48 protein-coding genes and 2 pseudogenes (1 of these 50 running past the window's edge) are annotated in these 57,671 nt (G+C 35.3%); 34 read left to right on the forward strand and 16 right to left on the reverse strand.

Translation table 11 applies throughout. The annotated features are described in order from the left end of the window. From AC4FQ5_RS17745 to AC4FQ5_RS17815, 15 genes and pseudogenes are all read left to right on the forward strand, one after another. Positions 1-867 (forward strand): RHS repeat-associated core domain-containing protein (locus tag AC4FQ5_RS17745; protein ID WP_491145484.1); only part of this gene is annotated, 867 nt, incomplete at its 5' end. A 2-nt stretch (positions 868-869) separates the two neighbouring features. Then, positions 870-1,235 (forward strand): hypothetical protein, encoded by a 366-nt coding sequence (locus AC4FQ5_RS17750; RefSeq protein ID WP_491145485.1) that lies wholly within the window; start codon positions 870-872, stop codon positions 1,233-1,235. A gap of 70 nt (positions 1,236-1,305) precedes the next feature. Then, positions 1,306-1,500 (forward strand): annotated as a pseudogene (locus tag AC4FQ5_RS17755) (RHS repeat-associated core domain-containing protein); the annotation flags it as partial. Positions 1,501-2,185: 685 nt separating this feature from the next. Then, a complete protein-coding gene (locus tag AC4FQ5_RS17760) occupies positions 2,186-2,713 on the forward strand; it encodes a hypothetical protein (RefSeq protein ID WP_491145487.1) in 528 nt (175 codons plus the stop codon). Between the two features lie 36 nt (positions 2,714-2,749). After that, entirely contained in the window at positions 2,750-3,973 is a 1,224-nt protein-coding gene (locus AC4FQ5_RS17765; RefSeq protein WP_491145488.1) for an RHS repeat domain-containing protein, read from the forward strand. 7 nt (positions 3,974-3,980) lie between these two features. Continuing rightward, positions 3,981-4,535 (forward strand): hypothetical protein, encoded by a 555-nt coding sequence (locus AC4FQ5_RS17770; protein ID WP_491145490.1) that lies wholly within the window; start codon positions 3,981-3,983, stop codon positions 4,533-4,535. 581 nt (positions 4,536-5,116) lie between these two features. Next, a complete protein-coding gene (locus AC4FQ5_RS17775; protein ID WP_491145492.1) occupies positions 5,117-5,572 on the forward strand; it encodes a hypothetical protein in 456 nt (151 codons plus the stop codon). Further along, entirely contained in the window at positions 5,559-6,632 is a 1,074-nt protein-coding gene (locus AC4FQ5_RS17780; protein ID WP_491145494.1) for an RHS repeat-associated core domain-containing protein, read from the forward strand. The genes AC4FQ5_RS17775 and AC4FQ5_RS17780 overlap by 14 nt, the downstream gene beginning before the upstream one ends. A 2-nt stretch (positions 6,633-6,634) precedes the next feature. After that, positions 6,635-7,066: a hypothetical protein gene (locus AC4FQ5_RS17785; RefSeq protein WP_491145495.1), complete on the forward strand. Its 432-nt coding sequence runs from the start codon at positions 6,635-6,637 to the stop codon at positions 7,064-7,066. Further along, positions 7,063-7,881, forward strand: coding sequence for an RHS repeat-associated core domain-containing protein (locus AC4FQ5_RS17790; RefSeq protein WP_491145634.1), 819 nt, complete (start codon positions 7,063-7,065; stop codon positions 7,879-7,881). The genes AC4FQ5_RS17785 and AC4FQ5_RS17790 overlap by 4 nt, the downstream gene beginning before the upstream one ends. Positions 7,882-7,890: 9 nt before the next feature. After that, entirely contained in the window at positions 7,891-8,316 is a 426-nt protein-coding gene (locus tag AC4FQ5_RS17795; RefSeq protein WP_491145497.1) for a hypothetical protein, read from the forward strand. Between the two features lie 102 nt (positions 8,317-8,418). Continuing rightward, positions 8,419-9,192: an RHS repeat-associated core domain-containing protein gene (locus AC4FQ5_RS17800; protein ID WP_491145499.1), complete on the forward strand. Its 774-nt coding sequence runs from the start codon at positions 8,419-8,421 to the stop codon at positions 9,190-9,192. Between the two features lie 3 nt (positions 9,193-9,195). After that, entirely contained in the window at positions 9,196-9,624 is a 429-nt protein-coding gene (locus AC4FQ5_RS17805) for a hypothetical protein (RefSeq protein ID WP_491145501.1), read from the forward strand. 11 nt (positions 9,625-9,635) lie between these two features. Next, positions 9,636-9,815: pseudogene (locus AC4FQ5_RS17810) on the forward strand (RHS repeat-associated core domain-containing protein); the annotation flags it as partial. Positions 9,816-10,824: 1,009 nt separating this feature from the next. Further along, a complete protein-coding gene (locus AC4FQ5_RS17815) occupies positions 10,825-11,019 on the forward strand; it encodes an RHS repeat-associated core domain-containing protein (RefSeq protein ID WP_491145636.1) in 195 nt (64 codons plus the stop codon). Between the two features lie 89 nt (positions 11,020-11,108). Here the strand turns inward: AC4FQ5_RS17815 and AC4FQ5_RS17820 are convergent, their stop codons facing one another. The 11 genes from AC4FQ5_RS17820 to AC4FQ5_RS17870 form a co-directional block, all read right to left on the reverse strand. Next, a complete protein-coding gene (locus tag AC4FQ5_RS17820) occupies positions 11,109-11,387 on the reverse strand; it encodes a helix-turn-helix domain-containing protein (RefSeq protein ID WP_491145502.1) in 279 nt (92 codons plus the stop codon). Positions 11,388-11,778: 391 nt separating this feature from the next. Next, a complete protein-coding gene (locus AC4FQ5_RS17825; RefSeq protein ID WP_491145504.1) occupies positions 11,779-14,376 on the reverse strand; it encodes a T9SS type A sorting domain-containing protein in 2,598 nt (865 codons plus the stop codon). A 41-nt stretch (positions 14,377-14,417) separates the two neighbouring features. Further along, positions 14,418-15,677, reverse strand: a complete 1,260-nt coding sequence (locus AC4FQ5_RS17830; RefSeq protein WP_491145506.1) for a hypothetical protein — start codon at positions 15,675-15,677, stop codon at positions 14,418-14,420. Positions 15,678-16,252: 575 nt separating this feature from the next. Beyond that, on the reverse strand, positions 16,253-18,460 hold the full coding sequence (locus AC4FQ5_RS17835) for an ATP-binding protein (RefSeq protein ID WP_491145507.1): 2,208 nt from the start codon (positions 18,458-18,460) through the stop codon (positions 16,253-16,255). 52 nt (positions 18,461-18,512) lie between these two features. After that, a complete protein-coding gene (locus AC4FQ5_RS17840; RefSeq protein WP_491145510.1) occupies positions 18,513-18,881 on the reverse strand; it encodes a phage tail-like protein in 369 nt (122 codons plus the stop codon). 173 nt (positions 18,882-19,054) lie between these two features. Then, positions 19,055-20,776: a phage tail-like protein gene (locus tag AC4FQ5_RS17845; RefSeq protein WP_491145511.1), complete on the reverse strand. Its 1,722-nt coding sequence runs from the start codon at positions 20,774-20,776 to the stop codon at positions 19,055-19,057. A 95-nt stretch (positions 20,777-20,871) separates the two neighbouring features. Then, complete coding sequence (locus tag AC4FQ5_RS17850; RefSeq protein ID WP_491145513.1) at positions 20,872-21,465, reverse strand: Crp/Fnr family transcriptional regulator; 594 nt, start codon at positions 21,463-21,465, stop codon at positions 20,872-20,874. 659 nt (positions 21,466-22,124) lie between these two features. Further along, entirely contained in the window at positions 22,125-24,215 is a 2,091-nt protein-coding gene (locus AC4FQ5_RS17855; protein WP_491145515.1) for a M4 family metallopeptidase, read from the reverse strand. 87 nt (positions 24,216-24,302) lie between these two features. Continuing rightward, positions 24,303-25,118: a hypothetical protein gene (locus AC4FQ5_RS17860; protein ID WP_491145517.1), complete on the reverse strand. Its 816-nt coding sequence runs from the start codon at positions 25,116-25,118 to the stop codon at positions 24,303-24,305. 20 nt (positions 25,119-25,138) lie between these two features. Continuing rightward, complete coding sequence (locus AC4FQ5_RS17865; RefSeq protein WP_491145519.1) at positions 25,139-25,639, reverse strand: RNA polymerase sigma factor; 501 nt, start codon at positions 25,637-25,639, stop codon at positions 25,139-25,141. A gap of 291 nt (positions 25,640-25,930) precedes the next feature. After that, the gene (locus tag AC4FQ5_RS17870) at positions 25,931-26,926 is read right to left on the reverse strand and encodes an SDR family oxidoreductase (RefSeq protein ID WP_491145521.1); all 996 of its coding nucleotides are present in this window, start codon (positions 26,924-26,926) and stop codon (positions 25,931-25,933) included. Positions 26,927-27,315: 389 nt separating this feature from the next. Between AC4FQ5_RS17870 and gnd the strand changes: the two genes are divergently transcribed. Genes gnd through pgl form a run of 3 tightly spaced genes read left to right on the forward strand, consistent with a single transcriptional unit; the run spans position 27,316 to position 30,953 of the window. Further along, positions 27,316-28,734, forward strand: coding sequence for an NADP-dependent phosphogluconate dehydrogenase (gnd, locus tag AC4FQ5_RS17875; protein ID WP_491145523.1), 1,419 nt, complete (start codon positions 27,316-27,318; stop codon positions 28,732-28,734). A 6-nt stretch (positions 28,735-28,740) separates the two neighbouring features. Continuing rightward, the gene (zwf, locus tag AC4FQ5_RS17880) at positions 28,741-30,225 is read left to right on the forward strand and encodes a glucose-6-phosphate dehydrogenase (protein WP_491145525.1); all 1,485 of its coding nucleotides are present in this window, start codon (positions 28,741-28,743) and stop codon (positions 30,223-30,225) included. 17 nt (positions 30,226-30,242) lie between these two features. Beyond that, on the forward strand, positions 30,243-30,953 hold the full coding sequence (gene pgl, locus AC4FQ5_RS17885; RefSeq protein ID WP_491145527.1) for a 6-phosphogluconolactonase: 711 nt from the start codon (positions 30,243-30,245) through the stop codon (positions 30,951-30,953). A gap of 254 nt (positions 30,954-31,207) precedes the next feature. Here pgl and AC4FQ5_RS17890 read toward each other — a convergent pair whose 3' ends face one another. From AC4FQ5_RS17890 to AC4FQ5_RS17910, 5 genes are all read right to left on the reverse strand, one after another. After that, positions 31,208-32,101, reverse strand: a complete 894-nt coding sequence (locus AC4FQ5_RS17890) for an NmrA family NAD(P)-binding protein (RefSeq protein WP_491145529.1) — start codon at positions 32,099-32,101, stop codon at positions 31,208-31,210. A gap of 9 nt (positions 32,102-32,110) precedes the next feature. Further along, positions 32,111-33,040 (reverse strand): alpha/beta fold hydrolase, encoded by a 930-nt coding sequence (locus tag AC4FQ5_RS17895; RefSeq protein WP_491145531.1) that lies wholly within the window; start codon positions 33,038-33,040, stop codon positions 32,111-32,113. A gap of 71 nt (positions 33,041-33,111) precedes the next feature. Then, positions 33,112-33,675 carry a Crp/Fnr family transcriptional regulator gene (locus tag AC4FQ5_RS17900; protein WP_491145533.1) on the reverse strand — a complete coding sequence of 188 codons (564 nt, stop codon included), beginning with the start codon at positions 33,673-33,675 and terminating at the stop codon, positions 33,112-33,114. Positions 33,676-33,861: 186 nt separating this feature from the next. After that, the gene (locus tag AC4FQ5_RS17905) at positions 33,862-35,328 is read right to left on the reverse strand and encodes a contractile injection system tape measure protein (protein WP_491145535.1); all 1,467 of its coding nucleotides are present in this window, start codon (positions 35,326-35,328) and stop codon (positions 33,862-33,864) included. Positions 35,329-35,364: 36 nt separating this feature from the next. Next, positions 35,365-35,679: a hypothetical protein gene (locus AC4FQ5_RS17910; RefSeq protein ID WP_491145537.1), complete on the reverse strand. Its 315-nt coding sequence runs from the start codon at positions 35,677-35,679 to the stop codon at positions 35,365-35,367. Between the two features lie 522 nt (positions 35,680-36,201). Here AC4FQ5_RS17910 and AC4FQ5_RS17915 point away from each other — a divergent pair. The 16 genes from AC4FQ5_RS17915 to AC4FQ5_RS17990 all read left to right on the forward strand — a co-directional run. After that, a complete protein-coding gene (locus AC4FQ5_RS17915) occupies positions 36,202-36,786 on the forward strand; it encodes a Pvc16 family protein (protein ID WP_491145540.1) in 585 nt (194 codons plus the stop codon). A 45-nt stretch (positions 36,787-36,831) separates the two neighbouring features. Further along, a complete protein-coding gene (locus AC4FQ5_RS17920; RefSeq protein ID WP_491145541.1) occupies positions 36,832-38,550 on the forward strand; it encodes a phage tail sheath family protein in 1,719 nt (572 codons plus the stop codon). A 75-nt stretch (positions 38,551-38,625) separates the two neighbouring features. Further along, complete coding sequence (locus AC4FQ5_RS17925) at positions 38,626-40,191, forward strand: phage tail sheath family protein (RefSeq protein ID WP_491145543.1); 1,566 nt, start codon at positions 38,626-38,628, stop codon at positions 40,189-40,191. Between the two features lie 33 nt (positions 40,192-40,224). Beyond that, positions 40,225-40,656 (forward strand): phage tail protein, encoded by a 432-nt coding sequence (locus AC4FQ5_RS17930; protein ID WP_491145545.1) that lies wholly within the window; start codon positions 40,225-40,227, stop codon positions 40,654-40,656. 23 nt (positions 40,657-40,679) lie between these two features. Next, the gene (locus tag AC4FQ5_RS17935) at positions 40,680-41,999 is read left to right on the forward strand and encodes a phage tail sheath family protein (protein ID WP_491145547.1); all 1,320 of its coding nucleotides are present in this window, start codon (positions 40,680-40,682) and stop codon (positions 41,997-41,999) included. A gap of 33 nt (positions 42,000-42,032) precedes the next feature. After that, positions 42,033-42,464: a phage tail protein gene (locus AC4FQ5_RS17940; RefSeq protein WP_491145549.1), complete on the forward strand. Its 432-nt coding sequence runs from the start codon at positions 42,033-42,035 to the stop codon at positions 42,462-42,464. 2 nt (positions 42,465-42,466) lie between these two features. Then, the gene (locus AC4FQ5_RS17945) at positions 42,467-42,934 is read left to right on the forward strand and encodes a phage tail protein (protein ID WP_491145551.1); all 468 of its coding nucleotides are present in this window, start codon (positions 42,467-42,469) and stop codon (positions 42,932-42,934) included. A 198-nt stretch (positions 42,935-43,132) separates the two neighbouring features. Further along, the gene (locus tag AC4FQ5_RS17950) at positions 43,133-43,294 is read left to right on the forward strand and encodes a DUF5908 family protein (RefSeq protein ID WP_491145553.1); all 162 of its coding nucleotides are present in this window, start codon (positions 43,133-43,135) and stop codon (positions 43,292-43,294) included. After that, on the forward strand, positions 43,294-44,031 hold the full coding sequence (locus AC4FQ5_RS17955; RefSeq protein ID WP_491145555.1) for a CIS tube protein: 738 nt from the start codon (positions 43,294-43,296) through the stop codon (positions 44,029-44,031). Before AC4FQ5_RS17950 ends, AC4FQ5_RS17955 begins: the two co-directional genes overlap by 1 nt. Position 44,032: 1 nt before the next feature. Continuing rightward, positions 44,033-45,778: a type VI secretion system tip protein VgrG gene (gene vgrG, locus AC4FQ5_RS17960; RefSeq protein ID WP_491145557.1), complete on the forward strand. Its 1,746-nt coding sequence runs from the start codon at positions 44,033-44,035 to the stop codon at positions 45,776-45,778. A gap of 5 nt (positions 45,779-45,783) precedes the next feature. Then, positions 45,784-46,074, forward strand: a complete 291-nt coding sequence (locus tag AC4FQ5_RS17965) for a PAAR domain-containing protein (protein WP_491145558.1) — start codon at positions 45,784-45,786, stop codon at positions 46,072-46,074. Positions 46,075-46,233: 159 nt separating this feature from the next. Continuing rightward, on the forward strand, positions 46,234-46,644 hold the full coding sequence (locus AC4FQ5_RS17970) for a GPW/gp25 family protein (RefSeq protein WP_491145560.1): 411 nt from the start codon (positions 46,234-46,236) through the stop codon (positions 46,642-46,644). Between the two features lie 88 nt (positions 46,645-46,732). Next, positions 46,733-49,786, forward strand: coding sequence for a baseplate J/gp47 family protein (locus AC4FQ5_RS17975; protein ID WP_491145562.1), 3,054 nt, complete (start codon positions 46,733-46,735; stop codon positions 49,784-49,786). 24 nt (positions 49,787-49,810) lie between these two features. Next, entirely contained in the window at positions 49,811-52,591 is a 2,781-nt protein-coding gene (locus AC4FQ5_RS17980) for a baseplate wedge protein (RefSeq protein ID WP_491145564.1), read from the forward strand. 12 nt (positions 52,592-52,603) lie between these two features. After that, positions 52,604-55,684 (forward strand): hypothetical protein, encoded by a 3,081-nt coding sequence (locus AC4FQ5_RS17985; RefSeq protein ID WP_491145565.1) that lies wholly within the window; start codon positions 52,604-52,606, stop codon positions 55,682-55,684. 82 nt (positions 55,685-55,766) lie between these two features. After that, positions 55,767-57,671 carry the 5' portion of a PKD domain-containing protein gene (locus tag AC4FQ5_RS17990; RefSeq protein WP_491145566.1) on the forward strand. It continues 687 nt past the right edge of the window, so only the first 1,905 of its 2,592 coding nucleotides appear in the window; its start codon is at positions 55,767-55,769; its stop codon lies off the right edge, out of view.

Here is a 57,671-nt window from a genome sequence, read left to right on the forward strand (position 1 = left end):
CTGTTTGATCATAATCTCCAGGCAAATAGTTCAAATGCTTATAAATATAAGTACAACGGAAAGGAGTTACAAGAGACGGGTATGTATGATTACGGTGCAAGATTTTATATGCCGGATATTGGGAGATGGGGAGTTGTAGATCCGCTTGCGGAGAAATATAGAAGACATTCTACGTATGCTTATGCTGTGAACAATCCGATTAGATTTATTGATCCTGATGGAATGCAGGTTATGGATCCAGGAGATAAGTTTAAAACATTAAGGGATGCAGCAAAAGATTTTGGAAAAGAATATAATGGTCTTTCAATTAATTACAATGTAGAACTTCGGACGATGTTTTATCAAGCGACAGATAAAAGCGGAGAAACTTATTATAGTTATTCTGTTCCTGCTGTTGGTTCTGAGGGTATGTCGGGAACTGTTTCTCCAGAGCAAGTAGCTGCAGTCTCAGAGTTAGGTGAAATCGTAGGTGATGGTCATACACATTCAGGAGATAGAGTAATATCAATGGATGGAAAAGAATACAGTGGTGCTAATAAATTTTCCGGTCAAGATGTTTCAGCATATAATAATACTTTAACAGATGGTGGTCAAAAAATAGATAATGGTTATGGAAAACCTGTTACAGGATATGTAGCTACACCAGATGGAGGATTAAGAGAATATACACCAGGTGTTAGTAACAATTCTGACTCTAATAAAAAAGCTAACGATGGGAGATTTATTAAAAATCATGACCTTCCCGTTGCTTCAGATCTACCTTCTGATCCTGCTTCTAGAAGCCTGAGACTAAATAAAATACCACCTACAACAATGCCTAATGTATTGCCTACGGGATTTGATCCTGAACAACCTAAAAGATATTAGTTATGATAAAGAAAGTTTTAGTAATGTTATGCTTTATACCTTTACTTGTTGTAGCGCAAGAGAATAAAAATAAAAAGTGTAAAGATAAAAATAGAGGAATAGATCAATTACCTTGTAAAATTACCTACCGTTATGGTACAGATGTAATCCCTGATGAAGATGCTGCAATCAAATACACAGATATTCTTATAAATAAGGGAGAATTATTAAATCCCGAGAAAGCAAAGCCTTATCAAATTAGCTTAATTGCAGATAATAAAGTTTGGCATATTGTCGTAAAAAGCTATAACTGCAGAGACTGTAAGATATACATCAATATTAATAAAAATACGGGAGAAGTATTGAATTTTTACAGATCAGAAGATTAAACCCTCCCTGCTCGCGCGCGATTGTATCGTGTGGCAGATAATAAAAAAACCTCGCAATTTGCGAGGTTACTATAACTATAAGTACAACGGAAAGGAGCTCCAAGAGACCGGAATGTATGATTATGGAGCGAGATTTTATATGCCGGATATTGGAAGATGGGGTGTTGTGGATCCGTTGGCTTTTCTCTATTTTAATAAATCTTCATATAGTTACTCCAATAATAATCCAGTAAATTTCATAGACCCAGATGGAAAGCAAATAATTGGAGCAACTAAAGATGATGCATTGCAAGTGCAAAATGATATCAATTCTATGTTTGCAGATAAAAGATTTGATAGTTTTAGATCTTTGATTAATATTAAAGGAAAAACATTTAATAAAATAGATGAAAAGCAATTAAAAAATGTTTTATCAAATACTGATTTATCTGAAGATGACAAAACTTTAGTGGAAATTGTTTCCAATACAATAAATTCTTCTGATGAACATGTTGTAGAATACGCAAGTATAACAGAAAATGTTTCTGAAAATGCTGTTTCTGAATTTGGACTTCCAGCGTTTATTGATAAAGAGCAGACTGTGAAGACATTAGGTGGTTTTCCAGCTAGTATTTTTTCATTAGGTGGTGGTAGAACTACTCAAACTAAAAAAGGTACTTTTTCTTTAATAGTAACTGGTGGTAAGCAACCTCAAGATTATGTAGATTCCAATGGAAATAGTATATCGAATCCAGCGGGAAGACCTGTAATTACAGGGCATGAAATTTTCGGGCACGGAAGATCTTTAGCGACTGGAAGGGGTGATTCTAATCAGCACCAAGATGCAATTAAACTAGAAAATCTTATATTAAGAGTTATGGGTCATAAAAATGTTCAAAGAAGTGGTTTAGATCATAAACCTTTTACTACAGTTCCAAATGGTAATCCTGAATTTAAGTAAAGTAATAAATATGTATAAAAAAATTTTAATGATTGTTTTTATATTTTTTATAAAAACAATTCAAGCACAACAACAACAACAACAACAACAACAACAACAACATATTCCAAATAAAATGAAGAGCGATATAGCTGATTTAATTGGAAATGTTAAATTAAAAAATAATCTTTCAGATTTTATAATTTATAATATTGGGAATAATTTTTTACTAATTAATAAAAATAAAGAAAAATATGATTATTGGTTATTCGAAAAATCATTTAATTATTCAACTCAGAAAAATATTTATCAGATTTTAAAAGAAAAGAAAGATTTTAAAGAAGATTTATTAGATAAACTCTTTTCAAACGAATATTGTAGAGAATATCCCTTTGATGATACAGGTCAAGAATACATATATTATGTAAAATTTTTAGAAAATCAAAAAAAGTGTGAATTTTTTATTCCATATTATGGTTATAGAAAAAATATTAAAATAAAGAAACCAATTAAAAAAAAGTATTTAATGTATCTTACAAAAGAGGTTATGAATTTGTAAAATATTGTATTTTAAATCAAATAAGCTATTTATGTTTTGGAAACCGATTATCTGGATGGTTTTCAGTATAAATTTACCAATGCCTGGGAAGATGAGACAATGACCATGATGAATGATGAGATGAAACTGAGAATCATTCCGACTTCTGAAGGTTATTATGATGCATTACTCAATTTGTATGTTTATAATTACACTGACCATTTAGGCAATGTAAGAATAAGCTATGGTGACGGCGACCATGACGGAATTATAAAAGGAAGGGATGAAAGAATCAGCCATTGCTCAGATGCCGGAAATGGGAATCAGTATTGCTATGACGAGTTTTTTCCAGGGGAAATTTTAGCTAATAACACTTATTATCCTTTCGGGATGTTGTTCGATCACAATAATCAGACAAATAGTTCTAATGCTTATAAATATAAGTACAACGAGAAAGAACTTCAGGAGACCGGAATGTATGATTACGGCGCAAGATTTTATATGCCGGATATTGGGAGATGGGGGGTGGTTGATCCTTTGGCGGAAAAGATGACTCGTCATAGTCCTTACAACTATGCGTTTAATAATCCTATCAGGTTTATTGATCCGGATGGAAGAAAACCAGATGATTTTATATTCAACGAAAAAGGTGATTATGTAGGATATAAAAAAACAAAAGTTGATCAAATTGTAATACAAGACTCAAAGACAAAAAAAGAGACTGGAAGATATAATATGAATGACCCTAAAGAAGATGCTAAAGCGATAAAAGCAGGATTAATAACAAAAGTCAAGTTTGTAAGCGAATCTCAAATTAAGGGAGAAATGGTTCGTAATGGAACAAAAACTACTACTGAAAATAAATGGAAATATATTGAGCGAGAAAGTAGACCAGCAGGAGATGAATCTGTTATGTCGGGAAAAAGTAGCGGAAAATTGGATGCCGTATCAACAAGTCCGCTTGTAGAATCAGGAACTTTACATTTAGTTCATGGAAATGGTGATTGGAAGTTAGGGACAGCATATAATAATTTTGATTTTGGAAATTTTTTATGGGGACAATCTGGAAAAACATTAGGGTTTGATTTAACAACATTAAAAGTAGCCGCTCATCTAAATAATGCTAAAAATGGACAAACTGACAATCCTGGATTAAATACTGGCTTTTTTGATTCGCCTGGTGACCAAGCTGCAATAGAAGCAGGTTTTTATTATCCTAGCGGTCCTCCAAAATTACAGGGTAACCCTGGTGCATTTGAGTCTATATCACCTAAATTTTAATATTCTTATGAAACTATATTTAATTGCTTCAGTGTTTTTATTTTTTTCTTGCACAAGTAGTAAAAATACATATCAAGAAAAAGTAGACTTGATTAAGAATGATCATTATGAAATATTTTTTGGAGTAAATATTGACTCCAGAATGATTGGAAACAATAAATATATCTATCCCGATTATTTAATTGAAAATAATAATAAAAATTTTTTGCTTCCAAATTTTCTCTACTTTAAATGCAGTGATGATTTATCTTGTATAGAAAAAAGTTCAGACAAGAAATATGATATTTATGAATATGCAAGATTGAATAATGTTGATGATAAGGATGCTGTAAAATTTATTTATCAACAATCTGTTGAACTAAATACAGTATTTAATCGCCTGAATATTAAGCGTGTTGTTAGTAAGAATATTACTATTGGAAAATGCATAATATTTTTCCCAAATGCGAAAGAATTTATTGCTTATGTTCCAAATTCTAAGGAGATTAAAAATAGTTTTTGGAAAGAGAGATTTACAAAGAAGAATCAAGTTTATGAAAATTGGTTTGCCGGAGCATATTAAGATCTCCCCGATGCTCGTGGTATTGCAAGTACCGGTGTAAGAGAAAATAAAGATGGCACCTATATTGTTGTAAGCGCAAAAGATGATGGAAATACTGGAATTTATCGGGCGGATTATGTGGAAAACAGAGAACGTAGAGCATCACTTATAGAAAATATTATCAGAGGAGAATTGATAAATAATGGAATTAAAAACATGAAGCTATCTAGTGAATATTCGGCACAAATGATGAGATATGATTCTAAATCCTTTTTAAAAATGCAATTACAGACTGTCCGGCTATGCAAGTGTAAAAGAAGGAGGGAAAGAGATGTTTGTGATGTCTACTGAGTTTAAAAAACCTCAAGAAGGTGTAGGAGGATATTTTGCATGGATGATGCTTAATGATAAGAATGTGAAAATGACAGAATTTACTCATTTGCATCCTGGTTGAACTATGGTTCCTTCGGGTTTTAATGGATATGGTTCTCCAACAGAAGGCGATAGAGGTAATAGAATTCATTATGAGAGTGAATTTTATAAAAACAGAATTCCTAATAAATTTAATATTGTCATTCCAAATTCTAATAAAACTATACGATATGATTCATATAATTTTGAAGTCAAATAAAATAAAAACTATTATTTTTTGCTTGTTTACTCTCCTTTCATGTGAAAATAAAAATGATATCAATCTAACAATTATAAAAGAAGCTAATGGAATGATTGCTAAAACGATTGATAGAAATAGTAAAAATGTAATTTATAGTTATAATGATATTAAAGGTAAGGATTCAATCATTGGCTTAGCATATGGTCTACCTATATATGAAAAAGATAAATATTTTTTACAAAAAATAGATAATGAAAAAGTTTTATTGATAGAAAAAAATATTTCAAAAAAATACTTTAAAACAGAGGTTTTGCAGGTGGCAAACGATTCCATTTATTTTAGGAGTAAAAATTATTTTCCTAATATTAGTGAGCCATACTTTATTAATATTTATATTGGAAATAATAAAGTGCTTAAAATCGATAGACAAAATGTCCCTGACTAGTCCCTCTGATGCAGATCAGGATGGAGTTGTTCAGCCGAGAGACATGAGTTATCAGGAATGCACCGACATGGGAGGTGGAAATGTAGCCTGTATTGATATTTGGAAACCCGGAGAAATTGTAGAAATAAATAATTATTACCCTTTTGTATTGATGCACAATTACACGTCTACAACAACGAACGCTTATCAGTACAAATACAACGGCAAGGAGCTTCAAGAAACTGGGATGTATGATTACGGTGCAAGATTCTATATGCCCGATATTGGAAGATGGGGGGTCGTAGATGCTTATGCTGAAAAGCATACTGATCTTAGTGGTTATAATTATGAAGTAAATAATCCTATTACGTTTATTGATCCCGATGGAAATAAAATTATTATATACAGTGGGGACGATAATAAAAATCAACAAGAATACACCTATCAAAAAGATAGAGATTATTCCAAAATAAAGGATAGTTTTTTAGCAGATACATATAAAGCACTTGATGCGTTATATGTCGCTTCAAATATTGAAATCGATGGAAGTCAAGTAAATGTTTTGGAAACATTAATCTCAGACAAACGTGAATTGTCCATAATTGAAGCTTGTGAAAGTTGTTCTACTTCTTTTTCTTATGGTAGAAACTTGCAAGATAAAAAATCTAATTCTAGTGATTTTAAGAATATTGGAACTTTAAAATTTTCAACTACTAAAGGTGCATTGTTTGATGATGTCAATGACTCATCATATAATGATTTAAAAAAACAGTTTGAAAGTGGAAAGTTTTCAAAAACTTCAAAAATTAATTCTCCAACATCGCTTCTAGGTCATGATTTGGTTCACGCATACAATTTTACGACTAGTACAAATGGATCAAAAACAACTAATGAATATCAAGCAAGAGTAAATGACATTTCAACTCGACAAGGATCTCCGTATTTTAAAAATGCAGAAGAAAAATACACAACAGGGGTTTCGACAAAAATAAATATGAATCTTAAAGAAAGCCCAAGAACTAATCATCAAGGTTATGATGTAACAACTTCGGGTGTCCTATCAAATCAAATAAAAAAATAGATATGAAGAAGTTAGTTTCATTAAGTTTATTATTTTTTATAATTTCTTGTATTAGACCAAATACCGATTCAAGTTTTTCAAAACCAATAAAAATAATAAAATTTATGGGGGTAGATAGTTATTCTAATAACATCAATCCTGAAATATTTTGGACACACACTGACGAGCATATGTTTTTGTTTATGGAAAGAGCGGCTTTTCTTTCCGATATAGAAACATACAAAGAAACATCTAACAGTTCTCTTCATGAGTATATTTATGCTTTTATAACTCCAAAAGATACCTTATATTCGGATTACACCCTCAAATCATGGATATTGATTAGGGGTAATAAAGAAAAGTATTATTATGATGAAAAAGGAAAAATATCTGAATTTTTGAAAACTACATATCCTTTTTTTAGAGATTGTTCATATTTACAAGACAGTAAATAACAAAAAACTTCCCAAGCTATCAATATAAGTACCAAGGACAAGAGTTGCAGGAGACTAGTTTTTACTCGTTTAAGTGGAGAAATTACATGCCTGATGTTGGCAGGTTCTTTAATATTGATCCGCTTGCCGAAAAATTTACCTATAATAGTCCTTATGCATTTGCTGAAAATAGGGTTATTGATGGCAGAGAATTAGAAGGATTAGAATGGGTCTCAAGCCGAAACTTAGAAAATAAAACCGTTAACTGGCATCTTACTTATAAAGCTGTTAATAATGCACCGGGAGTTCTTTCCAAACAGCAAATGTCTGCTTTGACAAGGGATCGTGAGGCTCAAATAGCTTCTTCCTACGGAGGAAAAGATTCTGCAGGAAATCAAGTAAGTGTTACTTTTAATCAAAGTGAAAAAGCTACAATTTCTTGGGAATATAATATGGGGTATGATTTAACTAAAGTTAAAGGTGCAGATACAACACCCAAAGCAGAACAGGACAGAGCTGCCGCAACCCTCGATGGAATAACTGACAAATTGGGAGATACGCAAAACAACAGAAGTCAAATTAATATTGGTTTGACAAATGGTATAGAATGGAATAATGAAATTGGACAAATTGATTGGGACAAATCTAATATGACTACTGTTGCAGTGACTGGTGCTCATGAGACAGGACATGAATTAGGACTTGATCATACAGATAAAGAGACGTTAAAAAATCCCAAAAGTTTATTGCGTGAATTTCCAAAAGGAACGCAAATTAGTCCAGCTCAAAGAACTCAAATAACAAATTTAATAGAACAACAACAAAAACAAGAATAAATGAGAATAATGAAATATTTACAGATTACCTTTTTAATTTTATTATTTTGCAGTTGTTCAAATGTAAAATCAATTTATGATAAAGAATTGACTGTTGATAAAAATCACAGAAGATCAAATTATATTATTGATAAATTTGAGATAAAATCAGATAATTCAATAATTTATTTTACCAATGGTTTTAAAGATGATAATCTTGAAGTGATAAATGGGAAAGATAAAATTTACAGTAGAAATTTAAAGACTATCGAGCAAATAAGCCAAGCTGGATCTTGTATTGTAAAAAATAATATTGAAATATCAATAATGGTCAATAACCAAAATAAGATTATATTAAACAATAAGAAATTAAAATTATATAAGTTTATTTATTTAGAAAAACAGGGTGAAAAATATATTGTAACTTATACTAATAAAGCTCGTTCTTTTATGTAATACCCTTGCTCTCCACGATTTTATATTGTAGCAGATAATAAGTAACCTCTTATTTAATAAGGTTACTTACCATTATAAGTACAACGGAAAGGAGTAACCGGAATGTATAATTACGGCGCAAGATTTTATATGCCGGATGTTGGTAGATGGGGTGTCGTAGATCCGCTAAGTGAAAAATATCGCAGACATTCACCTTACAACTATGCAGTAAATAATCCAATCAGGTATATTGACCCTGATGGCAGATTTATCATTGATCCAAATGCAACAAAAGAACAACGTGTTATAATTCAAAGAGCAATAAATATGGCTAAAATGCTACTTAAAGACGAAAAATTTCTTCAAGCTATGATGGCTAAAGGACATTTAAGCCGCTCGCAGATAATGAATGACTTTACTGATGGAAAAGGACCTAAATTAACTTTAAGTAAAGATTTATTTGGAAGAGCTTTCGGACAGTATACGCCAAATGGTAAGGGATCTGGAAAATTTGAAATAAATGCAGTAACCACTGATAATGCATCAGAATTCTCTGAAGATTCACAATTGAATGTAATTTTTCTACTTGTCTCTACAATAATGCATGAAGATGTACATAGAGGAAATGATGCTGCTGGAATCAATGAACATGAAGAAGGTGTAGAACAAGGCGAAGCTTTTGAAGAACAAGCTTTTGGAGAAAGTGTGCAATATTCCAATTCTGAGGAAATTAGAACCCACTTCAATAGTCATTTTAAAAAGGCTTTTAATTCAAAAATTTTTAAAGAAAATATTGAGGCAAAAAACGAATTAAAGAAGTATGAAGAAAAAAAAGTAAATGACAAGATAGATGTAAAAAAACGTATGGAAGAATATATATTAAAAAGCAAAAAATAACTTATGAAAACTATTTTTTTATTTCTATTACTAATTAGCTGCAATCCGGAAAAAAAAGAGATTGTTCAGGAGGATTATTCAAAATTACTTGAAATAGCATTGAATATTTGTCCAGCAGTTGAAAAGTATTATCACTTTGAGATTGAAGAGCGAAGAACAATAAATTTATTATCAGGGAAAAATACTCCTTTAACAGGAAATATAATGTGCTTTGGTTATAAAGTTAATTATGGAAAAAAATATCAAAACAATAAAAGTACTTGGATTGAAATTTGGAATTACAAAAAAATTAATCCAAATGAGTTTTACTTATTATACAAGATTGAAAATGAAGGAGTGTTCATAGAAACAACAATAAAAAAGTCAGATGGTAAATGGACTACAAATGATTGTAAAATAAGTGAAACAAAATCCAAAAAGAGGGATCTCTAAATTTATAAAATTATAAGCACAACGGAAAGGAGTTGCAGGAGACCGGAATGTATGATTATGGAGCCAGATTCTATATGCCGGATATTGGTAGATGGGGTGTTGTGGATCCGCTCGCGGAAACTTCGAGACGTTGGTCGGCTTATAGTTATGCTTACAACAACCCGATAAGATTTATAGACCCAGATGGAAGGCAGAATGAGGAAGCGAATAATAGTTGGTCTAAAGATAAAATGATAATGAATGAAGGTATTATACCGCCTGATTGGTATAAAGATAATGAGACAGGCAATATTGCATGGCATGATGGTAGTGCGGAAAGAGCTGGGCAAACAAATATTACAGAAAAAGCAAATGGAGGTCCTATTTCCATAAGCGGAGGGGGCAATAATAATATTTTGAATACTGATGGGAGTATTACTAGCAACGGAGAAACCATAACAAATGGGTATTCTACAACCACATCTCTTGGAAGAACAATAACTTCTCGAAACCCTTGGGAAGCAATCGTGAATGCGGATGGTGGAGAACCAGGTCAAGGAGGAAATCCAGGATTTAGATTGCCAGATTTTTATACACTAAATTTAAGTATAGGAGGTGCTGCTGGATGGAATGGTACTGTTACAGCAGATAGACACGGTCAAATATATATATCCCCTTTTGGAGGTAGTGTTGGTAAATCAGCAACATTGGTTTCTGGAAGTTTAACTACAAATTGGATGTTACAGGGAAGTACACCTACATCCTCTGAAACATATAATTTTCTTTCGGGTCATGGTATAAGTGCTGGGGCAGGATATATCGGAGGAATAAATTGGACGGTATCGCCTACAAATAACGGAACTAAAAATGCTATTGGCTTTGGAATTTATTCACCTCAAATTGGAGCGAGTTACAATTATACACCGGATACATTTTTGGGAGTTCCATTAATATTAAATAAAAAATAAATGGAAAAATTGATTGGAATATTTGTATTTTTAATTATTTCGTTGGTTCTTTTTGTAATAGGATATTCTTGTATTTTCAATACAAGAAATTTTGTAAATAAATTTGCTCTGCTAGTTTATAGAGAAAATTCAACATTATTTAAAATTGCTACAAGTGATACTAATATTAAATGGGTAAAGGTAAGTGGAATTGGGATTATATTTTTTTCTTTACTATTGTTTTCATTAGCTATCTATAGGATTTATCAGGTGTATTGGTAGTACCAATGATTATTATCCTTTCGGGATAAATATTCCGAGAGAAGGAAAAGCGATGGTTGGGGTAGCAAGTTTGTACAATTATAAGTACAATGGAAAGGAGTTGCAAAAGACCGGAATGTATGATTACGGCGCAAGATTTTATATGCCGGATATTGGAAGATGGGGTGTCATAGATAATAAAGCTTAAAAATACTCGCCGATGTCTCCCGCTGCGCAAAGTCTGTGACTTTGAGCGGAAAAATAAAGAAACCTCGCAAAATGCGAGGTTTCTTTATTTTATAGTGCAGTTACATTTTTATTAAAAAAGTCTTTAAATTTTTGTTTTGTGAGCATCGTTTCGAGCATAGCAACGATTACATTTTTATCTTTTTCTTCTAACCCGTTTATCAGTTTTACTTGCTCTATTAGGGTTTTATCTTCCACTACAATTTCTGTAGTAACTTTATTGTCCGGATGCACAATCTGGTCGATAGAAACGCCATAAAATTTAGCGAGTTTATCAAACATCTCAACAGAAGCTTCATGCTGTCCTTTTTCAATTTTGGAGTAAGTCAATTTACTACACCAATGTGTAAAGTGACTTAATTTTTCCAAAGCCCAAGCTTACACACTAAAATATGGATTAATTACTTCTACTAAAAAATTTTTTTTTCCTTTTTACTTTTTCGCGCTTTATCTTATTCCTTATAAGTGCAATACATATTATTAAGACACAAAATATGGCTATAATTATAGAAAATCTCTTAATGTTTGTATGAGAGGTTTTGAACAGTATTATATTTCTGATTTCACTGGGAAGAAGAATTAAAATGATGTCAACAATGAAAATTGAAATTACAATTTTATTTCCTGGTGTTCCCAATTGTGTAATGTTATTAATGAATTTATTCATGTCAAAGAATTTATAGCAAAATAAAAAACACAGAGAGAATGAAATAATCAAAGATTATTTCACAATCACCTGATACGATCTTACAGTAGATTTTGTCACTACTTTTATAATGTATAATCCTGTAGCTAATGATGAAGTTGGAACTTCTGTATTACCAGTAAATTTACCCGATTTCACCAATTGCCCTTGAGCAGAATAAATAGTATAAATACCTTCTTTTGCAGATTCGGCTGATTGTATGTGAAGATTTTCTCCTGCCTTTACGGGATTAGGATAAATTTGTGTATCAGTTTCCAGCAAAGGAGTATCAGAAATTTTCTGAACCAACTTACCTGCATTTTTTGCAAATACAGCATACGGTGACAGCGGAGAGTTTGGTGCGCCTCTGTTTGCTAAATCAGTATCAACAGTATTTTGGATTCCGTCACTGTCCAGATCTCTGGTTCTGGATAAAAAACCTCCTCCCAATACATCAAGATACGCCTTTCCTATAGCATAGAGATCGTATTCAGAATTATTTGATACTATATCTAAAAAATCAGGAATCTGATCTCCATCAGTATTTTTAATAGTATATTTTAGAGTACCAGAATCTGAAGCCGTTTCCAAAATATCAGCTATCCCATTCGTTCCTACCGATATTCCACTATCTATAATACCGTTGTGATCTGTATCTATCTGATCAATAACTGAAGTAGGAATGCCAGATTCATAGAGATCAAGAATTCCGTCATTATCAGAGTCAAGATCACGATAATTCGGAATCCCATCTCCTAAAACACTTACATATATTAAATCTCCTTCTGCATCATCATTTTGTAAGAGATCATCTTTATTTGTATCTTCGATTGAATCAGGAATACCGTCATTGTCTGAATCTAAGTCACAGGCGTCTTTAATGCCGTCACCATCTGTATCTACAGCATTAGACTTATCATTTACAGCATTGCATCCTTCCGCACAATCCGGAATACCGTTACCATTTGTATCAATTGCGTCATTACCGTCAGGACAAAGATCAAAACAGTTTGGAATACCGTCATTATCATCGTCTTTACCTGCAAATGCGTTGTAAATTTTATATTCCTGAGGAAACCGTATGCCCGTCCCGCTGTAAAAGGTAATTTTTATCCTGTTAAATGGCTTGGTCGACTTTCCGCCAACATAAAACTGATTGGAGTTTGTAGTAAAGAAATTTCCGCTGAAAAGACTTCCTGTACCTGTAAAAGTATCTGTTGCTGTATTGTTATTATACAGTGTTACCGTGATATTTTCAAGCACACTGACGCCTATAAGATTGGCAGCTTTCTCAAGCGTAAACCCTGCAAACGTGTTGGCAGGTAGAGTAGAATTACTCTTCACAGTAGCATATGCTGAAAATATACTTAAAAAAGATGTGGCAGGTATTGTTGCCGTAGCAAAATTAGTTTTATCTGTATCTGTAATTCTTTCAGGATTTATCATTTTAGATAAAACAAGACCGAATAATCCGAGTCCCGAAGTCCACGAAGATCCGGTGACCAAACTTCCTTCAATAGCAGAACCACTTACCTGTATTTTGTCATCACAATTACAGCTTACCGGTTCTTCAAATGCATAATACACTTTTAAAGACCCTAAATTGACCCCAACTGTCTGTGATACTTTCAGACGAATCTCGTTAAACGGTTTAGTTGTATTGAGAGATACTTTTTGCTTTCCGCTCCCAAATCCCAATACTTTGATATTGATAAGACCTCCACCATCAAACAGTGTTTTAGAATCCTGAAGCTGTCCGAACAGATAAGTTTCAATTGAAATGTTTTTCAAAAACTCAGCGCTCAGCAATTTACCTTCATCATCCGGAGAAATTACAAATCCGGCTCTGTTACCTGCAGGATATACCTGGTCCTTATCAAGTAATCCGACAGAATAAGATCCTAAAAATCCTGCCGGAAGAACAATCTTTCCAAAGCTGTTTTTGTCTCCGTCGCTTATTCTTTCCCTGTTTTGCACAAAAGATAAAGGTGCAATAAAGCTACTACTTCCTGAAACATTATCTCCAACGCTGGAACCTGCGATAATATCGTCGCATATTCCATTATTTTCATTAATCATGGCAGCAGGATCAAATGCAAAAGCATAATATACGTTCATCGCACTAAATAAAGATAATGCATTTGTCTGATACAGACGGATCTCATCAAATTCTTTTGTACTTTTGAAGTGTAAAAAAATTCTGTTTTTTGATCCCCCGAATGCCGGAACGGTAAGAAGTGTGCTGCTTGTTGAGATTTCTTGCTTTAAGCCTGCTTTATAAGTTTCAATTCTTAAAGAACTTAAAAGTTCTGCGGTGATATAACTGGTTCCTGTATCAACATTAAACCCCGCAATATAGCCCGCCGGATACGTTGTGAATGTGTTTTTTACCGAAATACCGCTACCGCTTACCAACGAGGCAAAATTACCCATGCTTACTTTATCATTAAGATCTGCATTCACAACAGGAGATAAATTTCCGTTATAGCATGCCAGACAAAACCCGGTATTGTTTACAGCCTTTACTTCTGCACCCATTCCCTGAATCGGAATATAGCCCTGAGCCAACAAACTATTTGATATCATCAGCATCAAGGCAAATATCCAATTACTACGAAATAATTTTTTTTTCATTTAATAATATTGCTTTAATTAGTTTCTTTTTTATAAATTTTTTAATTGTTTAGCTGAGTCCATAGGTAAGTACTTGCCCCGTTTTTCCTGCAGCCATAAAAATGTCCGACACCTCCTGTCGTTTCCCAGTAGATCATGTTTCCTACTGTATTTGAATTGCATGAGGATGATGCAGGTACTGTTGCCGTTGATGTTACTGTAGAAGATATTTTTAAGTTTACAGCATTTTGTAAATATAAATCTGCAGGATTATCAGTACGGCCTGGGATTGAAGCAGGAAGCGCATTAATGACTACTCTTGTATTATCCGAATTGTTTTGGCTGTAAAAATAATGATCGAGATTGGCATAAACTGACTGTCCCGGAATAGAGGCAGTTCCGGAGACCCCTACGACAACGGTATTGTTGTTTGTTGTGGTGTTTGAGCTGCCCAGTGCAAAACCATTGGTAGAAACTGTATTTCCAGATCCAAAAGCATATCCCGCAGAGTTGTTATTAAATCCAAAGGAATATGCAGTTCCTACATTATACCTTCCGACTGCGAATGCAGAAGAACCATTTAAAGTATTTTTTGTGTCATCAGCATTGTTATAACCGTTTCTGGTTCCGATAGCAGTTGCGCCGCCGACTACAGAATTTGTATTTCCTATTGCTATAGAATTAAAATTTGCACTGGCAGCTGTTGCATCATTATTTCTCCCCAAAACAATTGTGTTTGAAGCATTATTACTGGCAACAACATTTCCGCTTCCCCAGCTCAGAGCTGAATTTGCGCTGCCACCTCCCGAGAGACTTCCATTGGCATCAAAGACTGCTCTGGAGTTACCTCCTATTGCCAATACCAAATTGTCATTGGCACCTTTAGTACCTAAATAGTTTGCAGAAGAAACAGGGCTTCCTAAAGTTTCTGTTACAGTTGCTATTTCTGCGTCTGTGTTCCCTGTAGTATGCCAGTCATTTGTCTGGAGTTGCGTTCCTGTACTCATTTTAACCCACTTATTGGCAGGTGAGCTGTAGTAATAGTAGCCTTCACTTACTACATCAATGGTCTGACCGGCGGGTGAAGTGTCGCCAGAAGTAACATATACAATGCTTCCATTCTGATCGGTGCCATAGGTTTTTGCCCTTAATTGTATCCCTGTGAGTCTGGGAGCAATAATTCCATCTAATTTTGTGGTATTTGCAGGATCACCTACTACATCCAGAGTGCTTTTCGGGGCTTCGGTATTAATCCCAATCTGTCCACTAACGATGGATGTTGATAACCAAAAAATTGAAATAGATAAAATACTTTTTTTCATAATTTATTATTTGTTTGTCATTTATATCTTGTTGTATTTTTTAAAAATTAAAATGGCAGCATTTACTTTATAAAAGATATAGGAGTAATTGCTGAACATTTTAATATTAAATGAGAAAACTTAAATACATGGTACAAATAAACTGAAAAATATTACAGTGAAAATTATCAAAAGATAACTGGACTTTAAGAAAAAAGATGAAATAGAATCCGTCAATTTAAAAGTTAAGGGGTTCAAAAACTTATTCAGATGAATTCAAGATTGATTTTAAAATAGTTTAAAATCAGCGTTGGTACACAAATTTTAATGTTTGGAAACTTATATAATTAAAATATTTTAAAAGAAGATCCTTCTAAAATGAGCAGGTCATAAAAAGCTAAGGCTCGGATCAACCAAAATCCGAGCCTTTCTGCACTCAATATGCCTTTGAGAACAGATGAAAAAAGTGAGAAGTCCAAAGACTGAACCTAAAGATCATCCCCACATCAGAAATAATAACACAAAATATAATGAGCCCGCCAACGGAGATTTAAAAACATAAAATAATTTATCAGGTAAATGGTCTCTGATTGTTTTCAGTCAAATACATCTTTTTTGAATTGCAATCTGAAAGTTACTCCTTCAGCATCAGTATTGTTGTGAAAATCTATTGTTCCGCCTAAACGTTGCATAATTTTGTACACAATATTAAGCCCGATACCATTTCCATAAAATTTTTTTGCGTTCTCAAGGCGTTTGAAAATTTTGAACATCTGATTTTTCTCTGAATCTGGTATTCCTATACCATTATCTGAAATTGAGTAAATTATATATTCATTGCTTTCCTCCGAATTGATTTCTATCATAGGGAATTCTGCTGTAGAAGAATACTTTACTGCATTACTAATAATATTTAGAAAAACCTGATATATGAGCGTATGATCAGACAAAATATCCTTACAGTCACCGATTTTGATAAACGTATTAGGCGTTCCATACACAGATTGTGCTTCGTTTGCCACCCGTTCTATCAGTGCTCTCATTTGAATCTGATGAGATTCTAAATTTCCGGATTTTGCACGGCTTAGATTCAAAACATCGCGCATCAGTTTTTCCATATTTTGAATCTGTTCCAACGCTTTACTCAGTTTGTGTAAGTTACCTTCCGTGTGTCCTTCTAGAAGTTTTCGTTCAAGCATTTGCAAGTTGAGTTTCATTACAGTCAAAGGAGTTCCTAGATCGTGCGAAATAGTATAAGAAAAGCTTTCCAGCTCTTCATTCAACAAAATTAGATCTTCGCTGAGTTTTCTGATTTTTGAATAATGGTCATATGAAATTTCGAAAATCAGGGTTATTAATTTCTGAATGGCAAGTTTATCTGCCTCATTCCAGAATTTAGATTTTTTTCTGCTTTCTTCAATGAACGTTTTAAAAGATTTTCTAGGTGAAACTCCTATCTCGTCCATCCCATTGTGTTGGATAAACTCATAATGTTTCTCAGGATTTCCGGCCCATCGGATGGTTTTAATAAATTCTTCGCGGAACCAGATGAAATATTTTTCATCTTCATGATTGATCTTGGAAATTGCAATTCCTGCGAAAGAATTTTCATTACCTACGATTTCTGGATGCTCTTTGGCAAAACTTTGGTAAAAGAAAACTTTCTCTTTATCAAAGTTTTTTTTTTGAAAATACTTTATGATATTAGAAATTACCAATTCAGAAGGTACATTGCCATAGGAGTGAGATTCTTTAGCACTGACTAAAGCTACACCATCAGATTTTGCAATGGCACAAAAATCTGAAAAATTTTGTACAATACCTGTGGTGAGAACTAATGATTTTGATAATTTATTTTTTATAGCTGAAATTTGCTGATCAATTTCAATGCTGTACTGTACCAATTGTGCAGACTTGATATTGCTATAAGCTTTTGCTGCCCATAATGTATAAATTTCCGAACGTATTCTGTTGCGAAGGTCAATATGTTTAGGTAGAATATTTTGACATGCAACCAAGCCCCACAGAACACCATCTACAATGATAGAGGTTGAAAAACTGGAACACACTCCTAAGTTTCTTAAGTATTGCTCATGAATTGGAGACATGGCACGAAGTTCGGTGCAGCTCAGATCCACATCATTAGACCTGGAAATTATTGGTGATGTCAAACCATTTATATCACTGAAAATTCTTCTTTTTTTTGTTAAATATAATTCTCTTGCCTGTTTTGGAATATCACTTTCAGGATAATGCAGATGAAGGAAACTTTCAACCCCATTTTTTACCTGCTCTGCAACCACTTTTCCTGATCCGTCTTCAAAGAATTTATAGATCATTATGCGGTCATAATCTGTATTATGACTAATATCTTTTAACAGATTTTCCCAAATTCCGATCTCTGATGTTGCATCATTATAAGCATCAAAATTGATGTAATCAATTTCTTTTATATTGTCAGCCGTAATGCAGAATTCAAATTCCAGATAGTACAGATGGTCTTTTTTTCTTATCGTTAAATAATATTTTGTCCCGTGAATGCTGATGCAGCTAAGATGTGAGGCAAAACTGCTGTCTTTGGCGACAACCTTTTTATATACATCGGAATTTTTAATAATATTAAATAACTCATCATTATTTTCTAATTTTGAATGTAGCTTAATTTCAGAAATAAGAAAAAGATCAAGAATATTCTGACTGTAAAACTGGATATTAAAATTATCATCTAAACCTAGAAGATAACCAAAGCCCTGGATTTTTCCCGGGAATTCAATTTGTTCATCAGAACATTTGGTATAATTCATCTTATATAATATTGAGTGTATATCTTAAATGGAAGAAGTCATTTTAATAACTTTAAGGTGCCCAAAATGACCATTTGCTACCATTATAAAATGCTAACCGCTTAGCGCCAGTCTTATTGACATAAACTACCATGCCGGGCGAAGGGCTGTTTATATTATTCACATCATCTACAACAGGTAGCACCATCGCTTTGGTACTTGATTCTAATATTAAAATTCCGTCTGCTGCAGATGTATCAGATCCGATAATAGTTTTTGCACCTGCATCTTCGGCAGTTTGTGGCTGATTGATAAGCGAAGATGAGATGTTAGCGTCTTGTCCGCTCAGGTCTATCCAGTTTCCATTGTAATATTTTATTCTGGCTAGTGATGGCGTCGTTGCATCTAAAAGAAGGGTACCTTCAGACGGATTTAAGGGCATCGTTCTTACATAGGGCAAAATTATCCCTTTGTTATTAGTGTTTGCAAATTCGATTACTACAGATGTAGTATCACTTGCTGTACCAGTATCATTACCAATGACTACCTGCGAGGAAATGTTTATAAAAAATAAAGATAATCCTACTATTATTGTCTTTTTCATATTATTACTCATTATGGACATGATGGAGTAGAGAAGCATTTCCATGCTCCATCAGAATATATTTTGAGGCACTTTGCATTTGTATCATAAATCATCATTCCTTCCTGAGGATTGGTAATACCTCCAAGAGCGGCAGTAGCCATTCTGGTAATCACAAATCCTTTTGTGTTAGACTCCAGAACCAGATGCGCCGATTTTCTGACCATTGGCCAATTATCACTATCAGTCGCACCCGCTCTTTTTAATGAGGTAATACCAACTTTGCTGTCTGAACCGGCAGAAGTGAAATTTCCATTATTATAACACACACAATTAACGGATGGGGCTATGCTGAAGGAACTGCTGTCAGCAGAAGTACAGTTTCCGTTGTTTGCCGCTACTATATAATTTGTTCCGGGAGTCATGTTTGAAATGGCTCCTCCTGTACCTACAGTGGGACCGGCCGGAGTAAAGGCATAGGTATTGGATGCATTATAATTACTTATAGTTGCTGATCCCGGCGCAGAACATGTTGGCGGCGTAATGCTCACCGATGGTGGGGGAGGAATAGCATTTACAGCTACTGATGCAGTATTGGATGTTATTGTTCCGCAAGAGCCAGTAATGATAACATAATAATATATGTTTCCTAAAACCGTTGAAGGTGGTGTATAGGTATTTGATGCAGCACCAGAAATTAAACTGCCGCCAATATTACTGTTTGTGGTATTGCTATACCACTGATAAGTGAGGTTTGTACCATTTGCAGAAACAGAAATTGCTGTAGAAGCATTGTTCTGACAAACATTTTGATTAGCGGGTGACGGTTGGGATGTTACAGAAGTAGCTGTTCCTATTGTAACTGTAACAGCAGATCCCGCAGGATGATAGCAATTTCCTGTTGTATTAAAATAATAAGGAGTATATGTTCCCGCAGCTATCGTATTGGCACTTACGTTTGTACTGCCCTGAATCCATCTTAACTGCATATTATTTGGTGTTCCACTGGAAACAACCGGAGAAAGAACTGTACTTACTGTGCCTGAACTGCATGCAGTATAATTTGTCGTATTTATATTAGGAAGAGCGTAAGCATATAGAGTGGGGTTATCTATGTAAGTATTGGTTCTGCCGTTAGTGTTTCTCAGATATAGTTTGAAAACATACGACTTCCCTGGTAAAAGGGTAAAAGTAATATCTGTATTGTTTGATGTAGCATTTGTAGCATTATCAGCAATTACATTGGCTGTGCTGCCTGCTGACTCATCATATATATCAAGTTTATAGCTATATCCTAAATCACTGTCATAAGCATTTGTTCCAAAAGTACCAATTGTACCGATTCTGAACCTATTTAACCGGATTAGGGGACTATTTGAAGATGTTGTAACACGAAAACTGAAGTAACGCCCTGTTTGAAAAGTATTTGTAATACCGGTCATACCATAATATGTAATATTGGAAGCAGTAAAAGTCGTATTTAAAGTTGTACCTGCTGCGCCTGTGTTGCCATATCCCGACGATACTCCTTCTGCAATTTTTAAATCTTCTGCTGTGAAGAAAGATGCATAATTATTAGGTGCTTCTCCGCCGTTTGCATATCTGTTTGAGGGATTATCACCATTATAATCTATCATCCCTTGTCCATTGCCTGTACTTCCTTGGTTTATAGCACAGATCGTCTGTGCTTTAAATGCTATGGAAAATAACAGGGCAATAATTAAATACACTCTGAAATTATAAATTTTTATCATTTTCTACTGTTTTTATGATGCTTTAGTGAGAGGAATAATGAGGACAAGAGTAAACGCAGAATTTAACGGGATGAATTATAAGAACTTTTGCGATTTTAGCGTAGTCTAATTCTTTTTTTAATTCTGCTTAAAGAAACCGGAGTAATTCCCAATAAGGAAGAAATATATTTTGCAGATACTCTGTCAATAAGATCAGGATGTTGCTCCATATATTTAATGTACCTTTTTTCTGCACTCAAAAAAATAAAATCTTCACTTCGCGACAAATATTCTCCCATTAATCTCATGAGAAAAGAAAATCCAAATGCCAGTACCTGTGGATTTTCATTCATATACAATCGGATTTCGCTAAAATTAAACTTATAAAATATGGTATCTTCTAAACACTCATAATGTAATATTGTCGGCTTTTGAAGAATTATTGCATAATAATCTCCAAAATAATAGTTTTCATTCCTGATATATATAGTCTTATCCCTGTCTTTCTCATCATCAGTAATATAATAAGCTCTTACCAACCCCTGTTTTATAAAATATAAATGTTGATCAAAATCTCCGGGCTCTATAAATATAGAACCAGTATTAAACTCCAAAGTCTGTATACTTCCCGGATAATTATAAACATCTTCATAATTTATATCGCTAAAGACCTTTGATATCGTTGAGGCAATTTCTTCTCGAGTATTCATACTTTTTATACCAATATTTACAAACATAATCTAAAAAAACTGTCGATAAGATTACATAAATTCTATATATATTACAGAAATATTATTCTGTCTTCAATAAGTTGTCAGTTTATTGGTTATAAATTTTAAATTTGTTGCACCATCAAAAGTGTCTGTGACATCTTTTCTATTCTTCAGAATTATGTATTTGTTCTAATCTAATAAAGAATGGTGCAACAAAATGAAAAAAGTACTAATATGGAATTTTTTTTCTCATCATTCTGCTTTTATTAATATGTTACAAATAAATGAACAATTAAAAAAACGCAAATTATCTTTTGTTAATTGATGTTATTTTTTTATGTAATCTGTATTAAATATGTCTGACCAACTATAGGAATTTTTTAACCTCAACTGTCATCATTAGCAAAAGAGAGATTATCAGTTGGCCAGGTTATTTGGCTTATATTCATATTGTTATGTAGTCAAATGATTATTGTACCAGTTCCAGCTAATTTTTTTATACGTTGTCATTTTAAATTTATACCTTAAGAAAAAACATCTCAGATTTTTGTTCACTTTTCTTTAATATGTGATATTTGTTTCGATTATTGACTAGGCAAAAAAACTCCCGATTGATTTTTCCGGGAGTTGATTTTTGTGTTATTATTAAATGAATATTAACTGATAATGATCTTCTTTGAAATAGTTTTACCGTCTATTTTTATCTTTAAAATATATACACCTTTCTGTAATTCACCTACGCTAACCTTAGCACTTCCTTTTTCGAAATTTTTTGAAGGTATTACAAGCTTTCCGGATACATCATAAATTTCATAGGTACCATTTTCTTTCAGACCAGATTCAAATGTTAAGTGTCCGTTGGTAACAGGATTTGGATAAATTTTTATAAGATCTGAATCTGATTTTATGATGTCAGTTACAGAGAGTAAACTGGCACAGTTCCCCAATCCTACTGCACACCAGGCATTCTCAACCTGCTGTAATGCGTTTGATCCCGCTCCGTACAAGTCAGTTGCTGCCTGTTTAGATGCAGTATAGGCATTGGTGTACTGACTATTGGCTGTAAGATAAGTTGCTAAAGTTCGGTAAGCAATCTTTTCAGCTTTCTGAATGGTGATTCCTGTAACATTATAGCTCGTTCCTGAATCATTAGTACCGGTTCCTCCTACAGACAGTAAATAAAACCAAAAATTTCCAACCCCGCTGTTGGTGTGTACCCCGCCATTATCGGTAGAGCCGACCGCTGTATTTGCCCAATAGGTTCCAAGATAGGTATCCGGTTGTTGTGATGCCAGTGCAGCAGGTCCTGAGTTGGGATTCGACATACTTCTTAAAAATGTAAAACCAAGCGCAGGATTGGGAATTCCTTCACCTATATTCCAGTTGGGGGTAATTCCCGAATAAAATTCAATGGCGGCACCAAACATATCGGCAAAAGCTTCATTTAAGGCTCCGGATTCTCCCTGATAAGTGAGATTTGCGGTTCGGCTAACCATGAGGTGAGAATATTCGTGACCTGCGACATCTATTCCTACGAAAGGACCAAAATATCCTGCCTGTCCCTGATACATCCCGTTTCCATAGATCATTCCTACTACATTGAAGCCTTGTTGGGTAATATCAAATGCAGCGGCATTAACACCGCTTACTGGCTGCATTGGAGTTCCCGTATTGGGATCTACGTTGAAATTTATATCATAATAATTTTTAATGATGGATCCGTTGCCATCGTAGCTGTTTCTGTTGTGTCTTGCGATGTAGTAATCTTTAGATTTTTCCATAGCCCAATGTGCTTCTACCGGGGCTTTGGTCGTATTGGCAGTAAAGTTTGCAGTGGTGCTCGTTATTTCTGTGATTGTGCCTGTTAGCTCATTGGCTGTAAGATTTGCGCTGCCGTCCCATCCTGCACCATTTCTGGTGTAAATATTTTTAGCATTGTCTTTCAATCTGAATGTACCGTTATCAGAGTCGACGGTGATGGTCTGATTTCCTTTATAATATGTTGCGCTCGTAGAAGGAGTATCAACAAATAACGGGCTGTAGTCAAAGCTGTTTACAGAATTTTTAGCGGGTAAATGAAGCCTGATCTGGAATTCAGGATTGTAATCATAAATTTTTGAAATCTTATTAACGATTTTTCCGGTAGCATGATCGATGTAGTAGTCAAAAGCCTTTAATGATCCCAAAGCTGCGGCCTGCACTTTGGTGGCTGAATAAAGTTTAATTCCGCCTGTTGTGTTTACTTTGGCGATCACATTTTCAAAGTCTCCGAATGTGGTTTTATTGTTTCTTATATCGGCTAATATGATTTTTTTTGTGTCAGCCTCTGATAATGGCTGAGAGATAGCAATTTTTATATCATTGATGAGTTCTCCGTTTACGTATGTTACTTTGCCATCCTTTTCATGAATATAGAATAAATCATCATTTACTTTTATACCTTTATATAAATGCTGATAGGTACTTCTTCTGAAACCGAGCTCATCAACAGAACTTTTTACAAATTCATAGCTGTGGTCTGAGTTTGTTTGGAACCATTTGTCAAGATAACGTACAAGTGTTTCACGAGAAATATTTTGACCTTCAAAATTTACCTCAAAATTCCCCATAGCAGATGTTGCTGTTATTTTTGGCAGATTTTGCGGTGAAATTTCCGTGCGATGACTTTGTGCCTTTAAAAACTCGCTAGTAGATCCCAAGGTCAGAACAAAAGCCAAAGCTTTCACAATTGTAACTGTCTTTTTCATAATATTTATTTGATTAAATTCGACAGTTAGTAGAGAAAATACAAAAATGTTACATGATGTGCTAATTATTTTTTGTTGTAATGAAAATTAATTAAGATTTTTGAGTGTCTGACGCAGGGTTTCCAGCTCAATAAGATTCATTTTGGTTCCGATAAAAATGATAATCAAAATAATGATCAGGAAAGATAAAACAATGAATATATATCCTGAAATAAACCACAGTACGGTATTGATTATATTTCCTTTGATGCCCAGTTTCCTTATCCAGAATTTTTGACTCCTTTCAAACCAGGATTTTCCTCTGCGGATTAATGGCTTTGTTTCTACATCATTTAGTTCGTCAATGATTTTTACTACGTCCTCAATGTATTTTCCGTACATATAATACATCCAGTATTTTAAAATAAATGAGATCACCAGAATGGTAATTGCAAATGAAAAAATAAAGATGGCAAGATTGTATTTAAAATCGAACTGAAAATCGATGTGAATCAGTGATAATAAAAATGCTAATGGGATATACGATATATAATACGATATATAAATCTGTTTTGAAATCAATAACTGCGTTTTCAGGGTAAAAAGGTCGTAGTTTGTATTTGTGTTTTCTTTTTTCAGAAGCTTGTAAAGCTTTAAAAATCTTGAGTAGTAATACAAAACGATCAATACAGTTAAGATAGAAACCAGAATTGAAATAATTCTGATATTCTTATCCTCAGTTACAGACGGGAGGTTGGTGAAGATCAGCGGCAGCGTAATGATCATCAGCCAGAATTCTGTCTTCATATTGATTCTGAGCATCTCTAGAGGCGAATGGATCTCATCTTGCTTTTCAAGAGAAATTTCAGGTGGAATCTGGCTGTTTTCCTTTTTCCAGAGTTCTTTAAAGTTATCTAACTCCATTGTGATGTAATAAGCTTTTTTTAAACGGTCTTTTTTTTATCTATAATATCTTTAAGCTTTGCTTTTGCCCGGTTGAGCTTCACTCTTGCATTGACTTCCGTAATCCCCAGTTGTGATGCAATTTCCTTACCTGAAAAGTCTTCCAAGAAGAAAAAAATTAAAGCTTTATCTATAGGACTGAGCTCATGAATGGCATCATACATGATTTTCATCTTCCGGTCATCCTCTTCATTGTAAATTTCATGATCTACCAACAGATGCTCTATACGCTGATTCTGTATAAAGCTGCGTTTTTTTTCACTTTTTAAAAATACGATTGCAGTATTGAGCGCCGTGCGGTAAAGCCATGTTGAGAAATCGCTTTTACCCTGGAATTCTTTGTAAGATTTCCATGCCTGATAGATGATCTCTTGATAGAGATCATTCTGATCGTCAAAATTATCCATGTACATCTTAGAAATCTTGAAAATTACTCCTTTATGTTTTTCAATTTTTTCCAGAAACTCCTTTTCCTGTGACATTGTAGGCTCGGCTCTGCACAGTTAGTATCATTTTTTCAAAAATGTTACAGATTTATAAAACAAACACCAGTTTTCAGGTTCTGGTGTTTGTTTTATAAACCTGATGCTGTTGCGGAAATTCTGGCAGATTCATCAGCTATTTCGGAGCATGATTCATATTAAATAATCTTTAAGAAAATGGTGTGTCATGCTGATCTCGTAACCAGCATTTCCAATGCCGTACCAGCTGCCAACGGAAGTGTTTTTGAAATTTAAAAGCCATCAGTAATTGATGGCTTTCTATCATATGGTTTATGGCTGACCGTTTCCACCAGCTGATCCATAAATCTGTCCTGTTGCAAAGCTTCCGTCATTATCCGCCAGCTGAACGAAAATAGAGGCCAGCTCTGCAGGCTGTCCGGGTCTTCCCAATGGTGTGTCACCTCCGAATTCCACCAGTTTTTCCTGTGTTTGCCCTCCGCTTACTTCCAGTGCTGTCCAAACCGGTCCCGGTGCAACGCCATTGACTCTGATTCCTTTTGGACCAAGCTGCTTTGCAAGTGATTTTACATAGCTGGTCGTTGCTGCCTTTGTCTGTGCATAATCATAAAGGTCGGCAGAAGGATCGTACGCTTGCACTGATGATAATCCGATAATGCTCGACCCGGGTTTCAGATAGGGGAGTGCTGCTTTTATGATCCAGAAAGGTGCGTAGATATTTGTTTTCATTGTTCTGTCAAAATCTTCTGTGCTGATATCTAAAATAGATTCATTGCTTTTTTGATGCCCTGCATTATTGACCAGAATATCAAGTCCTCCCAATCCCTTTGCCGCTTCAGAAACTAATCTTTGACAAAATTCTTCATTGCGGATATCTCCAGGGATTGCTATTGCTTTTCTTCCTGCTTTTGTGATCAGGTCAATAACTTCAACGGCATCAGACTCCTCATCTGGTAAATAATTGATCACAACATCCGCACCTTCTCTTGCAAAAGCAATAGCAGCAGCCCGGCCAATCCCGGAATCTCCGCCGGTAACTAGTGCTTTCCTGCCAGTTAATCTTCCTGAACCTACATAGCTTTCTTCGCCGTGATCAGGAACCGGATCCATTTTTCCTGCAAGTCCCGGAAAAGGCTGGAACTGTTTCTTAAATGGTGGTTTAGGATGTTTTGTAGTAGGATCTTGCAGAGGAGAAGTTTCTGCATTTAAAGTTTCTTCCGGAATATTATCTTTATTCTCAGAAGAATCAGGGGTCATAATGTTTACTAATTTGTCAAGTGCTTCTCTTCGTGTGATTTGATCGTCCATATTGATAATGATTTGGTGTAATAAATAATTGTATTGTAAGCAATCTATATTCCAGAGTGTATCGATAGAGAAATTTTTTGTGAATCTGCACGAAGAATGATTCATCCTGAAACTTTAATTATAAGTGTCGCCTTTGATCAGTAAATTAATTATCACCCAGATTTGCAACATTAAATAATAAGGATATGAAATTCTTACAGATCTGTTACAGAGATTTTTATTAATAAAATTTTCGGCAACGATGTGTTATATTTTAAATATATTTTGATTTTTAAAGATTTTCAGTTGATCAGTTCTGCTTTAAGATGAAAGAAATTTTCACATAATTTTTTTACTGATGTGCATTTCCGTAAATTTGAGCTGTTAAATTAAATAAATCTTAAGTAAGAATGGAAAAGTATAATTACGGAGTCATCGGACTCGGTGTAATGGGAAGAAATTTGCTTTATAATATCGCCGATAATGGTTTTTCTACCGCAGGATTCGATTTGGATGACGATAAGGTAGAAGCACTTCATGGTGGTGCCACTTCAGGAACACAGGTCAAGGGTACAGCTTCTTTGGAAGAATTCGTAATTTCACTGGAAACTCCACGAAAGATTATTTTAATGGTTCCCGCAGGAAAGCCGGTAGATGCTGTTCTGGAAAGTATTGTACCACTTCTAAGCCCAAAAGATATCGTAATTGATGCCGGAAATTCATATTTCAAAGATACCGAGAGACGCATTGCTGATTTGGCATCCAAAAACCTTCATTTTATGGGAATGGGAGTTTCCGGAGGTGAGCAGGGCGCAAGAAGAGGACCCAGCATAATGCCCGGAGGAGATCTGGAAGCTTTTAAATTAGTGAAACCCATGTTAGAATTAATTTCAGCAAAAGTTAACGGCGAAGCCTGCACAGCTTATATGGGAAAAGGTTCTGCGGGAAATTATGTGAAAATGGTACACAACGGAATCGAATATGCGATCATGCAGTTGATCAGCGAAGCATACGATCTCTTAAGAAAAGGAGCAAATCTGAACAACGATCAGCTATATGAGGTTTTCAAAAAATGGAATGAAGGGGAAATGAATTCTTTCCTGATTGAAATCACCAGAGATATTTTCCGGCAAAAAGATGAGCTGACAGACGGTTTTCTTGTCGACCAGATTTTGGATAAAGCAGGAGCAAAAGGAACCGGAAAATGGACTTCAGAGCAGGCTATGGAAATTGGTGTTTCTATCCCGACAATCGATCTAGCAGTAACTTCGAGAATTTTATCAGCTTATAAGGAGGAGAGGGTAAAGGCCTCTCAATTATACCCTCAAGAAGCAATGACAACTCTGGAAAATACTGAATTATTTATCAAAGAAGTAGGCGATGCGCTGTATCTGGCTACTTTGATCAGCTATGCACAGGGTTTGGCATTACTGGTAAAAGCTTCTGAAGAATATCAGTTTGAAATTCCTTTAAAAGACGTGGTAAAAATATGGAGAGGAGGCTGTATTATCCGCTCTGTTTTACTTGAAAAATTCTATTCGGCTTACACTCAGGATCCGAACTTATCTAATATTTTACTTAATGAGGAAATTTCTGACCTTGTAAAATCTAAAATTAGATCTTTAAGAAAAACGGCTTCTTTTGCTGTTTCAAATGGTATTCCAAGTTTAGGAATCCAGTCTGCTTTGGGATATTTTGATGCGTATACCACAGATTCTTTACCTGTGAATCTTATTCAGGCACAGCGTGATTATTTTGGAGCGCATACCTATCAAAGAGTTGATAGAGAGGGCATTTTTCATACTTCATGGCAAAACATAAACAACTAATATCGGATGAGTGACAATACCACCCTGCATCCAACAACGATTATTATTTTTGGTGCAACCGGCGATCTGGCAAAACGAAAGCTTTTTCCTGCATTTTACAATTTATATGTCGATGGCAGAATGCCAAAAGGCTTCAATATTTTAGCTTTAGGACGGGCTGAAAATACGGATGAAAAGTTTAGATCCTATATTAAAGAAAATCTGGAGAGTTTCTCAAGGCGGAGTGTAACCCCGGAAGACTGGGCAGGTTTTCAGGCACATATCAGCTATTTTCAGCATCAGTTGGATGAAGAAAAGTCTTATCAGAATTTATATCAGAAACTGGAAGGTTTTGATAAAGTTTACGGAATGAGAGGAAACAGACTTTTTTACCTGTCTATTGCGCCAAACTTTGTATCAGTTATTTCAAATCATATTAAAAATACATCTATAGCTTCAGACCCGGAACAAGATCGTATTATCATCGAAAAACCCTTTGGTCATAATAAAGAGTCTGCAATAGAGCTGAATAATCTTCTTTCGCAAACCTTTCAGGAAGAACAGATTTATCGTATCGATCATTATCTGGGAAAGGAAACAGTTCAGAATATTTTAGCTTTCAGATTCGGAAATTCAATTTTTGAACCTCTTTGGAATCACAGACATATAGAATCTGTTCAGATCACTGTAGCAGAAGAAGTAGGTGTTGAGACGCGGGCAAGTTTTTATGAGCAGACAGGTGCGCTGCGTGATATGATTCAGAATCATCTTTTACAGATTCTTTGTATGGTCGCAATGGAACCGCCAATTTCACTGGAGTCTGGTGAGATCAGGGATCGCAAAGTTGATGTTTTAAAATCAATCCGCAGGATTTCTCCCGATAAAGTAGATCATTATGCAGTGAGAGGTCAGTATGGAAGAGGCAAAGTAAATGGCATCAAAGTAAGCGGTTATCGGCAGGAAGAAGGGATTGCGGCTGACTCCAATACAGAAACGTTTGCTGCAATCAAATTTTATCTCGATAATGAGCGATGGGAAAATGTTCCTTTTTACGTTCGTACCGGAAAAAAGATGAAAGAAAAGCACTCTTATATTACCGTTCAGTTTAAACCTCTTCCGCATTCTGCTTTTTCGGAAAGTACATCACTTTTATCGGCTAACCGGTTGATTATAAATATTCAGCCACAGATGGACATCAGATTGCAGTTTATGTCAAAAAAACCAGGACTTTCATTAGAATTGAAACCTGTAGAAATGATTTTTGATAATTTTGCCTGTCAGACAGATACTCCGGAAGCTTACGAGACACTTTTACTGGAAGCACTTGTCGGCGATCTCACATTATTTATGCGTTCTGATCAGGTAGAGCAGGCTTGGGACGTTGTAAAAACCATTCAAGAAACATGGGAAAAAAATAACGATTCTTCTTCTTTTCCGAATTACGAAGCGGGAAGCTGGGGACCGGATGACAGCAATGCATTAGTGGAAAGACAGGGGCATCAATGGGTTTAAAATTTAAATAAAATAAAATGAATATTGCCATATTTGATAATTTGGATGCGTTGTATAAAAACGCTGCCAATATGTTTGTTGAGCTTTCAGAAAAATCGATCCGAAAGCACGATAAATTTGTTGTTGCATTAAGTGGAGGTTCTTCTCCGAAAGCAATTTTCAACTTATTGGCGACTGAGGAATACGCAGATCGAATAGAGTGGAGTAAAGTATATTTTTTCTGGGTAGATGAAAGATGGGTGTCTCTTGATGATGAAAAAAGCAATGCTAAAATGACATTTGAAACCCTTCTGAATAAAGTTCCTGTAAAGAAAGAGCATATTTTTCCCATGTATAAAAACAGAACCGAGCCGGAAGATTATGCTAAGGAATATGAAGCGCACATCAGAAATATACTGGGAGATGAAGGAATTTTTGATTTTATCCTTTTAGGAATGGGTGATGATGGTCATACAGCTTCTTTATTTCCGGGTGAAAAGGTCTTACACGAGAAAAAAAAATGGGTAGATGCCTATTATCTTCAATCTCAGGAAATGTTTAGAATTACCCTTACTGCCCCGGTTATCAATAAAGCTGAAAATATATTGGTGGTGACATTTGGTAAGTCTAAAAAACATGCTTTGGGTGAGGTTTTACGTGGAGCGTACAATCCTGAAGTATATCCGCTTCAGTTAATTGAAAAGAGAGATGGCGTTCACTTTTTTACTGATCAGGAAGCAGGTGTCTGATTTTAAATGATATAGAAAATCGTGCACTCCGGTATATAGAGATAAGTATAAAAAAAGCTGTAATTGAATTGATTACAGCTTTTTAAAAAATCGGTGTGTACAAATAAACATACTTTAAATATTAAAAAAAGAATATCTTTAATTAAGATAAAAAATTAGGTATTTTTAATACCGCTAGGAACTGAAACAAATTCTCTTATTTGAAAAAAATGGTCAGAGATTCTGATATTATGATGCATTCTTACAGTAAGTTGCTACAGAAATGTTTTCAGGAAATCTGAACTCTTGGTCCAGGTGATTCCTTGATATCGATTGTTTGAAAGTTCCATATGGTGAGTGGTAAACATAGAATACATATATTGTCCTTGCTGAAATTTAGCGTACAGTTCATGTTCCGATGCAGGATTTTCAGTTCTCTGTTTTCTGATCGACTCTGCAAATTCATCCAGGCTGGAAATCTGGTGAATTTTAAATTCACGACCCATTATCTTCTTTACATCTTCAAAAATCATCAGCGGACTCACCTGAAAGCTGGCAATCTGCAGATTTCTGGGTGTAGTATCATCCAAAGCCACTTCAGCTGTAAATTCAGCCGTATTGTCCATCGTTGTAAAATCCAGTCTCCAGTCTGGCTGATCTCCCCAATAGCCGATACTTTTTTCTTTCAGATTAAGGATTGGCGTATTATACTGCAATATATCTGCAAAACACCCGTTAAATACAGATGAAGCCCGGACGGAAGATTGATCTGTATATTTTTTAAATTCTCTTCTCCAGTCAAAATTTCTGTTTTCACCTTCGGTAAGATCATTGTAATCGGTACAGAAATCAGAAGGTATGAATCTTGGGACACCTGCAAGGATTGCTGCATCCAAAAGTATTTTCTGAAAATCAATAATAACTTCTTTTAAACCTGCGACAGCAGAAATGACACAACTGACACCTTCGCATACTCTTGTAATCTCATTGATATCATTCATCTCAACAGGATAAATCTGTACGCCCATTTTTTCGAGAACAGCAATCTTATCAGGATCGGCGGAATGTCTTACAAGAGCTTTCACGGCTGCGTTGCGCTTCAGTAGTTCTCTGCATATTCTGTTTCCTAAATTACCTGTTGCGCCTGCAACCAAAATTGTTTTTTCCATACGATAAATTTATGATGCTAAAAATGGTAAAATAAGACTCAGCACCTTTTGAGGCTGTTCTTCAAATAAATAATGTCCGCTATCTGTAATACCGACCACTTCGATATCCGAAGCAACCAATGGCAATCCGTAGCTCATATAGTTGTAGCTGATGTAGCTGCCGATACCCAAAACAGGCATTGTAAGTTTCTGGTAATTTTCAGCGTCTGCAATATCCTGACTGAAACTCTGATACCATGCATTCGAGGCTCTTATGCTTTCTTTATCACTGTAAGCCTGAGCATAAACAGCCCTTTCAAACTCAGTCATTTTGCTGTCGTCAATCATTACGTAATTAAACAGCCATTCCTGCAACAGATAAAAACGGTCTTCCAAAAGTTGTTCGGGCAGACCTTTTACCTGATTAAATCCCATCCACCATGCATAAGGCATATTGGCATCCATCTTTTCATTAAAAGTTCCTGCAGCCGGAATCAGCGGCATCTGAAACATTCCTTCACTGGGATGTGAGCCGTCAAGCACGATCAGTTTTTCTGTAAGTTCAGGAAAATTGAATGCGAAACTCATGGCGACCATTCCCCCAATATCATGTCCGAGAATATTGATTTTTTCAAACCCAAGCTGAGTGACTAAATGTTGTACATCAGTTGCCATCGTTTTTTTATCATATCCAGATTCCGGTTTTTCTGAAGAACCCATTCCCCGCAGATCGATGATTATAATGCAGTATTCTTCTGCCAGTTGCAAAGCTACAGATCTCAATGAGTACCATGTCTGCGGCCAGCCGGGAAGGCAGATTAAAGGTTTTCCCTGACCTCCCTGCACGTAGTGGATGGTAATACCATTTACCGTGGCGTACTTATTTTCAAATCCCGGAAAGTCATTAATCAGCTCATTGTCAGAATAGTTGTCTTCTGAAGGGTTGATTGTTTTGTTCATGTCATTTTTTTAGTGTGACACAAAGGTAATTTGTATTTGAACCGGTCAGACTACCATCTGGTAGGAAATGCTTATCTGATGTTTTTCCGGATCCGGCTAAGCGCATTCGGAGTGATTCCCAAAACACTGGCAAGTTGTTTTATTGGTATTTTCTGAAGCATTTCTGTGGTATTCATAAATTCAAGATAGCGCTCCTCAGCAGTAAGCGTCTGAAACTTTAAAATCTGATCGATCATTCTTACCGTGGTTTCTTCCCATATTTTACGGCTGAACTCATGCCATACCGGAACATGGGCATACAGAAATTCCATGTCTTTTTTATCAATAACAATCAGTTCGGTATCTTCAATGGCAATAATGTTGAATCTGGTCGGTTTCTGAGGATTAAAACTTGATATCTCTGTTAAAAATTCGTTTTCAAAAACTACCCATGTTGTATTTTCACCGTTTTCTCCCTCATAATAAAAACGCAGTCCCCCGGATACAATAAAAAAATATTGCTGTGCGATCTGTCCTTTTCTTAAGACCAGATTTCCTTTGGGAACTGCTTTTGGTCTGCATTTAGAGCGTACGATGTTAAGCTCTGTTTCATCAATGCCAATGATGTTCCTGATGAAATTTTCGAATTTTTCCATTGTATCAAGATTCCGGTTATGATAGCTGATTACTCCTCAATCTTCTGCAAATGTAAAGAATATAAGACGAGAAAATGTTTACAGATACTGGAAAAATCAGACCACTGAGTACGAAATCGCTTCAATATCTGGTGAAAATACAAGAGTCCTGTAATTTTAAAACAATAGAAATTAAATATTTCTTTATCACCAGTTCACAAATATGAATTTTTCCTTCCACGGTAGTTTGACAAGACCGATTCCCCAGGGAAGCCTATCCAGTAAAATATCTTGTGTTTTCCGTTCTACCGTGAGAGTACAATCATAATCTGTGACAGTTAATTTACCAGAGCGTTGAAAAAATTCGTTTTGTAATAATGCTGAAGATGATTTTTTCATCGAATTCCAATTATGCTTAACGCTTTCTATTACATTTTCAGCTTCTGTTTTATGCTTACGAGAGAGTTTGATATGCCTGTTAATGGTTTGATTCGCCGGAATATTGCATAAGAATTTTTCAAAAATCATATCATATTCGGGAGCGTTTGTTTTTCCGGTGGCGATGTAGTGTAGTAAATGTGCGCACAATTCAGGATCAACGAGTTGCTGGGTTTTTGTGTTTAATAGGTTGCAATGCTCAAAAAAATTTTTAATGAACGGATGTATCAGAATAAGCCCTCCATTTTGAATGTATTGCCCATCTTTCTGACTTAAATCTTTGTCATTGAGACTTAAATTTTCCTGAACTGCATTCTTTCGATGCAATGTTTCCTTTAAAGTTTCATTATTTTCCGGAAGATCTTTTGAATTGTTTTTAATAATTTCAAGAATTTCATTTTCTTCAATAAAAGGGAATATCTTAACTGCTGTTTTCCAACTCAAATGGTTTTTCCTTTTTTGTAATAAAAAAATCGGAGTTGTTTCTGCTTTTACTATTTGTTGTAAAATATATTCTTTAAAATTACTTTTTGATGAATTCAAATACTGTGATAATACATTTAAAACCAAATGCCATACAGTGAATCTGTCGGTATGATTGAGTTTCGACAGGTGGCGTATAATATCAATATCCAGGTTGATCTTTAAATCTTTATTTTTTAAAACCGTCTCACATAAATGTGCAATCTGCTCGTCTGAAAGTTGACTGATTATTCGCTCCTGAACATTTTGTTTTGACAAAACAGGTATCATTCTTTTCTGAAAATTTTGGCTTAGGATAAGAGTTTCAAATACTGCGGGTTCCAAAAAAGAAAAATTCTTTTTCTCAGAATTCCACCAAGGCATATATCCTTTTTCCAAAAAATAGATAAAAGTCTGAATTGTTTTTTCGTGGTTGTCGATCAGGTATGCATTAGAGTCGCTTTCTGCTTTTTGATTAAAACTTACAATTGGTGCAGTAATTTCTGACAGTTTTTCTTTAAAGAGTTGAGCGATTTCATCTTTCAATTCAGTATTTAATGAGCTGTTTTTTACGTCAAAATTCAATTGTAAATGAGGAATATGAATCGTATAATCAGCTAACGGATATTCTAAAGCATTGATGTATTTTTCTATTTCAGGAAAAACATCAATCGACAAAAAGGTGCTGATGTCTTCTTTTATACTATTTGCTTTTTCCTTGTTGTTTACGGTAATTTCAACGAAAACTTTCTGAATTATATGATCTTGCTTCACCTTCGATAAATTTTATGATATGATACATTGATTTCTTTAGTCAAACTCACCTCCCCAAAAACCGGCAGGACAAAGACTTAGCTTTGATCTTTGTTTTGCGCTCAATCTGCATCCGCAACCTCTTACGAAACCAGCTTTTGGAGAATCTGCAACTTCTAATGTATTAGGATTAAGCCATTTTAGTGCGTTGCAATTGTTGCCATTTTTTAAAGGACATTTGTTGCAGATTTCTTCTCTTACCGAGAAAACATACTCTTCAGTTTGATTTACCATGCCTATTTTTGAACGTAATTCATTGAAATGACCGCCAATGATTTCATTGCGCTTGCCAAAAATTTTTTTGATATTCATAGGATTAAATTTTTAATTATGGGGACAAAATTAGAAGAAGAAAAGCCGTTTCGCTAATTCTAAGACCTTTCTATTCAGTCTTTGCAGTAAAATATAAATCATCTCCAAAGGAAAAATACCTTCAATTCTAAAAAATTTTTGCAATATAAAGAATGATTCTTCTAGTCAGAAAAGTGATGCTTTTTGAAAACTGATTTCAGAGTAATCAGAGATAGTATGATTCTATCAAATTATCTCTCATTATTAACTGTTGAAATATTTTTTTATACCGAAATTATACTTTAATATTTAGGTTAAAATTTCACCTTAATTAGATTAATAAAAATTTTTAGCTGAATTCATATTTTTAATTTATTATTTAAACATTTGATTGTTAATTATTTGATTATTATTTTTTTTAAAATTTCTCAACGATGGATAGAAATATTATTTACTGCAAAGACAGGTTTGATCCCTCGAAATATTTGTCTTTTGAGTAGGGATGATTGTATGTTTGCAGCATAATAATTATGAACAGAAATTATGATAAACGAAGTATTGACAATTTTAAAAGATCGGCTGAATGATTCAGAAGGTTTACAGGATATTTTAGGGGATATTACTGTTGTGGATGACATAGCAAAGCACGACGATGACACCTCAGGTCTTGACAATAAGGTGGTGATCACGCTGCTAAACGTTGAGGAAGAATCAACATTGAAAAACAGGTCGAGATACAATAAGGTATTGATAAGTGAAAACCCTACGCAGTATGACATGAAAATGGAGAGTCCGCCGGCTTATTTAAATCTGTATGTAATGATCTCTGCCAACAGAACTACCTATGCCAACGCTTTAGCAAATATTTCAAAAGTCATTGAGGTGTTTCAGACAAACAATGTGTTGGAGTATATTGATCCTGATGATCAGAATGAAAACGATTTCAAATTCAGAATCGAACTGCATTCTATTCCGTTTGATCAGCTGAGTTACATCTGGGGATTATTAGGCGGAAAGGTAATGCCTTCTGTCTTATATAAAATCAGTGTAATAAAAATTATGGCTAAGGATACGACGTCTGTTGAATTGATTCATGACGTTAATATTCAAAGCATTAAAGTCGATTAACCATAAAAACAAAAACTAATAACCTTTAACTCAAATTTTTAAATCATGCCAAATCCAAAAACACCAGGTGTTACAGTTGAAGAAATTACAAAACTTCCTTATTCAGTTACATTAGTAGATACAGCTACTCCCGTATTTATCGGCTATACCGAGCTAATTCCCGAAGGCTATAATATTAATGATAATAACAATGAAAAGCTTAAAATCAGTTCTCTTCTGGAATATGAAGATAAGTTCGGAAAAGCAAAAAAGGAAAGTATCCAGCTGAAAGATACGAAAGATAAAGGAGTTACCCTTATAGCACCGGAAGTACAGTTTTTAATGTATTATTCGCTTCAGATGTATTTTGCTAATGGTGGTGGCCCATGCTATATTGTTTCTGTAGGAACTTACGCTTCTATTTCGGCGGGAGCGCAGTTATCTTCACTGAAAAACGGACTTGACAAGATTGAAACTCTAAAAACTATTAAAGATCCGGTTCTTATTGTTTTACCCGATGCCGTATCGTTACCCGAGCCAGATTTTTATAGTCTTTATAATTATGCAATAGGAAAATTAGAGACAAAAAATAGGTTTGCCATTTTAGATACATATGAAGGAAATTCCGCAATCTCAAATAATCTTAATACAATTGGGCACTTTAGAGCTGAGGTAGATTCAACCAGCCATGCTGCAGCTTATTTCCCTCATTTAAAAACAAATTTGAATTATACTTTTGATGAGGATGCAGCTATTACACATACTGGTTTACAACAAGCGGAACAGGATAGTGCTACTTTTTATGCAGGGGAGATTGCTGCTTTAGATGAATTAAAAAGCCTGGCAAGTGATGAGATCTCAAGCGGATCTGCAAATGGTTTTGTACTTGCCGATTTATTGGATCAGGCTATTGCAATTGCAGAAGAAATTAATGAAACCGCTGATGTAAAAACGGCTTTAACGGAAGCTATTAATGAAGCCAAAGCTGTCTCAGAAGCCATATATGAGGGTGTGATAGACGATTTTATCATTCCTGATGATTTAGACGAAAACGCACCTGTTTTCAGTGGAGAGTTTGAGGCATTAAAGGCTGCAATTCTCAATGTAAAAGATGAAAAAGGTAATGCAGACGGAATAACACTTAAAAATTTAGAGTCATCTGATTCTTTATTATACAATGAAATAAGAGAAGCCATAAGATCCTTAAAAATTGTTTTACCCCCATCATCGGCAATGGCAGGAGTATATGGCAGAGTAGACAGTACAAGAGGAGTGTGGAAGGCTCCGGCAAATGTAAGTCTTAGTTATGTAATGAGTCCAACGGAAAAAGTTTCCGATCAGGAGCAGTCAGATCTCAACATAGATGATTCTGGAAAATCAATCAATGCGATCAGAATTTTTACAGGAAAAGGTACTTTGGTTTGGGGTGCAAGAACACTTGATGGTAAAGACAAAAAAGAGGACGGAAAAGATAATGAATGGAAGTATGTGCACGTACGCCGATACTACAATATGATTAGGCAATCGATCACTGATGCACTCCAACAATTTATTGATGAGCCCAATACATCCCAAACTTGGCTGTTTGCAAAAACAATGATAGAAAATTTTCTAAACCAGCAATGGATGGATGGCGCACTGATGGGTAACTCTCCAAAAGATGCTTACGAAGTAAAAGTTAAATCCGGAGGCACTCATATAATGAATGTAGAAATCAAAATAGCATTAGTGCGTCCCGCAGAATTTATCGTCCTGAATTTCTCACACAAATTACAACAATCCTAAGATACGATTACCCACAAATAAACCTTCGAAGTTCTGCTTCGAGAAATAATTAATATTAATTTAAATTTTTAAAAAATGAATTACAAAACCCCTGGAGTCTATGTGGAGGAACTGGCAAAATTTCCGCCTTCCGTAGCGCAAGTTGAAACAGCTATTCCCGCTTTTATCGGGTACACCGCTGATGGACCAAAAAACAAACCAACAAGAATCTCTTCGATGTTGGAGTACGAAGTACTTTTTGGAAAAGCAAACCCCGAAACCTTCGCTGTAGCTTTCAAAGATGGCGTTGCAACAGCAACCCAGACTGTGGTAAGCGATTTTAAAATGTACTATGCTATGCAAATGTATTTTGCAAATGGTGGCGGACCATGCTATATCGTTTCTGTAGGAGCACAAAATGTTTATTATTCCGCAGTAAATGTAACTGAGTTACAGGCAGGTCTTGACTTATTAAAAAAAGAAGACGAGCCTACGCTGATTGTTTTTCCTGATCTTCAGAGTCTGGTTGCTAATTCTGCTGATGTAGTAGCTGCACAAACCGCTAAAGATCTTGCTCTACATGCTGTTACAGTTGCAAATACAGCAGTTGGAGTGGCTCAGGATGCAGTTGAAGATGCAGAAGATAATGGTACACCGGAAGAATTGGTACAAGCCAACCAGGCTTTGGAAGATGCACAGGCAGATGCTGCCACTGCAACTGCGATTGCGAATGTTGCTAACGCTAATTTAATAAAGATTACTGCGGCAAACTCTGATAGTGCTATTACAAATGTTTATCAGTTGTACAACAAAGCTTTGGATCAGGCAGAATCATTAAAGGACAGATTTGTCATTATGGATGTTTTGGGAGATGAGGTTGCTTTTAGAAATAAAGTAATTTCTACGGGTCTAAAATACGGAGCAGCTTATCATCCAAAATTAAAAACAGTTTTGAGTTATGATTTCAAAGACGTTAATGTTTCTGTTACAGGTGTTTCCGATGTGACAAATTTAGCAGAGTTGAAGACCTCAAACTCAGAATTGTATAATCAGGCTAAAAAAGCAATCGAATCTAACAGAGTAGTATTGGCTCCATCATCAGCAATGGCAGGAGTTTACGCTAAAGTAGACAGTACTTCCGGAGTATTTAAAGCGCCTGCAAATGTTGGACTTAACTTCGTAGAAGCACCTACCGTAAAAATTTCTGATAGAGAGCAAGATAAGCTTAACGTAGATGCAACAGCCGGAAAATCAATCAACGCGATCAGAACTTTCACAGGAAAAGGAACATTGGTTTGGGGAGCAAGAACGCTTGACGGAAACAGCAATGAATGGAGATATATCTCTGTACGTCGTTTCTTCAACATGGTGGAAGAGTCTGTGAAAAAGGCTACAGAACGTTTCGTTTTTGAACCGAATACTGCCAATACCTGGATTCGTGTACAAACAATGATCGAAAATTTCCTTAACCAACAGTGGCAAGACGGTGCATTGGCAGGAAGCAAACCTGAAGAAGCTTATTATGTGAGCGTTGGTCTTAACAAAACGATGTCTGCTCAGGATATTCTGGAAGGAAGAATGATTATAGAAGTGGGTATGGCTGCGGTACGTCCTGCTGAGTTTATTGTGCTGCGTTTTTCACACAAGCTTCAGGAATCATAAAATAAATTAAATAACAAATAAATATAAATAATTATGAATACATATCCATTAGTAAAATTTGCCTTTGAAGTAGATTGGGGCGGAACGAAAGTAGGTTTTCAGGAAGTAAGCGGATTAAATGCAGAAGCAGCTTTAATTGAATACCGACACGGGGCAAGTCCGGATTTTAGTAAAATAAAAATGCCGGGATTGAAAAGTTTCAGTAACATCACTTTAAAAAGAGGAACTTTCAAGAGTGATAACGAGTATTTTGAGTGGTTCCAGACGATTCAGCTAAACACGGTAGAGAGAAGATCAATTACGATCTCACTTTTAGATGAGAATGGTGAGCCTGCCGTTACTTGGAAAGTAAAAAATGCATTCGTGCTTAAAATCAACTCAACAGATCTGAAAGCCGAAGGGAACGAGGTGGCTGTTGAAACTTTAGAAATTGCACACGAAGGATTAACTATTGAAAATAATTAATATTAACTTTAAATTTAAAAAAAATGAATTACAAAACACCCGGAGTCTACGTAGAGGAAATTGCAAAATTCCCGCCATCTGTAGCACAAGTAGAAACGGCTATTCCTGCTTTTATTGGGCATACCGAAAAAGGACCGAGAAATGAGCCAACAAGAATCTCTTCGATGTTGGATTACGAAACAATTTTTGGAGCAGCAAAACCTGAAGCTTTCACTATTACGGTAAATGCAGATTCTGTTACCGCTGGGGTAACCCCAAGCAAATTTAAGATGTACTATGCGATGCAAATGTACTTTGCAAACGGTGGCGGACCATGCTATATCGTTTCAGTAAATGGTTACGGAACTGCCCCGTCCTTAGGAACAGAAACGGCTGTTGGTAGCTTAGTGTTCGGATTAAAATCTTTAGAAAAAGAAGACGAGCCAACACTTATTGTCTTCCCGGATGCTGAAGCACTGGCTGCTGATGCATATGAATTATATGGGCAGGCTTTACAGCATGCAGAGCTTATGAAAGACAGATTTGTCATTATGGATGTGGTCGGGAACGATAATGCAACTGCAGTGGCAGAATTCAGAAATAACTTAGATGATGGTGAACATTTAAAATATGGGGCAGCTTATTATCCAAAATTAGAAACAGTTTTAAACTATAATTATGATGCTTCAACCACGATGGTTCAAGGGGTTGCTTTAAGTACATTGAAAACCTCAAACTCAGAATTGTATAATCAGGCTAAAAAAGCAATCGAATCTAATAGAGTAGTAATGGCTCCCTCATCAGCAATGGCAGGAGTTTATGCTAAAGTAGACAGTACTGCAGGAGTATTTAAAGCACCAGCTAACATTGGACTTAGCTATGTAGTAGCACCTACTGTAAAAATTTCTCACGAAGATCAGGAAAGTTTTAACGTAGATGCAACAGCCGGAAAATCAATCAACGCGATCAGAACTTTCACAGGAAAAGGAACATTGGTTTGGGGAGCAAGAACGCTTGACGGAAACAGCAATGAATGGAGATATATCTCTGTACGTCGTTTCTTCAACATGGTGGAAGAGTCTGTGAAAAAGGCTACAGAACGTTTCGTTTTTGAACCGAATACTGCCAATACCTGGATTCGTGTACAAACAATGATCGAAAATTTCCTTAACCAACAGTGGCAAGACGGTGCATTGGCAGGAAGCAAACCTGAAGAAGCTTATTATGTGAGCGTTGGTCTTAACAAAACGATGTCTGCTCAGGATATTCTGGAAGGAAGAATGATTATAGAAGTGGGTATGGCTGCGGTACGTCCTGCTGAGTTTATTGTGCTGCGTTTTTCACACAAGCTTCAGGAATCATAAAATAAATTAAATAACAAATAAATATAAATAATTATGAATACATATCCATTAGTAAAATTTGCCTTTGAAGTAGATTGGGGCGGAACGAAAGTAGGTTTTCAGGAAGTAAGCGGATTAAATGCAGAAGCAGCTTTAATTGAATACCGACACGGGGCAAGTCCGGATTTTAGTAAAATAAAAATGCCGGGATTGAAAAGTTTCAGTAACATCACTTTAAAAAGAGGAACTTTCAAGAGTGATAACGAGTATTTTGAGTGGTTCCAGACGATTCAGCTAAACACGGTAGAGAGAAGATCGATTACGATCTCACTTTTAGATGAAAATAGTGAGCCTGCCGTTACCTGGAAAGTAAAAAATGCATTCGTGCTTAAAATCAACTCAACAGATCTAAAAGCCGAAGGGAACGAGGTGGCTGTTGAAACTTTAGAAATTGCACACGAAGGATTAACTATTGAAAATAACTAATCATGGCAGTTTTATATCCTCCAACAAGTTTCTCTTTCATTGTTAACGGGATCTCAACAACAGAGGGTATTGACTCCAGATTTCAGTCTATATCTGGTTTATCAACAGAAATTGGAACTGAAGAATATGCCGAAGGGGGCGAAAATAGATTTACTCATCAACTTCCTTTGCGACCAAAATATCCTAATTTAGTTCTGAAACGTGGATTAATTGTAAGTTCCGGATTGATAAGCTGGTGTAGAAATGCTATGGAGAACTTCGAGTTTGAACCCAGAGACCTCATTGTTTCTCTTTCAGGGGGGCTTCAGTCTACAGCACCTTTAATGGTCTGGAATGTAGTCGGGGCATATCCTGTAAAATGGGAAGTATCAGAATTCAATGCAGAAGAAAGCAGACTTGCTATTGAAACAATAGAGCTGAAATACAGATATTTCACAATACCCTCATCGTTAGCAAGCTTAGGCTTGTAATTTCTAAATCTAATCTAAGCACAAGAAAGTGTGTTAGTTTTCAGATAACATTCAGCAAAAATTTTCAGATAAAAAACAAAAGTTTGGTTTGTCACAAGACTAAACACACTCTTTCTGTGCTTAGATTTTTTTAAATAAATATGTTAAATCATTGGTTGTTAATGTTTTAATATTAATAATTGATTAAAAACAAACGAAATGCCAATAGAAATAAAAGAGCTTCACATTAAAATAAATGTGGACGAAAAAGCAACATCAGCGACAACTGCCGCATCGGTAGATCAAGCGCAAGTCATGCGGGCAATTAGCGAAAGCGTAGAGCAGGTAGTAAATATTGAACAACGTAAAAAAGAAAGATAATGGGAGAAATTGCAAAAGTAACAATACAGACTTATAAAGATAATGGCTTTGGTCAAAATTCTTTAGTTGAGATTAAGGCTTTTACTGCTCTCATTAATCCAACAGGTTTTTCTATAACCCATAAAGTTGAGTATGATACTACACAAGCAGATGGAGCAAATGCAACTAATTCAAAGTTTGTAAAAAAATCTCCTCAGTCCTTACAATTAGAATTTTTATTTGACGGTACAGGAGTAACAAAAGCTAACTCAGGTAATAAACTTATCAATAAGATAAAGGAAGGTTTAGGAAAGAGAGACCCTTTTAGCAAAAAAGCAGTAGAAGATCAATTAATTGAATTTTATGCTGCAACAGGAGATTTTAATGGTACAATTCACAAACCGTATAATGTTATTGTCAGTTGGGGGAAATTCAAATTTGAAGGCTCTCTTACAGAATTGACAATAGATTATAAATTATTCAATAATGATGGGACACCTTTAAGAGCCATCGGAAAAGCAACTTTTTTAGAATCTATTAGTCCTGAACTTGCTGCAAGAATGGCAAATAAAAATTCTCCGGATCTTACTCACAAAAGAACAGTACAAGATGGAGATACATTACCATTAATGACAGAAAGGATTTACGGAGATTCTAAATACTATCTGGAAGTAGCGAAGGTAAATGGTCTTATCAATTTCAGACAATTAAAACCTGGAAGTGAACTATACTTTCCGCCAATAGAAAAAATATCATAACATGAACAATAGCGGATACATACAAACAGCAAAAACCCCGGATTTGATAACTTTTAAGGTTATGTCCGGAGGTACAGAATTGCCTGGTAAGTACGGTGTGAAAAGTATTGTAGTGGAAAAAGAAGTCAACAGAATTCCTTATGCCCGCATTGTTATTTTAGACGGAAGTGTACCGGAACAGGATTTCAAGCTAAGCAATGAAGAACTATTGATTCCAGGAAAAGAAATTGAGATCACTGCCGGATATCACTCGGAAGAAGAAACCATTTTTAAAGGAGTTGTAGTAAAGCACAACATAAAAATCAGAAACGGCTCTTCTTATCTCATCATCGAATGCAGAGACAAGGCTGTAAAAATGACTTTAGGAAGAAAAAGTAAATATTTCTACGAAAGCACAGACAGTGATGTCATTGAAGAGCTTATTGGTAATAACGGTCTCACTGCCGATGTTGAAGCTACTTCAAATTCACATCAGGAATTAGTACAGTACAGAGCTTCTGATTGGGATTTTATGTTAACCAGAGCGCAGGCAAACGGTAAATTGTGTTTTGTTGAAGATGGAACGATCAAAATAGCTAAGCCGGATTTTAGTGGTGAAGCTGTAGAAACGGTAGTTTATGGATCATCAGTACATGAGTTTGACGGAGAAATCGACGCCAGAGACCAATTCAACAAAATTACAGCCAAAACATGGAGCTATACCGATCAGGAACTGACAGAAGTTGAAGCTCAGGATCCGGCAATTAATCTCAATGGAAATCTTTCATCCGGTGATTTGGCAGATGTTTTTGGAATTGAAGATCTTCAGCTTAAACACGGCGGAAATCTTACTCAGGGTGAGCTGCAGGAATGGGGAGATGCGAAAGCAACTTTTCAACAGTTAGCCAAAACAAAAGGGAGGGTACAATTTCAGGGAATTCCAGATGTTATACCCGGCGTTTCATTGACACTGCAGGGAGTAGGAAACCGGTTCAACGGAAAAATATATGTCACCGGTGTCCGTCATGAAATTGCCGATGGAAATTGGCTGGTTGACGCTCAGTTTGGGCTTTCTCCAACATGGTTCTCAGAAACGTATGACGTAAGTGAAATGCCTGGTTCGGGAATTATTCCTTCCATAAGCGGATTGCATATCGGTGTTGTTTCACAGCTGGAATCAGATCCGGACGGAGAAGACAGAATTTTAGTACAGATACCAATCATCAATAATGAAGAGGAGGGAATTTGGGCAAGAATTGCAACGCTTGATGCAGGAGAAAACAGAGGTTCATTTTTCAGACCGGAGATCGGAGATGAAGTCATCATCGGATTCATTAATGACGATCCCAACGATGCAGTGATACTCGGAATGTTGAACAGCAGCGCAAAACCGGCTCCAATTGTAGCTTCTGACGATAATCACGAAAAAGGATTTGTCACCCGAAGCGAAATGAAAATGATTTTTAATGATGATAAAATTTCATATACGCTTGAAACTCCAAAAGGTAAAAAAGTGATTGTAGACGAAGATGCAGACATCATTAAGATTGAAGATGAACATTCTAATATTCTTACGCTTAATAAAGATGGTATCAGTATAGAAAGTGGGAAAGACATCAAGATCAAAGCAAAAGGAGACATCACTATGGAGGGAACCAATATCAACATAAAAGCAAGTGCCCAGTTAAAAGCAGAAGGCAGTTCGGGTTCAGAGCTTAAATCGGGAGCGGTAACCGTAGTAAAAGGTTCTCAAGTTAAAATTAATTAATAATCATGAAACCGGCAGCAAGAATTACAGATATGCATACCTGTCCTATGGTAACGGGAACTGTTCCACACGTAGGCGGACCCATCATTCCGGCAGGAGAACCTACGGTACTCATCGGAGGAATGCCTGCAGCGAGAGTGGGAGACAAAGCAGTATGCACGGGTCCGCCAGACACCATTGCGTCAGGATCCTCAAGTGTAATGATAGGTGGAAAACCCGCCGCAAGAATGGGTGATTCTACAGCTCATGGAGGGGTAATAACCGCAGGTGAAGCTACTGTTTTAATAGGCGGATGAATGATATTTAAAATAGTTTTTGATATGATCATGAGCTACTATTTAAATATGATCTGACTAAAAGTAAAAAGGTAAAACATCAATAACAAAAACGGTTAGAATAACTAAAACTCTATGCTACATATACGAGATGTTACGACTAATAATACAAAATAACGTATGAAAATAAATACAGATTTTTTAGGAATAGGCTGGAGTTTTCCGCCTGAGTTTAATGAGACTGAAGGAAAACTGGCAATGACCACAGATGTGGAAGACATCAATAATAGTCTTATTATTTTATTGTCAACACGTCCGGGTGAGCGTGTAATGTTCCCTGACTACGGATGTGACTTGCAGGAAATGCTCTTCAAACCTCTTGACTTAACGCTTATCACCCAAATGAAAGGAATCGTTGAGCGTGCAATTTTATATCATGAACCCAGAATAAACATTTTAAATATTGATATTGATACCCAGGACGATCTTGAGGGAGAAGTTTTGATACAAATCGATTACGAAGTAAGAAATACGAATACAAGAAGCAATATTGTTTTTCCTTTTTACAAAGAGGAAGCTACTGAAATATAATAATTACAGGGATGTCTGTAGCCATTTTGAATACTACCAACATTACATTAAGTATTGCATCTGACCATAGAAAGATAAATTTAAACAAATGAAAAAAACAGATACATTTTCACATTACCGTGAAGGAAAATCACAAATGCAGCGCTTTTTAGCAGAATTAGATCCTGGCAATCTTGAATTACACGATTTCGATTTGTTTGATTGGCTGTTATTCGCAAACAATTTTGCCAAGCGTGTAAATTATTTTGCCAAAGATGATAATACAACACCAAAAGGAAACTGGGGAAACTTCTTCCTGGGTGATGATGCCAATGCCATTCCACGCAGAGAAAGCGTAGAATATAAAAGTATGAAAAAACAGGTTACAGATCTTATGTCCCAGTTTGAGCAAGACAGCAACCTTACCCCTCATTTAACATTATTTGTCTGCTTTTTAAAGTTATTGGATTTCTCAAAAAAAGCTTTCAATAATTTAACGAAAAGGCATTTGGACTTTTATTATAATGAAATTCTTCAAATTGATAAAAATGATGCTCAACCAGACAAGGTCTATGTGATTTTTGAATTGGCAAAAAAAGCACTTCAGGAAAGAATTCCAGGCGGGACATTGCTGGATGGCGATAAAGATGCTAACGGAAAAAAACGTGTTTACAAAACTGGTGATGACCTCATTGCCAATCAGGCAAAAGTTGTAGAGATTAAAAGTTTTTTAAATGACGTTGAAAAAAGAGAGCTGAAAATGGCTCCGGTAGCAAACACAGCCGATGGCATCAGTGAAAAATTACCTGAAGACAGCAATTATTGGTGGCCGTTTGGATATAACTCGAATGAAACAATTTTAGAAAAAAAATCTATTTATAAAGAGCTTCCAAAAGCTAAGCTGGGTTTCTCGGTGGCGTCATCATTATTTGATTTAAAAGAAGGTGAGCGAACAGTAACTCTTAAAATCGATTTCAATAAAAATGCGACTCAAAAATTACAGAATCTCTCAAAAACTGATATTGAAAACAATATTAAAGTGCTTTGTAGCGGAGAAAAAGAATGGTTATCAGGTATCGTTTTAAAATGTATTAAAAACGAAGAAGACCGATTAGAGCTTTCTTTTACACTGTCTAAGGATTTCCCTGCAGTCGTAAAATACAATAAGGAAATATTGTCAGAAACATTTCAGACTGATTTCCCTGTTGTAAGGTTTATGATCGAAGGAGAAAAATACTATGATGTTTACGAAGCTCTTTCAGAGAAACTGGTGAAAAACATAGAAATATCGGTTGATGTAAAAGGAGTAAAATCGATTCAGATAGAAAACGACAACGGCACATTAAATTCAGAAAAACCTTACTATCCATTCACGGCGCAACCCATTAAAGGATCTAATTTTTTTATTAAATGTCCTGAAATGTTTTCTAAAAAATGGCAAAATGCAGACATTACCATCAATTGGAAAAATACGCCGGATTCTATAAAAGATTTATACAACGGATATGTAATTCAGCCTAATCAAAATATCAGCTTACAAGATTTTGAAGCGTTGAAAACCTCATCAGTTGTAGGTTCTGATGCTTATTTTAAAGCTGATACTGCATTGTTGGAAAAAGAAATCTGGTACACCAAAGCTGTTAATATTGACGTGTTTCAAAAAGGAGAAAGTGGTTATAAAACCCAATTTTCGATCAATAATACAAGCAATGATGCAGACACCAGCGAATCGATCCGGTTAACATTGAAACAGTCGTCATTACAGGATGTGTATCCCAAACTATATACATTGGCATTATCTAGTAAACCGGAACTTAAAAAACTGATTCCAAATGAACCTTACATTCCGTTTGCTGAAGATATTGAGCTGAATTACAGGGCAAAGGAAGATGCTTACCTGTATTTAAGAAAAGATTCTGAAGGAGAAGCTTCAAAAAGTGAAGGGGTACAATTGTATCATGAAGATGCATTCGGGCAATACGAAAAAGAGGTTAAAATACAGGAAATTGTTCCAGTACATAAAAATGGAGGTGAATTATACATCGGTCTGGAAGCGACGCCACAAACAACTGTTTCATTATTAATCCAGATGCTGGAAGGAAGTGAAAATCCTCTGGTTGATACTTTCGGGGAAAAAGAGTTTATAGAGTGGAGCATTCTTTCAGGCAATACATGGATTGATCTGTCGGGTAATATACTGCAGAATGAGACCAGGAAATTTCTGGAATCTGGTATTGTAAAGTTTAAAATTTCTAAAGATATCAACACAAATCATACAAGGTTTACCAACGGATTAGTCTGGATCAGAGCGAAATCAAAAAGAAGTTATGATGCGGTATGCAAAATTCAGGGAATATATACTCAGGCAGTTTTGGCAACATTCCAGAATCAGGATAATGATTTATCTCACTTAAATAACGGATTGGAAGCAAATACCATTGCCAAACTGATCACCAGAGTTCCTCAGGTAAAATCGGTGAGCCAGCCATACAATTCGTTTGATGGTAAATATAAAGAATCAGATACAGAGTTTTACAGACGTGTAAGTGAACGATTGAGACACAAGCACAGAGCTATTACACAATGGGATTACGAACATTTGGTATTGCAGGAATTCCCGGAAGTTTTCAAAGTAAAATGTTTGAATCATACCTCCGAAAAATCATATATGGCTCCTGGCTATGTAACCTTGATGGTGGTTCCGAATATTAAAAATAAAAATGCTTTTGATGTTTATCAGCCCAGAGTAAGCAGAGCCAGTCTGAATAAAATTCAAAATTATGTAAATGAATTAAATACGATGCATGTAAATGCTCAGGTGATTAATCCAAATTATAAAGAGGCAAAAGTAGAAGCAAAGGCTAAATTCTTTGAGCAGTATGACGAAACATTTTATCTCAAACAATTAGACGAAGATATCAAAAAATATATATCACCTTGGGCTTTCACAGATTCTAAAGATATTGATTTTAATGTGGAATTGAATGTCAATCAGTTAATTAACTGTTTAGAGCAACTGCATTATGTAGATTACATTGATGAAATAAAAATACTGGTGAATAATGTTTTGCAAAAGCAGTCTTTGATCGAGGTAGATCCAAAATCAATTCTGGTATCTGCTAAACAACACATTGTCAGTATTACAGATCAAGTATGTATTTAATAAAAATAAGAAGAAAACGTAATCATGTCAGAAAATAAGCATATTAGTATATCAAAAAATGTAGAAACTGAGGATCAGACAGATTTTCACTTTCTACGCAAAACAGGTATTGAATACATAGAAAAGTTAGGAGGAAAACTCTGGACCGATTATAATTCTCATGATCCTGGTATTACCACTTTGGAAGTTTTAAGCTATGCCATCACAGATCTTGGGATGAGAATGAATCTGAATATGGAAGATATCCTGTCATCTGAAGATGTAGATAAAGATATTCATACACAGTTTTTAAAGGCTACAGAAATTCTGCCTTCAAGACCTTTGACCGAGCTTGACTATAGAAAGCTGTTTATTGATATCAACATGGCTTCAGGTCATAAAAGACCCATCAGCAATTGCTGGTTGCTTCCTAAAACTGAAACATTATATGTTGATTGCAAAACCGGAACATTAGACTTTAAACCGATCGGAGAAAAAACAAAAGATTTTAAGGTAAAAGGACTGTATGATCTTTATGTAGATTATGCTGAAGATATTGATGCCGAAGGCGGTGGATGCGAAAAATCTAATATCAATACCAAAATATTAGACCGTTACCACGCCAATAGAAGTCTTTGTGAAGATTTGGCTGAAATTAAAGAAATCGAAACCCAGAAAGTTGCTGTATGTGCCCGTATCGGACTTGTAAACAAAGCCGATGAAGAACTGGTGCATGCTAAAGTAATAAAAGCGATCAATAACTACCTGTCTCCGGAGGTTCATTTTTATTCGCTGAAACAAATGCTCGACAGAGGTTTTTCTACAGATCAGATCTTTGAAGGACCACTCTTAGACAGCGGTTTTATTGATACCGAAGAGCTCAGAAAAAGCCAATTAAGAAAAGAGGTTCGCCTTTCTGATATCATCAGTGAAATCATGAAAATTGAGGGAATCAAAGAAATTCATGAAATTTCTATTGCAGGTTGTGACAGTGTGATCAAACAAACCAACGACTGGCTGATCTGTATTGAAAAAGGCAGAAAACCGGAACTGTGCGAACTAAGTTCTTTCAGTTACAGTAAAGGTTCACTTCCGTTAAATATCAATGACAAAAAAGTTCAGGATTATTTAGAGACTCTTAAAAGAGAAGAAGAAGCACTAAGAGATGATGCCAGACAAAATAAGGAATTGGCTTTACCACAGGGAACTTCATACGATATAGCCAACTATGCTACTATTTTAAATGAATTTCCGGATACTTATGGAGTAGGAATATCAGGAATTATAGGAAATCAGACTCCTGAAAGAGAAGCTTTGGCTAAACAACTGAAAGGGTATTTATTGTTTTTTGATCAGATCCTTGCAAGTTATTTTAAACACCTTGAAAAAGTAAAAGAAGTATTAAGCGTCAATGGTGATTTAAAAAGAACCTATTTTACACAGGCTCTTAAAAATATTAAAGGCTTTAATGATTTAGTTTCTGATTATGCTGCCGATGATGATCAACTTACAGATTCGTTGTATGAAGAGCTGGATAGTAGCGTAGAACGCAGAAATGAAGTTTTAGACCATCTGATTTCCCGTTTTGCCGAAACTTTTAGTGACTATACGTTTTTAATGAAATCATTGTACGGGAAATCTGCCGATGAAATTGTCTTAAGTAACAAAGAAAACTTCTTAAACGAGTATCAGTCATTAAGCAAAGACCGCGGATTGGGCTACAATTATACCTTAATTGCAGACTCAGATATTTGGAATACAAATAATATTTCCGGTGCACAGAAGAGAATAGCCCGTTTGTTGGGAATTAGAAATTATACTCAGAGAAATTTATCTCAATCACCGGTTTCAATTATTAAAACAGAAAATAGTGATGGGACATTTAGTTACACCTGGAAAGTAAAAAATGCTGACAATACTATCATCTTATCGTCTGTAAAAACCTATCAAATTGAATATGCTGCAACCAAAAATTTAAATGAAGCAATTTATCAGACCATTCAGATAGATCAGGAAGACCTTGACAATGCATTGGAAGGAATACTTTATAATAACCAGTTAATCGGAAATATAATGATCCGTTTTTCATTAGGAGGTAATTATTATTTTGAAATTGTTGATGATCCCGTTAAGCAAAATGTGATCGCTACACACAAAAAAACAAATCCTTATTCAACGCTGCAAGAGCTGAAAGATGGAATTGTAAAAACAATAAATTATTTCAAGTATGATTTTACAGAAGAGGGTATTTTCCTTGTTGAGCATTTATTATTAAAACCGACAGCTAAAGATTATAAACTCCTGGGTGGTATTGGCTGTATGTCTATAGAAGATACTTTTAGAGTGGCATATGATATTGAAGCAGATTCTGTAACAGATCAGGTAGAATATTCAGAGGCCTTAATGTCTTCTTGTGAAGAAGATTGCGAAACAGATGTTTTTGATCCTTATTCTTACCGGGTAAGTATCATTCTTCCGGGTTTTGCTTATCGTTTCCAGGATCCTGATTTCAGACGCTATGCCGAAACAGTTATCAGGCAAGAAATTCCGGCTCACGTTTTAGCAAAAATCTGCTGGGTCGGAGATCGATTTAGTGAAACAGAAACCGCTCAAAACGACTTGGCTGATTTTGAAGTTGCTTTTAAAAAATATCTTTCAGATAAATCAAAAAACAATACTGCTAATTTAGGAAACAGTATTCATGATTTACTCCTCGCTCTTACTTATTTAAACAATATTTACCGACCGGGGAAACTTCTGGACTGTGCAATAGAAGATAATGACAGCTCAGACGGAAAAATAATACTAGGACAATCAAACATATAAAAATCGAAAACAATGAATACTAAATTAGATAATATAACAACTCAGTATAGAAAGTTCAACGTAAATCAAGTATTAACGGAAGGACAATTAAACGAGTTTATAGACTATTTCGAAGATCAGGACAGGCTGTCAAGAACTCGTCTGAGCGGAGTTGGTGTCGTGTGTGGTTTTAAATCGACCTACATAGATGTGACATCCGATAATACTTTACTCCACACTATTGCAATTACCCAGGGTGCAGGAGTTACTACTGACGGAGATCTTATAACACTGCGTCAGAAAGTTGATAAATCGACAGATGCTACTATCGATTTTGATGTCAAAAATTACAAGTATTACAGAAATTATATTGATGAAGTCAGATACAAACATTTTCGCATTGCAGATACACAGATACCTCTCGAAGAATTAATTACACAAGCAGAGTTTGATCAATTAAAAGCTGAAGGTGCTAATGTGGGAGATTTTAAACCATTAACGGGCATCGGAAATATTTATGATAAAGTGATACTTCTGTATTTGGAAAGCTACTCCAATGAAGAGTCGCCATGTCAGGATGCAGATTGTGACAATGCCGGAGCAGAGCAGGTGTCTAATCTTAAAGTTCTTTTAGCAGATTCCAAGTCTGTTTCAGATCTCATTGCCAGAGGTGATGCAAAAGACACAATTTATAAAGCTCACAATGCTTATGAAGACCTCTTCCGTCAATTGCATAAGATAGAAGCCAAAAGAGTTATTCTGGATCCTGTTATTACAACAGCATCGCAACTTAAATCAAGATTTCAGGATGCTATTGATCCTGTTTCAAAATTAAGCGAAGGTTTCAATGCAATTGCAAATACTTTCAACGTGAGTGTCAATTTAGGCGGGCAATCACTTCTTGATAAATTGAATTCCTTATTGTATCCTACGGTATCAAGGTTAGAAGATTATCAGTATCGATATGATTTACTAAAGGATTTAATTGATACCTACAATGAAATAAAAGGATTGATTTTGCATCTGAATGTAGAATGTTGTCCAAATATAGCTTCATTCCCTAAGCATCTTATGTTAGGTTCTGTTGGAGCGAAATTAGAATTAGGAGAAAGTACCCCTTTACGTCACCATTTTTATAATTCTCCTATCACCACAAACGACGATGAAAATTACGAAAGAGTGGTAATGCTTGCCAATCGTTTTGTACAGAAATTAAACGGATTCCAATCGTATATCGGACCCGTAAAAATTACTCCTTCTAATCTGTATGTAAGATTGGGTGATAAAGCAATTCCGTACTACTACAATGTAGACAAGCCATTATTGGATAAATGGAATTTTGAAAAAACAAAAACCGACAGAGAAACCTATAATTTAAGCTATCATACAACCAATTTAGCAGGAGAAGACTTTATTCAAAATCCGTTGAATTATAACATTGATAACAACGATTTCTATAGGATTGAAGGTCATTTGGGATTACCATATAAAACAGCCTTACAAAACATCAACGATCTTAAAGTAAAATTCGGATTAGCTTTTGATGTCATTGCATTGGTTCTGCAGAAAGGCGAAAAGCCAGTTGTCGGTGAAGTACCAAGAGAAAAAACAGTGTCAATTGATGATCTGAGAAAACAATTGGTGTCAATTTCGAGTGATGTCAGCAACCGGAAATATGATTCACAGAGTACTTTACTAAACATCTCTAGACTAGACGAGAAATTAAGATTGTTAAACCAGGTCGAATTCTCAAAAGAATCATCATCAGAGGTAACTGTCGTAAAGCAAGATCCTAAAAAAGATGATGTTGTAAGCGAACTTTTAAGTGAATTTTTAGAGAGAAAATCAGGCTTAGAGCATGTAGCCGGTGTAGAACCGGGCGGAACTTTTGTTTTGATTTACGAATCAGAGACAAACAACCAGGTTTTGGCAGATTTCTCATTGCCTTACTTGTGCTGCTCTAAGAAAGATCCTGTATTTTTGGTATTACCGGCAAGCAATCTATGTCAAAATGACGATCCTGTGGTAATAACAATTGTTCCTTTGGATGGTCAGGTAAAAGCATTTGTGAATGGTACTCAAATACCTGCAGTTACACAATCTGGAGGTCAGAACCTCTTTAATCCGAGTTTGGTTAATGCTTCTTATTTTGGACAAACCATTACATTTACGGTGAATGATGATCCTGTGGAAGCTTCAATGGTTGTATATGCTGAGCCAAATATTACGGTAACAACGGGTGAAGTTGTATATGGCGAAAGCGCAAACGCACCAGAAGCAACAGTTACGTTTAATGTTAGTGGTCATCAGTCCGGATATACCTATACCTGGGATTTTGATGATAACTCAACCGAAAATCCTGTTCCTGTTAATGGTATTGTAAAGCACAAATACTTTTTGGGAGCAGCAGGTCAGGAAGATGTTTTCAGACCTACTCTTACCGTTAAAAATCAAAACGGATGTAGTACTACATTTAATGTGGTTCCAATTACATTAAAATTGGTTATTAATAAAAATACTAGAATATTTATTTATTTCGATGCTTCTGGTTCTATGAATACAACGCTGTCTCCTCTGAATGACATGAGAGCCAATTTGCTTAAAAATAGATTGTTGCCTTTATATGGAAATGATTCTGCAGCTTATGATGAAAAGGTAAAAGTAATCTCGTATAGTAATGAAAGAACATTTGAGGTATTAAATATGCAAGGGCAGGCTGCACCGGAAGGAAATGTAATTGTTTTGGTCTTCCAGGATGAAGCTGATTCGATTTATCATCCTTATAATGGACCAATTACAAACAGAACTCCTGCATTTTCTACAGATATTCAGGCTTTGAAAAATAGAATAGCAAATAATTTTGGTACCAATAATCCTAATTATTACAGAGGAATTGTTTTCCAGGTAGACGGTAACAATGCATTCCAACAGCTTATGATGGCGGTAGAAACAGGGTCTCATACTTCTTATCCTTCTCCTCAATACAATCTTGCATCAGAAGTGTCATCAGGAAAAGTAAAATTCAAATACAATGTTCCGGATGGTGATACTGCTGCCAATTACCTTCAAAGAGTAGTGGATGCACTGGAAGAACTAGGTTATGACATTCCTTAATAACAATAACTTCTCAGGCAGACAAACCTGCCTGAGAGGCTATTAAAAAACATTTTAATAAATCATTAAAAAATGAATAATAATGAATAATCAATTAAGTAATATATCAACCCAATACCGAAAGTTCACTAAAGGACAGTACATAAAGCATCCTCAGTTTAACGAGTTTTTAGATTTTTTTGAAGATCAGGATCGTCTGTCGAGGGTATTGTTGCAGGGAGTAGGGATTGTTTGTGGTCTCAAACCAAATCTTATTTATAAAAGTAAGGTATTGAGTAGCATTCAGCTTTCTCAGGGAGTGGCTTTAACGACCGACGGAGATTTGCTCACCTTAAATAATACAAATAAGATAAGCGAAGAATTGTATGTAAGTGACTTGAAAACTGTAAATCTGGCAAATAAAGATTATACGCATTTTAAAGTGTATGATAATTTTAAAGTAAAATATCCAGCGTTTTATGACGGGAACAATCAGATTAAACTTTGGGAATTGGCAGCAACTCAGGAAGCGAATTCAGATTTTCAGCCTGTTAATAATCTTTCAGATTTAGAAGACAAATATTTGTTGCTATATTTAGAGAGTTACGAAAAAGAAGTGAGACCATGTAGAGGTGTTGACTGTGATAATCACGGTATTCAACAAATCCGGAACCTCAAAGTATTGGTGACTACAGCGGAAGGAATCAATCATATTCTTGAAAGAGATCAGATTCAGCCCCATCCTTTGTTTATAAAAGATGTTTTGGGACCTGTAAAGCAGGAGCGGGTGATTGTAGAACGGCTTATTTCAGAAAAAGGAATTGAAACACAGTTTTCCTCTTCTGATCTAAAAGACCTGTATCATACTGTTTTAGAAAACAATGATTATGGTAAGATTGTTTTTGAAAAAATCAACGCAATATCCCAAATAATAGGAAGCCCGACTGTTGATCATCAAAGCTTCAAAAATGCATTAGAAGGATGTCTTGCTCAAAATACAGGCTTTCAGTATGCTTATGATGTAGTTAAAGATTTAGATGAAACCTATTCTGAAATTATAAAATTACTTCCTAAATCGTTTACTAACTGTATTCCTGATTTAGTCTCTTTTCCTAAGCACATTATGCTCGGGAAACTAATATCAAACGTGCAATTAGATTCCTCAAGACATCAGTTTTATAATTCGCCTGTTTTAGATGATCAAAAATCAACACAGAGAGTCAAAGTATTAATTAATCGATTTAAACAACAGGTACAAAATTTCAGGTATTCGGATAGTTTTGAAAATACAGCACCAATTAAAATTACTCCGTCTCAAAAATTAAATCCTCTCAGCAATAAGGCGGTTCCTTTTTACTATAAGGTTACGGAAGAATTTTTAAAAGCATGGAATTTTGATAAGACAAGCAATCGGTCTTTTAGAGATAATTTAGGATATGATATTAGTTTGCTGTCAAACGACCTGCATATACAAGACCCAACGAGTTTTAATATAGATAAAAATTCTTTTTATAACATAGAAGGTCATCAAGGGATGGATTATCAGGAGGCTTTTGAAAAAATCAAAGAAATCAGGGATAAGCAACAATTAGGATTTGATGTTATGGTTTTATCATTTGATGAATTGGTAGACGATAAAGATATGTCTAAAGCCTATTTCAATGAATATGTAGAAAAACACCCCGGATTAGAACATAAGTGTGGAGTTGAACGAGGTGGTACCTTTGTAATGGTTTATGATGTTAACGGAATAAACACAAAAGTTGTAGCAGATTTTTCGCTTCCGTATATATGTTGTACACCGAAAGTTGAGGTTAAATTAACTTTGCCAAACTCGGTGATTTGTGCCAAATCCGGTCGTATACCTTTTACGGTGTCTCCTATAAATGGAGTTGTAAAAGCTGTTGTCAATACAGGCTTAAATGGAGGTGTGGAAGAAGATAATGGATTGTATTTCTTTAATCCGGTATTGGTAAGTCCGCAATTGCATAATAAGGACATTACCTTT

The sequence above is a fragment of the Chryseobacterium sp. DT-167 genome (genome assembly GCF_058310155.1).

Bases quoted from the DNA above. Each gene is read 5' to 3' on its own strand.
- AC4FQ5_RS17895 (WP_491145531.1), bottom strand. From the start codon at position 33,040: ATGAACAAAACAATCAACCCTTCAGAAGACAACTATTCTGACAATGAG.
- AC4FQ5_RS17780 (WP_491145494.1), top strand. From the start codon at position 5,559: ATGTCCCTGACTAGTCCCTCTGATGCAGATCAGGATGGAGTTGTTCAG.
- AC4FQ5_RS17845 (WP_491145511.1), bottom strand. From the start codon at position 20,776: ATGATAAAAATTTATAATTTCAGAGTGTATTTAATTATTGCCCTGTTA.
- AC4FQ5_RS17800 (WP_491145499.1), top strand. From the start codon at position 8,419: ATGTATAATTACGGCGCAAGATTTTATATGCCGGATGTTGGTAGATGG.
- AC4FQ5_RS17805 (WP_491145501.1), top strand. From the start codon at position 9,196: ATGAAAACTATTTTTTTATTTCTATTACTAATTAGCTGCAATCCGGAA.
- AC4FQ5_RS17835 (WP_491145507.1), bottom strand. From the start codon at position 18,460: ATGAATTATACCAAATGTTCTGATGAACAAATTGAATTCCCGGGAAAA.
- AC4FQ5_RS17975 (WP_491145562.1), top strand. From the start codon at position 46,733: ATGAAAAAAACAGATACATTTTCACATTACCGTGAAGGAAAATCACAA.
- AC4FQ5_RS17980 (WP_491145564.1), top strand. From the start codon at position 49,811: ATGTCAGAAAATAAGCATATTAGTATATCAAAAAATGTAGAAACTGAG.
- AC4FQ5_RS17770 (WP_491145490.1), top strand. From the start codon at position 3,981: ATGAAACTATATTTAATTGCTTCAGTGTTTTTATTTTTTTCTTGCACA.
- AC4FQ5_RS17925 (WP_491145543.1), top strand. From the start codon at position 38,626: ATGAATTACAAAACCCCTGGAGTCTATGTGGAGGAACTGGCAAAATTT.
- AC4FQ5_RS17785 (WP_491145495.1), top strand. From the start codon at position 6,635: ATGAAGAAGTTAGTTTCATTAAGTTTATTATTTTTTATAATTTCTTGT.
- pgl (WP_491145527.1), top strand. From the start codon at position 30,243: ATGAATATTGCCATATTTGATAATTTGGATGCGTTGTATAAAAACGCT.
- AC4FQ5_RS17750 (WP_491145485.1), top strand. From the start codon at position 870: ATGATAAAGAAAGTTTTAGTAATGTTATGCTTTATACCTTTACTTGTT.
- AC4FQ5_RS17825 (WP_491145504.1), bottom strand. From the start codon at position 14,376: ATGAAAAAAAAATTATTTCGTAGTAATTGGATATTTGCCTTGATGCTG.
- AC4FQ5_RS17775 (WP_491145492.1), top strand. From the start codon at position 5,117: ATGATTCATATAATTTTGAAGTCAAATAAAATAAAAACTATTATTTTT.
- AC4FQ5_RS17985 (WP_491145565.1), top strand. From the start codon at position 52,604: ATGAATACTAAATTAGATAATATAACAACTCAGTATAGAAAGTTCAAC.
- AC4FQ5_RS17855 (WP_491145515.1), bottom strand. From the start codon at position 24,215: ATGAAAAAGACAGTTACAATTGTGAAAGCTTTGGCTTTTGTTCTGACC.
- AC4FQ5_RS17860 (WP_491145517.1), bottom strand. From the start codon at position 25,118: ATGGAGTTAGATAACTTTAAAGAACTCTGGAAAAAGGAAAACAGCCAG.
- AC4FQ5_RS17850 (WP_491145513.1), bottom strand. From the start codon at position 21,465: ATGAATACTCGAGAAGAAATTGCCTCAACGATATCAAAGGTCTTTAGC.
- AC4FQ5_RS17865 (WP_491145519.1), bottom strand. From the start codon at position 25,639: ATGTCACAGGAAAAGGAGTTTCTGGAAAAAATTGAAAAACATAAAGGA.
- AC4FQ5_RS17955 (WP_491145555.1), top strand. From the start codon at position 43,294: ATGGGAGAAATTGCAAAAGTAACAATACAGACTTATAAAGATAATGGC.
- AC4FQ5_RS17945 (WP_491145551.1), top strand. From the start codon at position 42,467: ATGGCAGTTTTATATCCTCCAACAAGTTTCTCTTTCATTGTTAACGGG.
- gnd (WP_491145523.1), top strand. From the start codon at position 27,316: ATGGAAAAGTATAATTACGGAGTCATCGGACTCGGTGTAATGGGAAGA.
- AC4FQ5_RS17950 (WP_491145553.1), top strand. From the start codon at position 43,133: ATGCCAATAGAAATAAAAGAGCTTCACATTAAAATAAATGTGGACGAA.
- AC4FQ5_RS17940 (WP_491145549.1), top strand. From the start codon at position 42,033: ATGAATACATATCCATTAGTAAAATTTGCCTTTGAAGTAGATTGGGGC.
- AC4FQ5_RS17935 (WP_491145547.1), top strand. From the start codon at position 40,680: ATGAATTACAAAACACCCGGAGTCTACGTAGAGGAAATTGCAAAATTC.
- AC4FQ5_RS17760 (WP_491145487.1), top strand. From the start codon at position 2,186: ATGTATAAAAAAATTTTAATGATTGTTTTTATATTTTTTATAAAAACA.
- AC4FQ5_RS17870 (WP_491145521.1), bottom strand. From the start codon at position 26,926: ATGGACGATCAAATCACACGAAGAGAAGCACTTGACAAATTAGTAAAC.
- zwf (WP_491145525.1), top strand. From the start codon at position 28,741: ATGAGTGACAATACCACCCTGCATCCAACAACGATTATTATTTTTGGT.
- AC4FQ5_RS17795 (WP_491145497.1), top strand. From the start codon at position 7,891: ATGAAATATTTACAGATTACCTTTTTAATTTTATTATTTTGCAGTTGT.
- vgrG (WP_491145557.1), top strand. From the start codon at position 44,033: ATGAACAATAGCGGATACATACAAACAGCAAAAACCCCGGATTTGATA.
- AC4FQ5_RS17900 (WP_491145533.1), bottom strand. From the start codon at position 33,675: ATGGAAAAATTCGAAAATTTCATCAGGAACATCATTGGCATTGATGAA.
- AC4FQ5_RS17830 (WP_491145506.1), bottom strand. From the start codon at position 15,677: ATGAAAAAAAGTATTTTATCTATTTCAATTTTTTGGTTATCAACATCC.
- AC4FQ5_RS17970 (WP_491145560.1), top strand. From the start codon at position 46,234: ATGAAAATAAATACAGATTTTTTAGGAATAGGCTGGAGTTTTCCGCCT.
- AC4FQ5_RS17890 (WP_491145529.1), bottom strand. From the start codon at position 32,101: ATGGAAAAAACAATTTTGGTTGCAGGCGCAACAGGTAATTTAGGAAAC.
- AC4FQ5_RS17965 (WP_491145558.1), top strand. From the start codon at position 45,784: ATGAAACCGGCAGCAAGAATTACAGATATGCATACCTGTCCTATGGTA.
- AC4FQ5_RS17910 (WP_491145537.1), bottom strand. From the start codon at position 35,679: ATGAATATCAAAAAAATTTTTGGCAAGCGCAATGAAATCATTGGCGGT.
- AC4FQ5_RS17840 (WP_491145510.1), bottom strand. From the start codon at position 18,881: ATGCCCTTAAATCCGTCTGAAGGTACCCTTCTTTTAGATGCAACGACG.
- AC4FQ5_RS17920 (WP_491145541.1), top strand. From the start codon at position 36,832: ATGCCAAATCCAAAAACACCAGGTGTTACAGTTGAAGAAATTACAAAA.
- AC4FQ5_RS17930 (WP_491145545.1), top strand. From the start codon at position 40,225: ATGAATACATATCCATTAGTAAAATTTGCCTTTGAAGTAGATTGGGGC.
- AC4FQ5_RS17915 (WP_491145540.1), top strand. From the start codon at position 36,202: ATGATAAACGAAGTATTGACAATTTTAAAAGATCGGCTGAATGATTCA.